Below are 57,671 nucleotides of genomic sequence, written 5' to 3'. Positions count from 1 at the left end.
GAGTTGATGAAACAAAACTGGAACACTTTGCTTCCAATTGAAAAATACACCGAAAGTACGGCCGATGACCAACCGTATGAAGCCAAACTTCCTGGGGCAAAAAAATCAGTTTTCCCGTATGATTTAGCGGGAATTGCAGGGGATGCATTTGGAGTATTGGCAAGTACCCCACACGGTAATACCGTTACCAAAGAAATGGCCTTGGAAGCATTGAAAAACGAACGGCTTGGCAAAGGAAAATCAACCGACTTCTTGGCCGTAAGTTTCTCTACGCCCGATTACGTAGGACACGGTTTTGGCCCCAACTCAGTAGAAGAAGAAGACATTTACCTCCGCCTCGACCGCGACTTGGCCGAATTGCTCAATGCCTTCGACGCACAAGTGGGCAAAGGGAATTACTTACTTTTCCTATCAGCTGACCACGGAGTAATGGACGTAACAGACCTTTGGAAAAGAAATCGTTTGCCCGCGGGACGTTTGAATATTGGGCAAGTAAATACGGCCGTAAAAGCGGTATTGAAAGAGAAATTTGGCGACGGTGATTTTATTCGTGCTTCCGAAAACTATCAGTTTTACCTCAACCACGATTTGTTGAAACAAAAAAACTTATCGGTTGATAAAATCGTGGAAGCCATCCGCCCAACAATGCTTGATTTTGATGGCATAGCCGAAGTACTCAATACCCACGATTTGAGCAATGCCAACATCAACGATTATTTGCTTACCCTCTACAAAAACGGTACGCACGCCAAGCGCAGCGGAGATATTCAGATTGTGACCGAACCAGGCTGGATGTCGAGCACCATTGCTGCCACCCACGGGGCGCCATATAATTATGACACCCACATTCCATTGCTTTTCTTCGGCTGGGGAATCAAACCAGGCGAAACTTTCAGCCGTACGGCCGTAGCCGATACCGCACCGACCGTGGCCGCGTTGCTCAAACTATTGGAGCCAAGCGGAAATATCGGGCACATCATCGAAGACGTGATGAAGAAATAAAAAATACCTGATTATCAATTATCTTAGAAATGTGTGGGGTAAATGACGGAATTTAGTCGAAGGATATTACGTTAAAAATTTGACAGGAAAAGAAATTTTCTTATCTTTCGACTAAGACATTGACCCCATACACTCAGGATATGCAACCAGAATTCGAGGAGAGACAACCCGATTGGCGGGATTCGGTTCAACGATTTGAGGTAATGCTCAAGAACCAAGAACACGATTTTTTTGATTTGGACACCTACGAACACATCGTAGAACATTACATTGGAGAGGGGAACTGGGAGCGTGCCTTGCAAGCCTGTGAGTATGGACTAGAGCATTTTCCACATTCGTTAGAGCTTTTACTGGACAAAGCACATTTACTTGCTCAAAAACAACGTTACGAAGAATCACTCGCATTACTTGAACGTGCCTCTCTTTTTCATCCCCACGACTTAGATGTCCTTTTTATGCAAGGCGGCATCTATAACATGATGGGTGATTATGAACAGTCGGTGGAAGTATATGAAGAAATGCTTCGCTACATCGAAGACGGCGACAAAGACGACGTACTGTTCCAAATTGGCCAAGCCTACCAAAATTCGGGCAAATATGACGAAGCGATAAAGTACTACAAATCATCGCTTGAAATTAACCTAGACAATGAAAGCGCGTTGTACGAACTGGCCTTTTGCCTCGAAATCATGGGGCAATTGGAAGACAGTATCGACTACTACAACGAACTCATCGACCGCGATCCGTATTCTTACAATGCGTGGTATAACCTGGGTATCGTCTATAGCAAACTTGGACGCTACGAAGAGTCGCTCCATGCGTACGATTATGCCACGGTCATCAAAGAAGATTTTTCGTCGGCCTATTTCAACATGGCCAATGCGTACATGAACTTAGACCGATTTGCAGAAGCAAATACCAATTATTTACGTACGCTTCAATACGAATCTCCCACGGCCGATTTGCATTGCCACATTGGTGCTAGTTTTGAAAAAATCAAAGACTTTGGCAAAGCCCTTGAACATTACCGCGATGCCCTCAAACTTGACAAAGAATGGGATGAAGCTTGGTACGGCGTTGCGGTTTGCTTGGCCGTTGAGGATAAATGGGTAGAGGCGCTCAATTGCATTCGGAAAGCCATTAAAATCAATGAATTCATTGCCGACTATTGGCTGTTGGTGGGCGACCTCGAATACAAAATTGGGAATGTATTCTCTAGCATGGAAGCGTTTGAAAAAGCCGCTGACCTTGAACCTGACTTTGAAGATGTTTGGCTCAAGTGGTCGTTGGCGTTATTTGATCAAAGCGATTTTAAGAAAGCCTTTGACGTAATTCAAGAAGGTCTAGATACCATCCCCGACAGCGCCGCCATGTATTATCGGGCGGTGGCCTATTTGCTTCATGGTGGCGAATACAAAGAGGCACTTTTGCACCTCGAAATTGCCCTCACCCTCGACTACAATGCGCATGAGCAATTGTACGTCTTTTTCCCTGATTTAGAAAAACAAAAAGCCCTGTTTAAATTAATTGAACAGCACCGTAAGTAGATTTTTGTCACTCCGAAGCGCGCTTCTTTTTGTCACTCCGACGTCAGGAGGAGCCTATATCCAAGCGATTGTAGGCTCCTCCTATCGTCGGAGTGACAAAAGAAGCCTACTTCAATTCCAACACCAACGTGGTCATCGCTGGTATTTTGAGGCTTCCCAGTGAATTTATCTTCTCTTCGGTCAAAACATTCGTTGCTCCCGTAAACCCTTTTGTACGTTCTGCAAAACGAGCTGTTTCTAACGTCGTTTCGGCCGAATTACTATTCATTACCACCATGATTGTTTTGGCAGCATCGTGCCTAAAATACACATAGACGCCATTTTGGGGAAGGTATTGGGTAAACTTGCCGTTGTACAATGAAGGGGTATTTTTACGATAATTGGCCAGTTTTTTCACCAAATCAAAAGCTTCATTTTCTTTGGCAGAGCGCCCAGCAGCCGTAAATTTGCTTTGCTTATCTCCTTTCCAGCCTCCCACAAAATCTTGGCGAACCTCAGCATCGGTTGGATTTTTGGTGTTTTTCATCAACACTTCGGTACCATAGTAAAGATGCGGAATGCCGCGCGTCGTCAACAACCACGTAATGCCCATTTTGTATTTGGCAAAATCCTCACCTATCACCGACAAGAAGCGGTCGGTGTCGTGGTTGTCCAAGAATGTTACCATCTTAGAAGGGTTTTTGTAGAAATAATCTTGCGCCAACGTACTGTAAAGGCGATTTACTCCCCCATCCCAACTCCATGGCTGCGTGAGGGCATCACCGATGGCCGAGTAACTTGGAAAATCGCAACTACTAGGAAGGTTACATTGAAAGGGATAGTTGACATTGTTCTGCACAAAATAATTCATAAAAGCAGGATTCGTCACAAACGTTTCTCCAAAAATGAGCATGTCAGGGTATTCATCCAACAAGGCTTTATTACAACGATTCATAAACTCCATGTCGTTGTACTTGTAGGTATCAATCCGCCAGCCGTCCACCCCAAACTCTTCCGTTGACCACAAAGCGTGCTGAATCATGTAGGTAGCAAAATGCGGATTTCGGGCGTTGACATCGGGTAAAAATGGCATAAACCAACCATCAATCAACAAACGGCGGTCGGCCTCTGTCCCATTGGGATCAAGCATTACTTGTTCTTTGTGGCTAGTTGCGGTATAAGTGGGCCACATATTGAACCAATCCTTCGTTGGCGGGTCCAGAAACATCCAATGGTCTTCCGACACATGGTTATAAACAGCATCCTGAACCAGTTTCATTCCACGCTGATGCAACGCCGCCGACAGCTTTTTGTACCCATCATTGCCCCCAAAACGACGGTCAATTTTGTAATGGTCGCTGAAGTGATAGCCGTGATAGGCTGCTTGCATATTGCCATGAAGCTCCTTTTTTAAGCCTGTATTATTTTCAATGACGGGAGTATTCCACAACGTCGTTACCCCAAATTCTTGTAGATAATCCAAGTGACTGATAATTCCCTGAAAATCACCTCCGTGGCGTAAATAAGGCACATTTTTATCCGCTTGCGTATCTAGCATATCCGAAAACTTATCGTTCGACTCATCGCCGTTGGCAAAGCGATCGGGCATAAGTAAATAAATAAAATCGGCAGTGGTAATGTTGTTTGGCTTGTGTTTGCGGGCCGCCAGCGGGAATTGTTGCGTATTTTTAAACTTGCCATTACTAAACACCAACTTAACAACCCCAGGTTTGGTCGTTTTGGCAATCACCAAGTCTATCAAAAGGTAATTGGGGTTTTCGAGTTTTTGTGTCTTTTTAATGGTTACCCCTGGATAAGCCAAATTCACTTTGGCGGTGCTGATGTTTTTACCATGTACCAATAGCTGCACATTCGGATTTTTCATTCCTATCCACCAGTTAGTAGGATGCAAGTGCTGAATATCAGGATTTTGTGCTATGGCAGGCATCGCCACACTACTTACCCACAAGGCAAGCAAAAAGGTTTTTAATACGTTTATCATAGGTTTAATCATCAATGGTACTTGAGGCCGAAGATAAAGAAAACTTTTTAGATTTATAAACAACCCTTTCGGCTGTAAATCAGGTACTGGTTCAGAAAATGTTAACCTGCGACACCACAAAATCACTAACTTTGCAACAAAAAAACAGTAACAGTTATGCCAGGAACAGAATTATACGGCGCAGAAGAGCGCAAAGAAATTAATGACGTTTTAGAGACAGGAGTTTTCTTTCGTTTTAACCACGAAGCACAACGTAATAATATTTGGAAAGCCCGCGAAATGGAAGCGGAAGTGTGTAAAGTAGTAGGGGCCAAATACGCCCATGCCGTTTCAAGCGGTTCGACCGCCATTCAGACTGCCCTCGTAGCGGCAGGAATTGGCACAGGCGACGAAGTGATTGTGCCACCGTTCACATATATCGCTTCGGTTGAAGCCGTTTTGATGATTGGCGCCTTACCCGTTTTTGCCGAAATCGACGAAACACTTTGCCTTTCAGCCGAAGGAATCCGCAAGGCCATTACTCCTAAAACCAAAGGGATTTGCCTAGTACACATGTGTGGCCAAATGGCTGATATGGATGCCATTATGGAGGTTGTTAATGAACATAACCTTATTTTGGTAGAAGATGCAGGACAGGCAATGGGTGCAAATTACAAAGGAATTTTTACAGGGCTTTGGGGCAAAACAGGAGCATATTCGTACGACTTTTTCAAAATCGCTACCGCTGGTGAAGGCGGAGTATTCGTAACAAACGACGAACAAGCCTATAAATTTGCTGATAGCTATTCTGATCACGGTCACGACCACATTGGCAACAACCGTGGTATGGAACAACACCCTATCATTGGTTTCAACTACCGTATTTCGGAGCTTCATGCGGCCGTTGGCTTGGCCCAAACACGTCGTGTTCCATACTTAGTAGAAAAGAACAACGAACACAAAAAGTGGTTGATGAACCGCCTTGCCAACGTACCTGGGGTTTCATTTGCGCGCATCCCCGATACCGAAGGCGATTCGGCTACGTTCTTGAATTTATTGTTGCCAGATACCGAAAGCGCACAGGCAGTTGTAGCCGAATTGAACGCAGCAGGTGTGGGTGGTTTCAACTACTGGTTTACCAACATGTACCATTTCATTAATCAGTGGGATCACCTCAAAGAAATGCGTACGGCGAGTAAATTAGCGGTTCAAGTATTGGGCGCTCCGCAAGATTATGCTAACCTTGATTTACCAAAGTCGCAAGAAGTAATTGGACGTTTGATTTCGTTTGGTGTTCGCGTCACATGGACACAAACCGAGCTTGAAACCCTTGCCAATAACCTCGAAAAGGCGATTCGGAAGGCAATGGCAGCTTATACTTGCTAACGGGCTTTGTTTTTGTATAGGTTTTAACTGCTTTAAAATTTTTGTTCAACATTTAAACCAAGTAAAAGCAAATGAAAACAACCGAACAAAAACTTACAGAACAACCCAAAAGTTTGGGTCGTTGGCTCATGGAAAGCAAGCGCCAAACCCAAAAGGAAATGCAAGAGGCAGCTCGAACAAATCTGAAATATCGGGCTATCATTGAACGATTAAAAAAAGCGAATGACTAATCATCAGACTCCTTATAAAATAGAGTTTTTAGGGGGAGAAGACAATGTTTACTTCTTCTTTACAAAATTCAGAGTAGGCTATCTTGTCAAGTTCAAACCCAGCTTTTACGTTCTTGACGCCGCTCCTATTGTTTCGGATAATGTCTATGAATTAGTCATTTATTTTACGACCAAGGTTTTCACGAAGCTGACGGCTTTAGCTATTCGGCGTCGCTAATTTTCAAGTCTGAAAATCCAATGAAAATTCAAATCATTACCGCATTGGATGATTTGGCCGCAAAATACAATCAACCTAAGTAACACTTTAATTTTCTTTTAGAAATATAGATTCATGCATAAAAATTTCAAAGGAATCGAAAAAACCGTTTTTGGACGGGGAAGTTTTAGCCAATTGGGTGAAATCATCGCCCCACACCGTAGCGAAAACAACGGCTACATGGTGTTTATTGTTGACAACTATTTCAAAGGTAAAGAATTAGAAAGCCGCTTGCCCGTTCAACCCGAGGATACCGTTTATTTCATTGACGTTGACCCGCATGAGCCTACTACTGAGCAAATTGACACCTTGCGCGATGAGATTTTGGCCAACAAAGGTTTGCCTTCGGGCATCATTGGAATTGGCGGTGGAGCCATTATGGACATTGCCAAGTGCGTGTCGTTGATGGTAACCAACGAAGGTTCTTCTACCTTGTACCAAGGGTTAAACCTCATCAAAAAACCAGGCATTTACCACGTAGGCGTTCCTACTATTTCGGGAACTGGCGCGGAGGTCTCTATGACTGCCGTATTGACAGGGCCTGAGAAAAAATTGGGTTTAAAATGCGAGTGGACGGTTTTTAATCAAGTGGTACTTGACCCTGAATTGATTGCGACTGTTCCACGCGACTGGTGGTTTTATGTGGGAATGGATACCTACATTCACTGCATTGAATCAGAAAATGGGCAGTTTAACAATGCTTATTCTCACGCTTACGCCGAACAGTCGATGAAGCTTTGTCGTGATATTTATTTGGGAGAAACAGCAGGGCAAACTTCCGAAAATGACGATAAACTGATGGTTGCCTCATTGATGGGTGGTTTGAGCTTGACGTATTCAGAAGTGGGTATTTGTCATGCGATTAGCTACGGACTTTCAAAGATTTTGGGAATGCGCCATTGTTACTCCAACTGCATCGCCTTCAATCATTTGGGAGATTATTATCCAGAAGGTGTAGCCGAATTTAAACAAATGGTGGCTCAACATAACATCACACTGCCGCAAGGATTGTCGAAAGACTGGACCGATGAGCAAATTACGGCGATGGCCCATGTCTCGTACAAACTTGATCACATGTGGAATCATGCAGTAGGATATGACTGGCAAGAGAAAGTAACGATTGCCGACATCGAAGCAATTTTTAGACGATTGTAATTTTTATCCTTTCCAAGGTTTGGAACCTTGGAAAGGTTTTTTCTACCATCATAAAGTATCTTCGCAAACACATTTGAGTCTCAAATCAAAAGATAATCGTTTACAAAACCATTCCAAAGTTTAAAACTTTGGAATGGTTTTTTTACCCGTCTCAAAATATGTTTTCAGATACATTTGAGCCTGAAAAGTGCTATCATATTTTTAATCACGCAGTACATGACAATTTGCTTTTTATACAAGACACAAATTATCACTATTTCCTACAACAACTTACGAAACATACCCAATTCGTCTGCGACTTGTATGCTTATTGTTTAATGCCAAATCATTTTCATCTTTTAGCTAGAATTAAAAATCAAGAATCATTGATAGAATATTATCATACCAGAAACCAAGCAAAAGACCCACAATACAATGCTGCTAACTTCGATAAAACGACATTCGATACGCACAAGTTTGTGATGCAACAGTTTCAAAATTTTTGTAACGGATATGCACAGGCATTCAATCGCTTTGCCAATCGGAAAGGGGTTTTATTTATGGATAATTTGAAAAGAAAAGTGGTTAAGAATGAAGTATATTTTACAAAATTGATTCATTACATCCATTACAACCCTGTACATCATGGGTTTTGTAAAGACTTAAACGGTTGGCATTTTACCTCTTATCATTCTTTTTTAGACAATCGAACCACTCCCTTAGCGCGTGAATATGTTCTCAAATGGTTTGGCTCTCCACAAGAATATTCTCGTTTTCATCAGTCAAAACCTGATTCAAGGTTGACTAATTTAATGGAATTATAGACTCATGAAAAAATCAGGTAAAATAAAGGCACCTCCCGCTAAGTTTCAGACCAAAAGCGCAGCGGCCATCGCGAAACGAACCGAAGAAATCAACGCAAATTCGTTGAAAGGCTTGGTGATTCGTTCGACAGGCTCTTGGTACGACGTTCGTGATGAAGAAGCACAAATCTGGCGCTGCCGACTACGAGGGAAATTTAAGTTTCACGACTTAAAAGTAACCAACCCCGTGGCCGTAGGTGACCGTGTGTTTTGGGAAATTGAGGACGAATCGTTGCAAACGGGCATCATTAATGACATTGAACCTCGTGCCAACTATATTGCACGAAAATCGGTTCAAAAATCGGCTCACTCTCACTTACTTGCCGCCAACGTTGACCAAGCTATTATCGTAGCCACTTTGACCTTTCCACGTACATCGCTGGGGTTCATCGACCGCCTGTTGGTGGTTGCCGAATCGTTTCGGATTCCGAGTGCAATCATTTTCAACAAACAAGATTTGTTTGACGAAGAAACCAAAGAATACCAAGACTACTTGATTAAACTCTATCGAGGGTTGGGTTATACGTGTTTTACGACATCGAGCGTCACAGGTGAAGGTGTGGAATCTTTTCGGGAGCTTCTGTCGGGAAAAATTTCGGTTTTATCGGGACACTCAGGTGTGGGTAAATCAACATTGGTCAATGCCATCGCTCCGCATCTCAACCTGCGCACCAACGAAGTTTCGACCTTTGCCAACAAAGGCGTTCATACCACGACTTTTGCCGAAATGTTTGAGCTGGCGCCGTCCACTTTTATCATCGACTCCCCTGGCATCAAAGAGTTGGGTTTATCGGAGATTGAAGAAGAAGAAATCAGCCACTATTTTCCCGAAATGCGTGATTTATTGAACGAATGTCGTTTCAACAATTGCCTTCACATTGATGAGCCAAAATGCGCCGTCAAAGACGCCGTTGAGGCGGGCACCATTGCCATGAGCCGCTACGAAAGCTACTTGAGTATGGTCGGTGGGCAAGACAACCGCAAATGATTTTTTGATTGACCTAAAAGCAAAAGAGGCGCAAATTGCGCCTCTTTTTTCTTGGTGGGGGTTGATTGAATTATTAATACCCTGGGTTTTGTGCAAATACAGAAACACCTTCTGCATTTTTTGCACTACGGTCAATCTGTGTTTGAGGGATTGGACGTAAATTGTGAATAGGCTTCACGTTAGTTGCAGCTTGAGGGTTGTATTTCTGAACTCTCTCAACCAACAATCCCCAACGCTTCAAGTCCATCCAACGGGTTTGCTCACCTGCCAACTCGCGACCACGCTCTTCTATGATTTGTTCAAAATTCATGTCCGCTTCTTTGATAAGCATGGCATCTTTTTTACCTGGCCAACCCGCACGGAAACGTACTTGGTTGAATGCCGCTACGGCTTCTGCCTTGTTTCCTGACTGTAAATAAGCTTCTGCTTGCATCAGTAACACATCCGCCAAACGGAATGCAAAATAATCGCGGCTACCTGCTTCATACGTTAGGTCAGGGCGCTTGGTATCAAAAAACTTAGTCAATGTAGGAAATAAAGCCTCATTGTACATACTTGGCACCAATACTTGGTATTTTTTGGCAGCACGTTGCGCCTTTGTCCACTCAACTCCTGGAATAAAAATGGCCGTGTCGCCAGCAGCAAACGTTATCTTCGTTTTTGAATCATCAAAAGAAGGGTTCAAGTTAGTACCAGGATTATTGGAGAGCCATGTATCTCTGAACGTCTTTTTGTAACGTGAGTCATTGGTTCTATCTGCAAAAAGCGTATTCAACAAATAAGAAGTAGGTCTCAAACGCTTGAATGGACGACCATAGAATACATCCCGTTTCAAACCTGGCTGCACATCATACTGCATCCCAAAAAACAAGTGAAGGTTATTTCCACCATTTACCGCCCCTGTATTATTGGTAAGGTTCGTTAACGGATCAGTAGTATACTGAACCGCAAAGACCACTTCGCTATTCACTTGGTTGTTTTCGTCAAAAACACTTGCAAAATCATCTAGCAATTTAAACCCATAAGCCGTAGTTACCGTTTTACACAAGGCCGCCGCTTTTGCAAAGTCGTCAGCGGCTTTAGAAGCAGAGTATGCTTTAGCTAAATAGACTTTCGCCAATAAAGTTTCGGCAGCTGGTTTGGTAGCACGACCATAGTCAGATGACTGAGCTTTTGCTTCCAAGTCAGGAATCGCTTCGGTCAAATCTTTGATAATAGCCGCATACATTTCAGCATCAGAAGCTCTTTTGGTTTCTTTAGTAGGTGCCAAAGTCTCTTTCAAGCGCAAATCCACTCCACCAAATTGTTGGTGTAAAATATAGTAATAATGCGCTCTCAAAAACTTAGCCTCAGCCACTCTCAACTTTTTAACCGCATCCGAAACTGTCGCCGCTGGTGCTCGGTCAATGATTGCATTACAGGTATTAATACCACGATAAAGCTCATCCCAAGTATTGATTAGGTAATCCACTGTTGGTTGAAGCTGCGTATCATAAAAATGGAAGCCCTTGTACCCCCCATCTGCACCTGTGGCGTAGATGTCAGTACCATACTCTGTGAGGGTAAGCCCCTGCTGAGTTCCATAGTAATATCTAAGAGACGAATAAGCCGATTTTACAGCATCTTCAAACCCTTTAGGCGTATTGATGTAGTCATTCCCAATACCAGATATGACTTTTTCATCCAAAAGATCCTTACATGACTGTGTTGTTAATAACAACGCTGCCACACCAAAGATTTTAATGGGTTTTATTATATTATTCAATTTCATTGTCGTAAATGTTTTAAAAGTCTTTGTTTAAAAGTCTAAATTAGAACCGAATGTTCAAACCCACCGTTGTAACCGATGTTGCTGGAACAACGTTTGAACTAACCGATGTTGTACCATTTCCCGACGAAGTAATGGTTGCTTCAGGGTCGATTCCATTGTACTTACTACGGTATTCAGACCAGATTTTTGGTTGTTGAATACTCATATAAAAGCGCAAAGATTCCATACCCAATTTGTTAGCAATGCCTTGTGGGAATGAATAACCAAAGTTAATGTTTCTTAGCTTAACAAATGTACCGTCAAAATAAATCAAAGTCGTGTTGAATTGTGGGTACTCTTGGGTACTGAATGGACGAGGGAATTCATTCGTTGGGTTATTCGGTGTCCAGTAGTCCACTTTGATTTGCTGATAACGTCCCGCTAATTGGTTTCTATCTTGGTGGAAACCGCTCACAATCATGTTACCGAAACGACCGAATAAGAAGGCTGACAAATCAAACCCTTTGTAAGAAAAACGTGTTGTAAATCCTGCACTAAAGTTAGGAATATCCGAACCGAGCATTACCCTATCTAAGGCATTGATGATACCGTCTCCGTTCGTATCCTGTACTTTTATTTGGCCGACACCAGCCCCAAGCGGGTTAGCTTTATCAGCTGGATAAAATTTAGCAGCGGTTTCTTTTTCTTCCAACTGCCAAATACCTAACTTTTTATAATCAAAGTACGAGTTCAAAGGCTGTCCGATGAACCAACGGTTTCCTAAATCATCCACTTTTCCGTTGTAAAGTGAGACAATCTCTTCTTTGTTTTTAGTGAAGGTAAAGTCCGTAGTCCATTTGAAACCACTTGGTGTGTTTACGTTAACAGTCGTGAACCCTAATTCAATCCCTTTGTTACGCGTTTGACCAACGTTACGAGTCACGGCTCCAAAACCAATTGAACCTGGCAATTGATCAGACAATAATAAGTCGGTTGTATTGGTTTCGTACAACTCCAACGAACCTTGGATACGGCCTCTCAAGAAACTAAAGTCAACCCCAATGTTAGCAGTGGCCGATGTTTCCCATTTCAAGTCAGGGTTTCCGATGGTATTTGGACGGTATCCAAAGGCTGCGGTAGTTCCCCAAGCATAAGCCGTTCTTGTCAACAACCCTTGTGTTTGGTAGGGTGCCACCCCTTGGTTACCCACTTTACCCCAACCAGCGCGGAGTTTCAACAAGTCAATCCAAGTCACCCCTTTCAAGAAAGGTTCGTTACTGATATTCCATCCTAATGCAATTCCTGGGAAGTTACCATACTTAGTATTCTCACCGAAACGGCTAGAACCATCACGACGAATTGTAGCAGTCAACAAGTATTTATCATTAAAATCGTAATTGATACGAGCCATGTACGAGTTAATCTTCCATTGTGTCAAGCCACTACCTACACCCAAAACTGACCCTGCGTTCCCAAGGTTATAAAACTGTTGTGTTTCGGCAGGAACACCTTGTACATCAGCAGTGTATCTCTCAAAATTATCGCTTTGAATAGATTGAAGTAATGTAACACCAAAGTTATGTTTTTGAGCGAAAGTTTTATTGTACGTTACAATATTCTCCAATGTCCAGTTGAAACCAAAGTCATTCCGTGCAGAAGCCTGTGCATCTCCTAATTTACGTGCGTTGGTAGCTCCGCCAATAAAACGTCCCCAACGTGAAATCGTAAAATCTGGGCCAAAGTTTACGCGATACTTTAAGCCTTCGATGATTTTCACTTCCGCATAAATACTATTGAAGATTCGGTATTTTTTGGTATTGTCCACTTGTGCCCCTGGAACAACCTCCGCCAATGGGTTGGTCAACAAGGCATCATTTGTTGGAGAAAAGATGATGTTTCCATTATCATCATAAGGACGCGCCAATGGGTTTTGCTGAATCGTAAAACCATAAGGGTTCAAGTTTTCACCATTTCTGATACTATACATAGTATAAGAAGAAAGACCGACCTTCAACCACTTATTAACACTGTGGTCGATATTGGCTCTCAAAGAAATACGCGTATAATCTAATCCAGCGGTAATCCCTTTATCTTGAAAATAGCCTCCTGAGATGTAAAACTGCGTTCTATCATTTCCCCCTTGCACACCTAGCGAGTGGTTTTGCATAGCTCCGTTTCTTAAAAGCAAATCCTGCCAATCTGTATTTGTACCAGCGGCAAGTCCTTTCGCTACGGCAGGGTCACCACCTAAAACTGCTACTTTGGCATCTGCTGCGGCATCTGCAACACCCGTTGGAACAGGATTTCCAGCAGCATCTTTATAACCGTTGGTAGCACGATAGGCTTCACGAACGTACTCGGCAAATTCTGGCCCGCTGAACAATTGAATTTTATCAAGTGGCTTAGAAACCCCACCGTACGTATCAAATGTGACGGTCGTTTTTCCTTTTACCGCTCCTCTTTTTGTCGTTACAAGCACAACCCCGTTTGCTCCTCTGGCTCCGTAGATGGCCGTGGCTGTTGCATCTTTTAATACTTCCATTGAGGCCACGTCACTTGGGTTCAAGTCTTCATAGCCCGCCGAAAGAGGAATTCCATCAACTACATAAAGCGGGTCGTTTCCAGCATTAAATGAACGACGACCACGAATCAAAATCTTTGGTACAGAACCTGGTCTCGAACCCGACTGAGATACGTCAACCCCAGCTACGCGTCCTTGCATGGCCTGGCCGATGCTCGTGATAGGCATTTCTTGAAGTTGCTTGGCAGTTACTTGTGAAATCGCACCCGTCATTTGGCTCTTTCTCTGCGTACCGTACCCTACAACTACTACCTCAGTGAGTGATTTTTGGTCAACCACAAACGTCACATTGATTGTTGTACGGTTTCCAACGGTTACTTCTTGTTTTTCAAAACCAACGGCCGAAAAAACCAACACGGCGCTGTTGTCTTTTACAGTCAGCTTAAAGTTTCCATCAGCGTCGGTATTAGTCCCAGTTGTAGTACCTTTTACGATGATGCTTACGCCAGGGATTGCAGTATTATCTTCGGAAGACACAACCTTACCTGTCACCGTCTTATCTGCATTCACAGTTGCAGTTACTCTCACGCCACTGCCATTCGTTGGTGGGGTTTTGGCCTCTGCTCCTGATGCACTCAGCACCAGAGCCGCCGCCCACACACTACACAAGATAGAGATTTTCCTCATGATTTGTCAAGGTGATTTTAATTGAGATAGAATTATTTTGGGTTTTTGTATTTACTAATAGGTTTGAAACACATTCGAGTTTAAGATTCCTCTTCAAAATGGACAATATTTTATCCAGATTATTCTACGCAAACGTTATCGGGAACGTTGCCAAAATGGTAGTTTTCAAATTCAAAGTTGGTTTTATTCCGTTTTTTCAGGCATATTACCCTTGTTTTCACTTTGAACAATCGACTAAATTTTTGTACTATTTTAATATCAACAAGTTATTTGAGTACACCAATTGGCTTTTTTTGCCGATGTAATTTGTTTCTAAGAAATTTTCCAGATAATCAAACCAAGAAGAGCAACCCCTACCACTAGGGCAATAAACCAGCGAATAAAATAAAGAGCAGAAGCCAAAGGTTTGACTTCTTGATCGAGGGGGTCAATTTCGGGAATGGTGTTTACAGTCTCAATCACACGCTTCCAAAGCCCACGCACCTCTTGGGCAGACATACCCATGTAAGCATCCGACAATTGGCCTACCAATGCCCGTGCTTCTTCGACTTCATCTGATTTGTAGGGGTGATTATTGAGCCAAACTTGCCAGAAGTTACTCAATTCCATATCGTCAGGTTGCTGCACCCACTTTATAAAAAGTGGTTCTGCTGCAAAATCCTCAACGGTGTACTGAGCAAAATTTTTCATCGGGTACTTTGGCAATTCAACTAAGAATAAATACTGCCAAATAAGCGACCAACTCCAAGATTCTACTGACAAAAACCTAAATTTTAGAAACAGACTTTTAAGTGTCTCTTAATCGTAGTTAATACGGCTTACGATACTGCGCCCGAGCGTGATTTCGTCGGCATACTCCAAATCCCCCCCGATGGGGATGCCACGCGCTATGGTTGAGGTTTTTACGCCAAAAGGCTTTAATTTTTTCTGTAAATAAAAGGAAGTTGTATCGCCCTCCATGGTAGGGCTAAGGGCCAAAATAATTTCTTTGACCTCGGTATTGCTTTGTAGGCGCGAAAGCAGACTTTCTATGTTCAAATCGCTCGGGCTTATCCCTTCTAGGGGTGAAATTATCCCACCTAGTACATGATATAGCCCATTAAATTGCCCCGTATTTTCAATGGCTAGTACGTCACGACTATCTTGTACAACGCACAAAATACTACGGTCGCGTTTGGTACTGAGGCACACCCCACAGAGCTCATCATCCGAAATATTGTGGCACTGTTTGCAGTACTGTGTTTTTGTCCGCACTGCCACCAAAGCAGTGGCCAAGCTTTGGACATCTTTTTCTGGCCGTTTGAGCATGTGTAACACAATACGAAGCGCGCTTTTTTTTCCGATACCAGGCAATTTGGCTACTTCACTAACGGCTTCTTCGATCAGTTTGGAGGGGAAATTCATGTAGAGCTATAAACGAATATTTTACAAAAATACGAATTGTAGCAGCATTCTGCAAAGGCTTTTTGGGTACTCAGCTCTTGTCAATGGCAATTGCAAAAGCTGACGACAATCAGTTTTTGTGTGTGAGAGATGTTACAAAAGGCCGTAGGGTAACCCCCTACTTTTGTCCCAACAATTAACAACACAAAAACACATTTACCAACATGAAAATCGAACAAATTTATACGGGATGTATTGCCCACGCGGCCTATTATTTGGAGAGCAACGGCGAAGCCGCCATTTTTGACCCCCTCCGCGAAGTACAGCCGTACATAGACCGCGCGGCCAAAGACAAGGCCAAAATCAAATACGTTTTTGAAACCCACTTCCACGCCGATTTTGTCAGTGGTCATTTGGATTTGATGAAAAAAACGGGCGCAATTATAGTATTTGGGCCTACGGCCAAACCTGCCTACGAAGCTACTGTTGCCGAAGACAATCAACTTTTTCAGGTTGGCGACTGCACCGTTAAGGTCATTCATACGCCTGGGCACACCATGGAGAGTACGACCTATTTGCTTATTGACGAAAATGGCAAGGAGCACGGCCTCATTACGGGAGACACCTTATTTATAGGAGACGTTGGTCGGCCTGATTTGGCACAACACGTCATTGCGGATTTGACAGAAGAAAAACTGGCTGGGTATCTTTTTGACTCATTACGAAATAAAATCATGCCCCTCAGCGACGACCTCATCGTATATCCCAACCACGGAGCGGGTAGTGCCTGTGGCAAAATGATGAGTAAAGAAACAACCGACACGCTCGGTAACCAGAAGAAATTTAATTATGCCCTTCGTCTTGACATGACAAAAGAAGAATTTATCACTTCATTGTTGACAGGATTGACAACGCCTCCAGGCTATTTTCCGCAAAACGTTTTGATGAATATCAAAGGTTACGAAAGTTTGGACAATATCATGGATCGCGGAAACCGTCCACTTTCGGCCGAAGAATTTGAAACGGCTGCCAATGAAACCCAAGCACTGGTGCTCGACACCCGCAGCGCAACCGATTTTGCCAAAGGGTTTATTCCTAACAGTATCAACATTGGCATCGACGGTAGTTTTGCCCAATGGGTCGGTGAAATGATTCCAGGCGTAAAACAAGAGATTTTGCTAGTGACCGACGAAGGCCGTGAAGAGGAGTCCATCATCCGTCTTTCTCGGGTAGGTTATGACAATACATTGGGGTATCTCAAAGGTGGCTTTAACGCTTGGAAAGCTGCCAACAAAGACATCGAAACCGTCGATAGAATCACCGCTGAGGAGTTTGCAGAACAGTTCACGACGCAGCAGCCGATTGTGATTGATGTGCGCAAAAAAAGTGAATTTGATTCAGAACACGTGGAGGGTGTCACCAACATTCCATTAAATACCATTAACCAACATTTAGCCGAATTTCCGAAAGACAAACCGTTTATTTTGCATTGTGCAGGCGGATACCGCAGTATGCTGGCAGCGTCGATTTTAAAATCCAGGGGTTGGGATAATTTTGTGGACGTAGTAGGTGGATTTTCAGCCATAAAGGCTACAGCTAAAGTTCCCATTTCAGATTATGTATGTCCGAGTACATTGTTATAATAAACGGCTTACTGTATAACAGAAAAGCCCCTGCCGAAGCGGGGGCTTTTCTGTTTATAGATTCTATTTATTCAACTAGAATTTCACCACTTTGAGCGTTGCTTGCTTATCTGGGGTGGTTACGCGTAAGAAATAGATACCTTCTACCAGCTTTTCTACCTCAAACTCTTCTTGATGAGATTGCGTTTCTGGCACAAATCTACGCTCTAACATTGAGCGACCTGCCACATCAACCAGTTCAGCCTTAACAGTTTGTCCTTTGGCACCTTGAATACCCAAACGCATCACTTTGGTAACTGGGTTTGGCATTACTTGCGCGAAAGAAGTAGAATTTGATGATAAATCACCGTCTGTTAACTGCTGACCGCTCACTGCTGACCGCGCCGCACCTTGTCCTGGGCCATCTTTTGAAACAATGCGGAACCAAAATTCTTGGTAGGCTAACACATTACCTTGAGGTTGACGAGTAGCTGGGTAAATACTTCCCCAACCCTTCATATCCCAATAACGAACGCTAAGTTTGTACAATCCTTTTGGCAAACCTTCATCATATATGTTTCCTCCCGCTTCATTCACTTGATAGAAGCCATAAGCAGGGTGGTTAGGTGCATATAACTCAGTCCAGCCTTCACGGTTAGCATACATAAAGTAAGGAGCATTGTTTTCGTGCGTATTGAACGAACGTACTACACCTGTTTCAGGCGTTGCTCTCATATCAAACGTCAACGAACCATTTGTTCCTAAAGCACAAGCATCGGCATGAATCGTCCAATAACGCGGAGCTGTTTTATTTAAGTTTTCCGTAAAATAAATCGTTGGATTACCTTGGTTACTGAAATCCAAGTCTGGGCCACCATCCTTGGTGATAAATTGACTACTCCACAGCGCCTTATCATTGGAAGCTTTAACTGCCGATTGACTTTGGCCAATGTTGATTAGCGTTATATCAAATGACTTCCAAAGGATACTTTTAGGTTCACTAAATGGCGTCTGGCAACCACTTCCCAAAATACACTGTGCCGAGTATGACTGCGTAATTGCGTTGTTAAATGCCACCGTCAACACAGCATCTGTTGCTGATGTATTCCACAAAACACTCGCACCAGCTGGACAGTTTGTAGTAAGCGTAACCGAAGTCCCTGTACAAACTGATTCTGCACTTGCAGTCACGATTGGCGCCACGTTCACAGGTAGCACTGTGTAAGTAACGGTGTTGCTAGGCGTACTCAAACAACCCTCTGCATTTTGGCAACGAGCATAGTATGATGTAGTGGTTGTCGGTGGCGTCGTTGGCAAATTTGGTAATACTTGGTTGGTGGTAGCATCATACCATAAAGTGGCGAAACTACCGCAGGTTGTGCTTCCTGTAAACGTACTCGAAGCAGTACAGCTATTTAGCGGTGTAATAGAAACCGTAGGCGTAATACTTATTGTTGTTAGCTTTAATGTCATAACCGCTGACTCAGTTTCAATACACGAAGGTGTCCCGTCAGATTTACGGCAACGAACGCGGTAATTATGGAAGTTTCCATCCACAATCTGAGAAGGAATTGTTGTTGAATAATCTCCTCCATCAACCGAATAAAGTAACACCTCACCTGCTCCACAAGTCGCATTAAATACCAACGCATTGCCATCTTGGTCACACAATGTCGCCGATTGACCTGCTTGGATGGTCGTTCCGTCAGCTACCATTGACACATTTTGTGGTGTAGATGCACGATAATTGATTTTAATCGAAATCGCGTTAGTAATCGTCGATGGGCACGCATTACACGAAGCTTGGTATTGGTATTCTGTATTATCGCTCGGCTGCGATGTTGGCGCAGTTGCAGTCCAATCAGACCAAGCAGCAGCACCTATTTTTGTCCGCCAAAGCACAGGTCCAGACAAACAATTAGTCGTGATAGTTGACGCCAAAGTGTTGTTAGAAGGATTAGCATCTATGTCACATAGCGTTGTATTGTTGCCTTCTACAAACTTTGTTCCATTCGCAACAATTTTAATCTGTGGTTTAATATTCACCGTTATTGTTCCCGTAGTACTTGTCGTAACACAAGGCCCTGTTGTAACGATGTTATAAGAAAATACACCACTTGCCGTTGGCACTCCGCTGATCGAAACAACCCCTCCATTTACTGCATAAGTTACCCCCGCTGGTAATCCAGTTATGGATACTCCAGAAGCAGCTCCGCCCAATGTGTACGTGATTGGGACAATAGCCGTTCCAATACATGATGCCTGTGCGTCGGTACCTACAGCTGATGACAGAGCTATAGAGTGGTTCAAGTTTACCGTGATGGTCACCGAGCCTGTTAGAGTTGATGTGCAACTACCATTTATTCCGCTCACTAGATTATAGGTAGTAGTACTTGAGAGTGCTCCAGTATTGAATGTACCAGTACCTGCACCGTTCAAAGCCAATGTATAGCTTCCACTGCCATTGATGTTATAGGTAACGCTTGTGTTTGGCGTTCCTGTCACAGTAATCGTTGCATTGCCTCCTTCACAAATAGTGGTGGCCGTACCAATCGTAGCAACACCCACACATGGTACACAACTTCCAGGAACTGGCTGAAAACCTACCGTACCACCGTCGCTGTCTGTTCCCGATGACAAAAATGGTGCATACTGGATATTAGCGGAGGCAATTCCTGCTATATCGGGTGCTCCGCCTGGATTTGAAGCAGTTCCGCCAAATGCAACAGGAATCAAATCTGCATACATTGGTTCTGAGCTATTAGCCGTCGAAATTACTGGCGAAGTTGTCCCGTACCAGTTACAGTTAAAGCCCTTTAGATTGCTTCCTGCAGCTGGTAAGCTCCCCCCTGTTTGGCGGTCAACTACTCCTCCGTACCAGTTTCCTGTGATTTTATTTTGGCTAAAAGTACTATTTACAGCCGTTTGAACTGGGCTATTTGAACCGCCACTTGCATCCAAAAATAGTATTCCAACCGTCCAGTTATCTGTCACCTCATTTTCGGTAAACAGTGTATTATCTGTTTGGTTGCGGAATATTACCCCCGTGCGGTTGTTCGTAATGATGTTATTGTGAATGTTATTGCCATTACTATTGTTTACATCAATGGCATTACGGTTGCCTACAAGCTTTGAGTTCTTCAATTCGACCTTGCTTGTCTGTCCTTGTACAGCTACTCCCGCTGTATTCAAGCCCACATTGTTCCAATCCGTAGTATTATTACCTGCGCGAGTAATGGTAAAACCATTGATGATAACTCCATTCGCGGCAATCTGAAAGGTTGCCCCTCCTCCACCTATCGGGCCTTCAACGATAGACGCATCAATACCTGCTCCATTAATCGTTAACTGTTTTGTAACACTAACGTCCTCTTTATAAGTCCCTGCTGCAACTGTAATAATGTGACCGTTTTGAGTATCGGCATCATTTATCGCTGGCTGTATCGAACAAAAATACTCGTTCGTGCTTGTGTTTGTCACCAATCCTGAACCAATCCCGCCCACATTACGAGTGTCTGTCGTGTTGCCACTAAAAGTATTCCCAGAAATCGTATTCCCACACGTTATAGGTGAATTACCCCGTCCAAAATACTGATCCACTAAATTTGACTGGTCTGCATCTCCTGGATAATCCGACGTATTCTGCTGCTGTAATATCCCAACCTCATTATTCGTCAATGTATTCCCTGTTACACTATGGTTAGTCCCCTCTATCACTATCCCAAAGCCTTCACTCGAACTACTCTGCTGATAACCAGTTACAGTATTCCCCGTAATCGTTACACCATTAGGAACATCTACATTCGACGCCTGCTTACCTCTACGAAAGACTGCTATCCCAGCTCGGTCTCGTAAATCACTGTTTTGACTCGTCAAACTAACATTATTCCCTGATACCGTCACTCCGCCTGCTGGGTTCTTAATCTCTATACCATAACGACCTCCGCCAGTAATGGTATTATTGTTAATCGTGTTAGCGCCCGAAACCGTATTTAGTCCACTAACACCAATCGCATTGTCTCCTCCTGATATATCTATTGTATTCCCATTTATTTGTACATTCGACGCTGTACCATCTTGCAATTCAATCCCGCAGCAATTGTTGTTGGTTAAGCTATTATTACTAATCGTAATATTTTGCTTCAAACCATTCCATATCACTATACCACGGGCTCCAGTTCCATGATTATTTACCACTGAATTCGTAATAGATACATTCGTTATCGGACCATTGGCATAAAATCCTGAAGAATTAACGTTATCCAACAACGCAACATTCGTCACCGTTAGGTTATTGTTGCCGCCAATTCCATAAATACCACCATGCGAATTACCACTGCCACCAACAAACTTCTGAATCGTAAAATTCTTGATTGTTACATTCGTAACCCCATTGTTAAGTACTATTCCACTCTTCGTACCTAAACCCGTTCCATCCAAAACTTGCAAACTCTTATCTGTGCTTACACCCTGTAGCGTCAAGGACTTGTCAAATATCAACGATTCATTGTAAGTCCCTGCTGCAACATTGATTACATCTCCAGCACTCGCCGCAGCAATTGCAGCCTGAATCGTTAATTTTGGTGAACCCATACTTCCCGCATTACCGTCATTCCCTGACTTAGAGACATACAAATCTGCCGCAAGAAGAGGTATAGTAGTAAAAACAAATAAAACAAGAAACAAATAAAGCACGCTTTGTTGCCTTACCTTTAGGTAATATTTTTCCATAGAGGGTAAAATAGTAAATGGTGAAAAGATGATGATTAACTACATAATAAAACATATATTATAGACTGATTATGTTTTATTCGTCAAAATTCAACTTAAAAAAAAGGAGTAACAATACTCAATATCTAGTAATTGATTGAATGGTTTTTTATCTAAAAAACCTTACTTAATGTCAAATAGCGTATAACTATTTAAAGAAATAGATGTACCTACATTTATATTTTTCAACAAACAGTACTCAATATCAAGTATTTCTCAATTTCAAATTCAAAAAACTATATTACCAAATCCATTTTTTTTGTAATTTAGCCAACGTTATCACACGCAATAAATTCATTTTACTATCAATGGCCACCCCTACTACTTCAGCACACTCGGACGTTTTATCTCTTTGGAACTCAAAAAATATTCTAAACAAAAGCAACTCAAACCGACTTCACGTCGAATCCAACCCGCTATTAACATCTATATTTCAGATGGTTAGAACAGTACCTGTCGTGGTAGATGTAAAAAAAATGACCCAGCAGTATGTGGGTGTCGATGTTGAAGAATGGTGGGGATGGAAAATAGAAGAGATTTTTGGAGAAGGAGTTCTTTCTTACACAAAGCTTATACACCCCTCAGACCTTGGCGTTCACAATCTGTGTAATAAACTTTTATTCTACATTTTAGAAAGATGTAGTACGGAAGACAAATATAACCTTAACATACTCCTGAACTTTAAACTACGCAAATCAGATGGTAGTTACATCCACATTACCCAATCGGCCAAAATTCTTGAACTAGATTCTGATGGTAGCATTAGAAGCTTACTCGTATTGCTTCAAGAAAACAATACATTGAGCGATTCTTATCAAAGAAGGTACATTCGTTTTTGGGGAAAAGACTTTGACGGACGGCTGTACGAATACCTGCCCGATGTGGAAGACCTTCAACAGATAGAATTGCCCTCTAAACGTGAAATCGAGATTATAAGCTATCTCGTTTCAGGAGAAGAAAGCAAAACTATCGCCGAACATTTAAGTATTAGTAAGCATACAGTGGACACGCACCGTAGGCATATTTTGCAGAAATTTTATTTAAAAAATACTGGTGAACTTATCAACTTGATTCACATCACTCGTCTTTTAGACTCCTCTAACTGAGTCTCTTAACTTCTCTAGTGACAAGTTTTTCTGAAATTGTTGGTATTTTTTTGGTGAAACGCCAAAATGTTTTTGAAACATTTTGGTAAATTTTATGGGGTGCGCATACCCAATAATTTTAGAAACCGACGTAATGGTATATCCACTTCTAATAAGGTTTGCAGCATGATCCATTTTTTTCATCATATAATACTGGTGAAGGGTGACACCATAGTACTGTTTAAAAACTCGTTTAAACGTGCTTTCTCTCATACTAAGTTCTTCACAAATATTATCTAAAGATGGAAGTTCTGATTCGAAGTTTGGCCCTATATACTTATTAACTACTTGTTCTAATTTGTCAACAACTATGTTAGGGTATTCGGGTTGTTCTTTTTTTGAGACTTCTACCCTTTCGATTTTAGTAACAGTTATTTCTTCTTGTTTTTCACAAGGCTTAGAGGAATAACCAATTGAAAAAGGAATTCTTTTTTCAATTAAATCTCCTTCTATTCGTTTAAAATCTTCGATGTTTAAAACAATGGTTAACTGTTCTTGCGAGGTGGAGTTTTTCTTAGCGTTCATTGAAGCGTTTTTTATAAATCTTCGTAAAGCCTGAAATATGGCTGTAACCTATTTTTAATGCAATTTGCGATAGTGTATATTCGCCCGTTTGATACATTCTACGGGCATACACCAGTTTATGTTCAAGCAGGTATTGATAAGGGCTTTGTCCATATATTTTCTTAAATAACATCTTAAATTTGCTGACACTCATCCCCACTTCTTGGGCAAATTGCTCCAGTTTTGGAATAGGCAAATGAACATTTTGGATAACTCTTTCTACTACTTGCTCTATTTTACGCTTCTCTTTTCTGTAATACGCATTTTCCTGACATAGGTTGATACTATTTTCTATCTCATCGATAACTCGATATATCAAATCATAAATAAAAGCCCTAAAAAATAAAATATTACTTGTAGATAATGAAAGCTGTTCCCAAAGTAGATTAAATTTATTAGAAATAATATGTTTATCTCTACTCCATTCTTTACATAAATAAGGAGCAACCAACGCTACTTCGTCAATTGGAAGTTTTAATTCATTTTTCAACCACTTTTGATCTAAAAATAAGTAAATACATCTGGTATGGTTTTTATCACAAAATTTGAAGCAAATTGGATTAATTATTGAATAATCCTGCAAATACATTGGAAAATCATGATTTGAACTTATATAAAAGAAAAATTCGCCAAAAACACCATAATGAATATCTCTATCAATAACCCATTTTCTATGGTTTATTAATTTATAGTCACCTTCTTCTTTCAGTACTGTAAACTCTATATTCATACTTATTCCTTTTTTATTATAGACTTATGCCGATTGCGCACGCATACCCACTTATGTATGCCTTATTGTTGAGACCAGTACGCGAATGTAGTAAGTTAAAGTATATACTAAAAACAAACTTAGCAAAAAAAACTTTTAGGAATGAAAAAAAGACTTTTAAACCTTTTAAGTGTACTTTTTTTTACATAAACATGTTTAGGGCGGAATTTTAATCTTCAACACTCTCTTTAAACGGCACGATTTTTGACAGTCTGCGCCAATTTTATCCCCTCCAATAGCAACTCTCATATACTACTGATTATCAATTGATTGACTTTTTGTCACATTAGATACCCGATTGGCAACAAGAAAATTCCGTTGTTAACAAAACTCAAATCTATCCGTCTAGATATGGGAATTTAGTCAAAACCCTCATTTTTTGCCCCGTATTTTTGCGCTAAATCCCCCTCAATTTGCCTCTCCCTGCCTGGCCACAGAGGATATGTCTTCATGGAACATTCTTTGCCAGTTTGTCAACAAAACAGGCACTACTATTGGTATATATTTCACCAAACTCTTCTCTAACATTACAACGTATGAATATTTTACTACTCCCACGTCATAAAAGTGTTTTACTGATTTTCGTATTACTATTGTATTCGCAGATGGTAGCTGCCCAAATTGCAAATGCACCCCTTAATACCGCTTCAGCATGGACAAACGCCACCTACAACAGTCTTACGCCCGATGTCACTAATTCAATAGCATCAGCCATCCCGCTGTGTTTAGGGTCTATCTCCAATGAAGCCAATCTCACCAACGCAAGCACCACCGATTTTGCCACAATAAGTGTTACAGGTTTAGGATGCGATGGAGAGTTAAGTGTCAAAGACGGAAACGATACTTATCCAGCAGGCACGTATGCAGGTTATAAAGTAAGCGGCAGTGGGCTATTACAAGCGTCGGTGGGGGCAAAAGTAACCATTAAAACCTTTTTAGGCGGCTCGCTAAGACAATCATTTGTTGCAACCAATACGGGTATAGGAATAAACACCTCACTGCTAGATCCAGATGGAAATATCACCTTGGGTTTTGTCACGTCATTATCTTTTGACGAAATTCGGATTGAATATGAGGCCTTGGTAGCCGTCCTTTTTTCAGCCCAAGTATATCACGCCGTCATCAAACGCTTTTCTGCTGCTCCTGCCTTAGACTGTAACACGCAAACAGAATTAAACAACCCTACACACCCTGTTTATATCAATACCACCCACACGGGCATTAGTGGCGTAGCTTGCGTGAGTTGTAGCGTAACCAATGCCGATAATGCCATCAGTGCTTCTACCTCCGACTTTGCTACCCTTTCGCTCACGGCAGCCCTTGGCAGCAACGCCTCTATTTCGGTTAAAAACGCGCTCAACAGCTATGCCATAGGCACGTTTGCTGGATTTAACATCTCCAATTCCAATCTCATTAATGCCAATTTGCTCTCAGGGATAACAATTCGCACCTATTTGAATAACACTCCCCAAGAATCTTCAACCAGTGCTACATTAGTCTCCATCAATTCCTTTTTATTAACTGGTAGTGGCAAACAACTTGTCGGTTTTATTACGACCAAAGAATTTGATGAAGTTCAGCTTGAAGTTACCAATTTACTTGGAGTCGTAAATACAACACAGGTCTATAATGCGGTTGTTCAACGGTTTTGTGCAGGGGCCGCCCTCAATTGTAGTACCGTCACCAACCTAGTCACGCCAAGTTACCCAGCCGTGGTCGATGTTTCCAACTCTGGTTTGGTATGTGCGGGCTGTGCCGTTAATAACGCCAGCAATGCAGTAGATGCCAATACCTCCAATTTTGCAAGTATCGTCTTGGCCGTAGGTGTTGGTAGTAGCAGCTCTCTTTCGGTAAAAGATGTGCTCACCGACTACCCCATAGGGACATTTGCAGGAGCTGACATTGAAAACTCCTCACTCATTGGGGTTAACCTATTAAATGGTGCCACCATCAGTACGTATAAAGATGGGGTTTTTCAGGAGTCGAGCGGAGGCAATCTCATTTCGCTTACATTATTAAGTTCAAGCCGACAAATTATTGGTTTTGTTACCACAAAATCATTTGATGAAATAAAAATTACGGTTTCCAACTTCCTTGGTGTGGACCTCGGCACAACCAACATTTATAATATGGTATTAAAAGCAGCAACTGCCGCAGGGGTAGTTGCGCCAAGTATAAGTGCTACCTCCGCCACCAATAGTTGCCCAATCACCACTGTCAACCTGAATCTGCTCGTAACCACCCCAACCCCCAGTGGTGCAGCACGCGTTTGGTTTACCAACAATACCCACGCAGGTCTCGCTTATTCCACCCCTACTACAGCGGGGGCTGGAATCTACTACGCTTATTTTTATGACAGTGTTACAGGCTGTTACAGTCCTCCCAGTAATGCCGTTACGGTAACAATCACAAGCTGTGCCCCCGACACTGATGGCGATGGCTACAAAGATGACGTTGACCTTGACGATGACAATGATGGTATTTTAGATACCGTTGAAGACGCGGCGACTTGCTCTACTGTTCTTTATAATGGCGTGGCAAATGCTGACTGCGACGGCGATGGTATTCCCAATAGTCTTGATTTAGACTCCGATAATGACGGAATCAATGACGTCATCGAAGCAGGAGGAGTCGATGTTGATGGAAATGGTCAAGCAGATGGCGCTGTCAATTCTTCAGGGATTCCTGCCAGTGCCGCGCCTAGTGGAACCACCCCTCAAAATACCGATGGACAAGGAGGCAGTGATCCTTATGACTTGGATTCTGACAACGACGGATTGACCGATTTTACGGAGGGTGGCTTACGCCCAGAACTCGATGCTGATAATAACGGAGTAGTTGATGGTAATTTAGACCCTGACAGCGATGGTATTCTAACGCCCGTAGATGCCATTCCTAACACCTGGGGTGATGCGCTATTGCCCGACCTAAACCCAACCATCGAGATTGACGGATTAGAATTTAATTCCCTCACTACGAATCGAGATTTTATTGTCAACGTCAACGAAATCAACAACAAACCGCAGGTTGTCAATACCCCAATTACTTTCCGCATCACCAAATTATCTGCCTTTACGATAAGTTTTAGTGCAACATCAGGCACCTCAACCGTCGGTGGTGGAAAGGCAAATAGTAATAGCGACTGGACATTCAACGAAACGGCAGACTTCATAGTCGTGACGGCCAAAGCAGGCATCACAGTTCCCCAAAACAGTTTCAAAGCAGTCGGCTTTACCATCACGCGCAAAGCAGGCATCCCAACAAATACCACGCAGCATCTTACAGTCACTATCTATCATGGATCGGCAGGTGAAGAAAAAATCAACAACAACCTCACCCAAACGACATTAACCATTAATTAATTCTTACCCCTTTTTATTCATAATCACAATTTCTCAATCAAATGAAAACGCTTACTCAAACAATCTTCGCAAGGGCAGTGGCAGGGCTACTGGTCTGCTTTGCCACACTCACAACGTTCGCTCAAGATATCAGTGTCAATATCTTGAACCAACCTGCTTATGTGCCACAACTCGCCACCACGGGCCGAGTCACCGTCGATGTCTGTAACAATGACGGTGGTGTGCGACTTGTTACCCGTGAACTCATTAAACGGGTGTCGATTAACTCCGGTTAAACGATAACTAATGGTCTGGTGTCGAGTGCGATTCTCGACTGCCTTGATGAGCGGGCAAAAACACTTCCCCCATCCACTTGGAAGGGCAAACCAAATGGGTGAAGCGGGGAAGAAAGCGGGTTCGTCGGAGTCTGGCCGATCATCCCCGCGAGTGTGAAAGTAAGCGTAAGAATCTGAATCCTAACATCATCGTTACGTTGAACAAGCCTACCCGGGATAACAGGCTTGCCCAAAAGGGACAGGTTGTCGGACGAGGGCATTGCATGACCGGCCCCGTCGCTCATTCGCAGCACAACCCGGTGAAACAGAGGAACGCTACCCTTTCGTAAAACTGACCATTGGAACAAGGTAACCCGATGCGGTGTCTGCTTCGGCAGTAGGTAGCCAGCCACATCGCCCCATCGGGCAGGATGGAGCAAAAAGCAAAAGCCACCGGGAAAGCCGGTCGGATAGGCCCACTTGCTCCCGTTATGTGTGGATAGATTAGTTAGTAACAGTCAAGACGATGGACACGGCCCCAAAACCGATGGATGAATGGAAGACCCTCCCCTGGAAACGTATTCAGCGGGTAGTCTTCAGACTGCAAAAGCGAATCTATCTGGCCAGCCTGCGCGGAGACAGTCGACAGGTACGCCAACTGCAAAAACTATTGAGTAAGTCACGCTCCGCCCGTTTATTGGCGGTGCGCAAAGTTACCCAGGACAATCAAGGCAAACAGACCGCAGGCGTGGATGGAATTAAATCACTGACGGGTAAACAACGTCTGCGATTAAGTCAAACTATCCACTTCCGACAACGGGCCAAACCCCTGCGTCGGGTGTGGATACCTAAACCCGGCTCAACCGAGAAAAGACCCTTAGGGATTCCTGTCATGCAAGACAGGGCCTTGCAAGCCCTGTTGAAACTGGTATTGGAACCTGAATGGGAGGCCCGTTTTGAACCCAATAGTTACGGGTTTCGACCCGGACGCTCGGCTCATGATGCAATCAGTGCCATTTACAATTGTATCAACCAACGCGCTAAATGGGTGCTGGATGCAGACATCGAAAAGTGCTTCGACCGAATTGACCACCAACGATTACTGGCCAAAGTAGATACACTCCCTGTATTCCGACGACTTCTGAAAGGCTGGCTGAAAGCGGGCGTACTGGAGGCAGAGGTATTCACACCCACTGAAGCGGGAACGCCACAAGGGGGTGTTATCTCGCCCTTGTTAGCCAATATTGCCCTGCATGGCATGGAACAGTATGTGCAACAGCAGTTTCGTCAACGACGCATCAGCCCTACCCGGCTCAGTGCCAAGATTACACTGATTCGATATGCCGACGACTTCGTGGTGATTCACGAAGATAAGGCCATACTGGAACAGTGTCAGATACGGCTGGCTGAGTGGTTAGCCGGGTGGGGGTTGGCCATGAAGCCCAGCAAAACGCGGCTGGTTCATACGCTGCATCCGACCCAGGAGCAGGAAGCCGGGTTTGACTTTTTGAGCATGACAGTACGGCAGTTCAAGGTAGGCCGCTCTCATTCGGGTAAAGACCGGCAAGGGCACCTGTTAGGCTTTAAGACGCTGATTAAACCGTCTAAGAAGGCACAGGCACGGCATTGGCAACAACTTCGGCAGGTGATTCGCCGACAAAGCTCTTCTCCACAGGAAGCCTTGATTCGGGAAGTGAATCCTATCATCCGAGGCTGGTGCGCATATTACGCTGGTGTAGTGGCCAAAGATGTCTTTTCCCGGATGGACTTTCTGATGTACAATGGGTTACGTCGCTGGGCGGTACGTCGGCACGGGGGCAAACACCGCCAACGCATCATGCGTAAATACTGGCGGATAGAACAGGGTAGCTGGAAATTCAACACTCCACAAGGTGTTAAACTCCGCTACCATAGTTACACTCCGGTTGTGCGACATGTTAAGGTGCATGGTACTCGCAGCCCCTATGATGGTGACTGGGTATATTGGGGGAAACGACTAAGCCACCATAGTGGACTATCACGGCGCCATTGCGAGATGCTTAAACAACAACAATGCCGTTGCAACTACTGTGGCTTACCGTTCACCGTGACAGATTTAGTAGAGGAGGACCACCGACTACCCAAAGTACAGGGTGGTGGTAATGAGTTGGCAAACTGTCAGTTGCTGCATCGGCACTGCCATCATCAGAAAACGGCTGAAGACGGTAGTATATCGGCTCGCGGTAGCGGCACACAACGAGGAGCCGTGTGAGGTGAAAGTCTCATGCACGGTTCTGAACTGGCAGCCGGAGGAGTGATCCTCCGGCTGACCATAACACCACAGCTGCCACCGCTGGAAGAGTGAGCGTCACAGTAGCTTTTCCATCTGCTATTGTAGGAACCATTGTGGGCGTAACGACCACAGGCTGGACCATTAACTCAAATACGGGCGGAACTATCGTATTGACAAACAGCACGTCTATTTTGGCAGGAGCTTGTAGCCAAATCACACTTGGCTATACGGCAACAACCTTAGGCGGACCTTCGGCTGTTACAGGTACGCTTTCGTTCCCTGCGGGTGCATTGGTAGGTGATCTTTCCACCAACAACACCAGTACCACGTCCATTTCGGTCTTGTTAGACACAGACGGCGACCTTGTTCCTGATGTGGATGATTTGGACGACGACAATGATGGTATTTTGGATACGGTTGAAGCAGCCGCAAGTTGTACAAGTGCTTCTGGCACCGTAACCGCAAACATTGATTGCGACGGCGACGGAATTCCTAACCGCCTCGACCTCGACTCAGATAACGATGGTATCAATGATGTAAACGAAGCCAATGGCACAGACGCCAACTTCGACGGATTTGCCGATGGTACACCAGACCCAGTGACGGGGATTCCAGCTTCTGCTGGCGCAGGGCTTACCCCTCCAAACACCGATGGCACAGGAGGTACCAACCCGTATGACCTTGATAGCGACAACGACGGCCTCACTGACTTTACTGAATCTGGCACAAACCCAGCTTTAGATGCCAACGGCGACGGAGTAGTGGATGGAACTGCTCCCGCAGCAGACCCAGATGCAGACGGAATCTTCACCCCTGTCGATGCTGTACCAGCCACCAGAGGCGACAACCTCTTCCCAGATTTGAACCCAACCATCGTCATTGGTTCGCTTGAATTTACTACGGCAGGAAGTCAGAAAGACTTTGTTGTCAATCTCTTTGAAATCAACAATCGTATCCAAATTACGGGCACTCCAATTTCTTTCCGAGTAGCCAAAATCTCTGGATTTAATATTACGTATTCAACTACTTCAGGCACCTCTAATGCAGGTTCGTCGATTGCCAATAGCAACAGTGATTGGGATTTTGTAGAGAATGCAAACTTTATTACAGTGACTGCTAAAACAGGTATTACGATTGCCGCAAATGGCTCAAAAGTAATCGGTTTTACAGCTACGCGTAAAACAGGAATTCCGATAAACACCACCCAAAACATTACTGCGACTATCATCAACGGCTCTGCGGGCGAAATCAAAGTTGACAACAACATTGCAATCACATCAATAACCGCTAACTAATTCTAATTTTTATGAAAGCTCTCCAAACGTTTATCTTCGTCTTGAGCCTATTTTGCATTGTGAAAGGGAATGCACAAGATATGGGTATCAATATCTTAAACCAACCTGCTAGTGTGTCTCAGGGCGCTACTAACGGCCGAATTATCATCGACATTTGTAACTTCGATGGCGGGACAACAAACAGTCCCCTCAATAAAATTCAGCCGCTTATTTCTTTACCCAGCGCACTTGTTGACACGTTTGTGACAGCTATCTCTTTTGATGGTTGGTCAATCGTGAGCAAATCAGGCAGTACAATTCGTTTCCAAAACACAGTATCCATTGCCCCAGGAGAGTGCAAGCAAATTGTTTTAGGCTACAAAGGAGTAAACGTTGGAGGGCCTCTCACTGTCACAGGTACTATTCAGTTTTCGGGGCCACAAACCAGTGGTAATAACCCTGCCAATGACAACAGTACGACTTCTATCACGGTGACGAATGCTCCGATTGATACCGATGGAGATGGGATTCCTGACACCACTGACCTCGACGATGACAACGATGGAATCTTAGATACGGTCGAAAATGCGGCGGTTTGTTCTACCGTACTATTCAATGGAGTCGCAAATGCCGATTGCGACGGCGACGGTATTCCCAATCAGCTTGACTTAGACTCTGACAACGACGGCCTCAATGATGTCAACGAAGCAGGCGGTACGGATGCCAATGGTGACGGGTTTGCCGATGGTACCCCTGACGCCATCACTGGCATTCCAGCAAGTGCAGGAAACGGCATTACACCGTCAAATACAGACGGAACGGGCGGCTCAGACCCCTATGATTTGGATTCGGACAACGATGGCCAAACCGATTTGGCAGAAGGTGGACTCAATGCCTCAATTTTAGACCCCGACGGAGACGGTATTGTCAACTGTGCTGCCAACTGCGACCCTGACAAAGACGGGATTCTTGAGCCTGTGGATGGTTTACCTGCCGCTTACGGTGATGCCATTACCAATCGCCCACCAGTAGCCAACAATGATACGTATTCAATACTGCAAGGCGCTGTTTTGACCAACAATGTCCTGACCAACGATACTGACCCCGACAATAATACATTGACAGTCTCTACCACGCCAACAGTAGCCCCGACTCATGGTACGGTTGTGCTCCAAGCCAACGGCGCATTTACCTACACCCCCACCTCGGCTACGTTTACAGGCCAAGATTCTTTCTGTTACCTTGTTTGTGACAATGGAACGCCTAGTTTGTGTAAAACGGCTTGCGCCACCATCAACATCGGCGCAGGAACTGTCGATTTATCCATTTCAAAGGTCTTAGTAGGAAGCAAAATTCGGAGCCTCAATGACACGATTACGTATCGAATTGTGGTCAAAAACAGTGGTAATATTGCCGCGACCAACATCGTAGTCAAAGATAGCACAACCACTGGTTTACAAATCATCAGCGGCACGCCAACGAGTGGTAGCTTCTCTGGCACTAACTGGACAATTCCAAGTCTTGCTTCGGGCGACAGCACAACGTTAGTTGTTAAAGCCAAAGTAATTGCCGAAGGCGTCAATTTCAACTTTGCACTGATCAAAAGTGCCGACCAGCCAGATACTGTCATCACCAACGACACTGCCAATGATTGTATTACGGTACCAATTGGACTTTGTTCGGGGCAAAGCGTAGAAGCCTCTGTTCCTTCAACTTACACCAATGTCATTTGGTTTAAAAATGGAGCACAAGTAGCCAGCGGAAATGTCGTTTTATTCTCGGAAGAAGGTACATACACCTTCACCGCAAGTAATACAACTTGTCCAGCCAACGGATGCTGCCCGCTCATTATCCAGTCTGGCACCAACTGTTGTCCTGTCCAACTGTGTATTCCAGTAACGGTAGTGAAACGAAAAAAATAGCACTATTACTTTAGCGTTTGAAGAGCACTTTGTGAACAAAACGGGCGTCAGAGTTTTCTGACGCCCGTTTTATTTGTGGATAAGGGTGCACCCACGTGAAAAGGGCTGTTCACAACGACCCGTATGTGGCGAGGGTTGCTCATAACCCAACTCACTATGTGAAAAGGGTTACTCACAACCCGACTTATTCGTGCCAAAGGTTGCCAAAGGTTGCTCACAACCCGCACAAACCCAGACTTTAGAACAAACTAGAAGCAATCTTATAAATGTTATCCGACTTGCCCATGGTATAAAAATGGAGCACAGGCACGCCAAAATCCATCAATTCGCGGCATTGCTGCGTACACCATTCTATGCCTACTTGTTTGGCTTGGGCATCATTCTCACATCCTTCAACGGCTTTTACCAAATCTTGGGGCATGTGTAAGTAAAAAATCTTTGGCAAAATACCCAGCTGTTTTTTGGTAGAAAGAGGTTTGAGGCCAGGAATGATAGGCACGTTTATCCCTACAGCACGGCATTTTTGTACAAAGTCAAAATACTTACTGTTGTCAAAAAACATCTGGGTAACGATGTAATCTGCTCCTAAAGCAACTTTGTGTTTCAAATAGTCAAAATCAGTGTCAAAATCCACCGCTTCAAAGTGCTTTTCGGGATAGGCCGCCACTCCAATGCAAAAATCAGTAGGCGCCAAAGGCTCAATCTCTTCGTGCAAATATTGGCCTTTATTCATATTGACCACCTGTTCCACCAATTCGCTTGCATAAGCGTGACCGTTTGTTTTGGGCTTAAAAGTTTTATAAGGTTTGGCAGGATCACCACGAAGTACCAGTACATTATCAATACCCAAGTAGTGTAAATCCATCAAAAAATCCTCAGTTTCATCTTTTGTAAAACCGCCACACAATACGTGCGGAACGGCATCCACGCCAAAACGGTGCATGATAGATGCACAAATACCGATTGTACCTGGGCGTTTACGCGTCACGATTTGCTGAATACGTCCATCGGCCAATGGTTTTTCGATGTATTCTTCACGGTGGTAAGTCACGTCAATAAACGGTGGCTTAAAATCCATCAAAGGCTCAATATTCCCCAATAACTCATTGATATTATTGCCCTTAACGGGCGGAATCACCTCAATAGAGAACAATGTTTTGCCGTTGGCTTGCTGAATGTAATCCGTAATTTTAGTCATGTCTGCCTTTGTTAGAGCAACAAAGATAAGCAACCCCTTTATTTTTAACTTTCAAGATTTGCGTTTTCATTTCAAAACCCGTACTTTTGCGGGCAATTTCTGATAAACTCGCTTTTGTGAATGACGGCCGAATTAACCGTCCGCTGACAACAGCCTCAATTCAATTACAACAATGACTAATGAGTTAATCAAGCTAGTAGATTCTGAATTCTCTGGCCGTCGCGATGCTTTCCCTGCTTTCCAAGCAGGAGACACTGTAAACGTTCACCTTAAAATCGTCGAAGGTGCAAAAGAACGTATTCAGGTATTTGCAGGAACAGTTATCCAACGCCGCAACATCGGTGGAAGCGGAGAAACTTTTACTGTACGTAAAATATCAAATGGTGTAGGTGTTGAGCGTATCATCCCTATCTTGTCACCAAGCATCGAAAAAATCGAACTTATCCGTCGCGGTAAAGTACGTCGTGCGCGTTTGTTCTATCTTCGTGGTAAACAAGGTAAAGCGGCTCGCGTTAAAGAGAAGAAGAAATAAGCCTCTCCTCTTACCGAGTCTCCATAAAAAGCTGTCTTTTAAGGCGGCTTTTTTTATTCATTTTCCTCAAACGTTTCTCTCACTATGATTACTTCGCCACTTTCGATTCGTTTTGTCAAATATCAAGGAACAGGCAACGACTTCATCATGATTGACGACCGTTCCGAAACCTTTCCTGTCAGTCAGCCACTGATTGAGTTTTTGTGCCACCGTCGCTTTGGCATTGGAGCCGACGGCCTCATTCTGCTTCGCAACGCCGAAGGCTACGATTTTCGAATGGTGTATTTCAATGCCGATGGTCGCGAAGGAAGTATGTGTGGAAACGGCGGGCGCTGCACGGTTCGTTTTGCGCAAGATTTAGGTCTTTTTGAAGAAAACACCACGTTTATCGCCGTCGATGGTGAACACAAGGCCGTGGCCTGCGAGGAAGAAATTTTCCTCAATATGAGTAACGTGGCAGGCAGCGAAAAAGATGGTTCTGATTTCTTCCTCAACACAGGTTCTCCACATTTTGTACGTTTTGTCAAAGACGTAGAAACCACGGAAGTAGTCGCCGACGGCAAAGCTATTCGTTACGGTGAGGTATATGGCCCGAAAGGTGGTACCAACGTTAACTTTACCGAAGTAATGGGCGAACAGTCTATTTACGTGCGAACCTACGAGCGCGGCGTTGAAGACGAAACCTACTCCTGCGGAACTGGCGTAACAGCCTGTGCTTTAATGGCCTACCAACACCTAGGCATGACCGAGCCCATCAGCGTTAAAACCAAAGGTGGCCCACTTCGCGTGTCATTTGTGGCGCACGAGGACGGTTCTTTTGACAACATTTACTTGATTGGCCCTGCGGTGCGGGTGTTTGAGGGGGTATTTGAGGTCAAATAGTTTTGGAACCATATAAGACATTTAAGAGATTATAAGGCTGTTTTGCTCCCTCTTATATGGCCTTATATGGTTCAAAAAAACTTTAATCCTCGACTTCAAGAATCCCACCGTGTAGATGATAAATGTTTTTTGTTTGGAAAACATCGGTTCGACAATAGTCTTTGGCAGCTACTTTTGAACGCGTACCGTTGGTACATACTACCACAATCGTGTCAAAAGGAAGGAGTTCAGCGTGATGATTACGAATTTCGGCCAAAGGGATATTTACTCCCCCAATATTAAACTCTTCAAACTCCCAAGGCTCTCGCACATCCACTAAAATAGTGCTTGCTTCTTTTGCCAGCGCCTCAACCGCTTCTAATGAAATATCTGTATAAGTAGTCATGCTTACTCAGAACACCGTTTTTACTTAAGTGATGATGCAAAAATAGACTTTCCAAGTTTCAGCCTTATACTATTGATAATCAGAGGAGTTATAAACTTGGAAAGTCTCGACTAGTTCTGCTTAATTACTTAAATAAATACAATATCTGTAATGATTTCGTAGCCAAACGCTCGATTCAGCGACTCGATCAATTTTTTCTTTGCCAACACCAACTCTTGCGTCAATGGCGCTGACGTAAGTTGTAGAAACAGCACCTTCTCTTTGACGTAAATCGCGCTTGTACGGGACGCAATCTCAGGCCCTACGAGTTTCTCCCAATGAACTTTGACCGATGTTTCGTCAAACTTGGCATTCAAACGATACATCTCAAGCATCTTTCCAATGGCCTCTCCCACCGAAACAGTCCCTGGTTTTCTGGCTGCGTTTTCTTTTTTGAAGCGATAAATCATAATAGGGTAGCGTATTAAAACACAAATTTAGGGGGATTGGGAGCTTTGGTGCAGTTTTTTGACTATTTTATTTTGGATTTCGGCACTTCCGCCGTAATATTGTCCCATCAAGTCAGTTGCTTCTCATTCGCACAGCGATTGATTTATAAAGAAGAGGGGAGAGAATAGGCTCTACGAACCTCTGGCAACCTGTTTCAACATACGCGGAATAAGGTGCTAATTCCTACCTGAGCAATCGGGGCATATAAATCGAAACAATCATGTTAAGATTCTTAGAAAAATGCGTGCGCTTCCAGCATGCCCTTCTGTGTTCCAATCTCTGTATGTGTTCTTTTTTAGGATGCACGACGAATGCTATGTTGTTTTTTCAGTTCCCAACCAATAACCATTAATTCTTTACATCCATGTCAGATCTCCGTTTTGAAACCTTACAGCAACACGCTGGCCAAGTTATCGACCCAGTTACCAACGCCCGTGCTGTCCCCATTTATCAGACTACGGCTTATGCCTTCAACAGCTCAGAGCACGGCGCTAATTTGTTTGCACTCAAAGAGTTTGGCAACATCTATACCCGTATTATGAACCCCACCAACGATGTGTTTGAAAAACGCATCGCAGCCCTTGAAGGAGGTGTAGCTGCATTGGCGGTGGCATCGGGACACGCGGCTCAATTTTTAGCAATCAACAACATTACGTCAGTTGGCGATAATTTTGTTACGACCTCTTTTTTATACGGTGGTTCGTACAATCAGTTTAAAAACTCATTCAAAAACATCGGAGTAGAAGCTCGCTTTGCCAATGGCGACAACGTAGCAAGTTTTGAAGCACTCATTGATGACAAAACCAAAGCAATTTATCTCGAAACAATTGGTAACCCAGGATTTAACGTTCCTGATTTTGAGGCTTTTTCTCAATTAGCGGCCAAATACGACCTTCCCATCATCGTCGATAATACCTTCGGCGCGGGAGGAGCGATTTGCCAACCTATCAAATGGGGAGCCCACGTGGTGGTAGAATCAGCCACAAAATGGATTGGCGGCCACGGAACAAGCATGGGTGGCGTGATTGTGGACGCAGGGACGTTCAACTGGGGAAATGGTAAATATCCGCAATTTACATCGCCATCACCAAGTTACCACGGACTTGTCCTCAACGATGTGTTTGGCATTGGCGGGCCTTTCGGAAATATCCAATTCATCATCCGTACCCGCGTGGAAGGTCTGCGCGATTGGGGCCCAGCACAGAGTCCATTCAACTCATTTTTGTTATTGCAAGGTTTAGAAACCCTCTCACTTCGCGTAGAACGTACGTGCGAAAATGCCTTAGCGCTTGCAAAATGGCTAGAAGCACACCCTTCTGTTGCGTACGTCAACTACCCAGGCTTGGAAAGTAGCAAATACCACGAGTTGGCTAAAAAATACCTCACGCGTGGCTTCGGCGGTGTACTTTCATTCAAACTCAAAGCAGGAAAAGAGGCGGCTGATAATTTTGTTAACTCCCTCAAAATGATTAGCCATTTGGCCAACGTGGGCGACTCAAAAACCCTTATCATTCACCCCGCAAGCACGACCCACTCGCAGCTTTCTGCATCCGAACAGGCTACAGCAGGAGTAGAAGCGGGATTGTTGCGCATATCAGTAGGGATTGAGCACATTGAAGACATTAAGGCTGATATTCAGCAAGCCTTTGACACAATCGGTCAATAATCAATAATTAAGTAAAGCACTTATTTACCTTGGCAGTACATACGTTTAAATACCCCTACACTTTTCCATTGGAACTCGGCGGCGAACTCGCTGGGTTCCAATTGGCCTATACCACCCACGGCACCCTCAACGCCGACGGCAGCAATGTACTTTGGGTCTGTCATGCACTCACAGGAAACGCCGATCCGACCGATTGGTGGGATGGACTGGTAGGCAATGGCCTTCATTACGACCCTAAAGATTGGTTTATCGTCTGTGCCAACGTGCTGGGCTCGCATTATGGCTCTACCAACGCCCTGAGTATCAATCATCAAACGGGAGTACCCTATTACCGTACCTTCCCTGATATTTCGATTCGGGACAACATTCACGCGTTTGAGTTGCTGCGCGAGGAATTAGGAATATCGCATATTCATACCCTCGTGGGTGGTTCGCTTGGTGGACAACAAGCTGTAGAATGGGCTATCATTCAACCAGAGCTTATCGGTGACTTGGTGCTTATTGCCACCAATGCCGTCCATTCTCCTTGGGGCATTGCCTTCAATGAATCACAACGAATGGCCATCAAAGCTGACCCTACTTGGAAGGAAGCTCGCCCCGACGCGGGCGCTGAAGGTATGAAAGTAGCCCGCTCGATTGCACTCCTCTCCTACCGCAACTACGACACCTACGATTTTACCCAAGCCCGCGACAGCAACGAGCAAACGGAAAATTTCCGCGCTGCAACTTACCAGCAGTACCAAGGAGATAAACTAGCGAATCGTTTCAACGCATTTTCGTATTGGGCACTTTCACGAACCATGGATTTACACAACGTAGGCCGAAACCGCCCAAGTCTTATCCACGCACTTGCACAAGTGAAAGCCCGTACATTGGTAGTGGGAATTAGTTCGGACATTTTATTCCCGCCGTCGGAGCAGAAGTTTTTAACAAAACACATCCCCGAAGCTGAGTATCAGGAAATTGACTCTTTGTACGGCCACGATGGTTTTTTGATTGAATACAAACAGCTCCGCCAAATTCTTACGTCTTGGGAGAAGAAAAGGGTTATTGCTTAGACAAAAGAGCAGGCATAACCCTATATTTGCTTTAAAATGAAAAGTAATGATAAGGAATATTGATATTGAGAATTTTAGATGTTTTCATAAAACTCGCATCGAAGGATTTTCACAAATTAATCTGATTGGGGGACAAAACAACGCTGGTAAAACAGCACTCCTAGAGGCTATTCTATTAGTAAACAATCCAAACCCCGACTCTATTCTTTTTTTACAGCAAAAACTCCGTGGTGAATATGGTAATCCCGAAGTACCAGAACGAACATGGAGTAGTCTTTTTTTCTCATTTGATAAACAACAAAAAGCAAATATTTCGGCTCTTGCTCATAATCAAACGAGTTACGGAATAAAATTAGCATGTCAAGATAGCATTCGTACGCCAACTGTCACTCCTGCAATTTCAAATCAAGACATTGTAAAAATCGAAGACAATAGTACCATGAAGGATATTATTGAATCGTCTTTGATTATCCACCAATCTACCCAAAAACAGATTGGTTCTTCCATTCAAATTCGGGCAATAAAAGGCGAAGAAACACTTTTTCATTCAGCTACCTTTTTACCAGTTATTCATTCTACTTTTTTCATCCCTGCTGGCTTTAAACAAACCGCAGACAGGCTAGCTTCTAGCTATCAAAACTTACTTTTTAAAGGCAACGAAGATACGGTACTTGAAGCTTTGCAGCTCATTGACGAAAAAATTGAAAAAATTGACATTATTGAAAAAAAGTTACATTTAAAAAGGACTGGAGAAATTCCAATGCCTGTAGGTATGTTTGGAGATGCTTTAAATAAAGTGATTGATATAATCATCCGAATTGCCAACCACCCTCATTCCATTTTACTAATTGATGAAGTTGAAAATGGGATCCATTATACCCATCAATTTGAACTTTGGCAAAGGCTTTTTCAATTAGCAAAAACATTTGATGTACAAATTTTTGCAGTCTCGCACAGTCTTGAGATGATTAAAGCATTCAATGCTGCTTCATTAGAAGATGAATTTGGGCAAAATGTCTCTTATTTTGAAATGTTTCGTAGTTTGCGAAGTAACGAAATTGTTGCCAATTCGCTGTCAAAAGACACGCTTTCTTATGCTATTGCTAATAACCAATCGTTTCGAGGAGAATAAGTAAGCTATGACTCAAAAGTTAATTATTGTAGAAAGTCCCAACGATGAAGCATTTATACGTCTTCTTCTCACGCATCTTTCTATTACAAATACCGAAACTGCGACCATTCACCCTACCGAAATAGAGCACCTTCATAATTTTACTAGCAGTGATGGTAAACTCAAAAGAGGTAAAGACGCCCTTCCCGAAAAAATAGAAATTCTAAAGCGGGAGCTTCTAATTCGCTATCCACAATTAAGACACATTGCCATCATCCTTGACATAGATACACCTAAAAGCTCGAATGGAGGAAAAGAAAAAAGTTTGCAACTTATCAATACATCTTTTTTAAAAGCCTTTAATATTTCACTGAATTTAACAGACACTTCTACCAAAGTTTCAACAAATGTTACAATTTCAAGCGAAACTATTCACTTAGAAGTCTCGTGTTTTTTTGTGGGTGATGAGACAGGCGAGGGAAACCTTGACGTTGTTCTCAAAAAAATTGCAAAACACCCGTGCCCCGAATGTGAGTGTTTGGAGATAATGAATGAATGTGTAGGTCAAAAAACTGGCAGTCCAATGCGTGATTTTACTAAACAATGGGTTAATTATTATCTCAGAAGTCAGGCATCTAAAAGCCAATTAAAAGATGCTGAAAAGCGCTTACATGAGGTAATTACAGACAACGGTGAAATACTTTTCGACCTGCATCATCCGTTTTTGCATGAAATAAAAGAGTATTTGCAACTTGAATAAACAGCACATGTTCAAAAAAATCTTCCTTGGTTTGCTTGGCATTTTGTTAATTCTCGGCCTTTATTACCGAGAGTTGGTCAGTTATGGGTACATGCAAGCCAAAGGTCAGCTTCAGATTTTGTTCAATACGCAGCCCGTGGCGGAGGTGCTAAAAAACCCATCATTTCCTGACTCGCTCAAGCAACGCCTCAGGCTCATTGGCGAAATCAAACAATTTGCCGTTGACTCCCTAGGGCTAGACTCGTCGGGAAGCTATACCGAGTTTTATGACCAACACGGCAAACCTATTTTGTGGGTACTAACGGCTTCTGAAAAATACCGTCTCGTACCCCGCGAATGGGATTTTCCAGTGATAGGAACATTCGCTTACAAAGGCTTTTTTGACACTACTCGCGCAGACAAAGAGCGCCAATTGCTTATATCAGAAGGGTTTGACACGCAACTCAACGAAGTGTCAGCTTGGAGTACATTGGGATTTTTCAAAGACCCTATTTTGTCTTCCATGTTGTACCGAGGCGAAGGAAGTTTAGCCAATCTTATCATTCACGAAATGACGCACGGGACGCTGTTTGTCAAAAACAACCTCGAACTCAACGAAAACCTCGCCAGTTTTGTGGGCGACTACGGCGCAATTCGCTTTTTGACCGCCAAATACGGTGCAAAATCCCCCGAATTAGAGAAATACGAGTTCAGAAAACGCTACAACGATGCGATTTCGCAGCACATCGTACGGGGCGCAAAACAGCTTGATAGTTTGTACAAAACCTTCCGCCCTTCGCTGACTTCTGCCCAAAAAGATACTTTAAAAACGAGACAAATCCGCCACATTGTTCAACAATCAGATACGCTTTTGGGTGGGCTTGTTGGGAAAAAATACCCTTGGCGAGGCACGAAATTGCCCAACAATGCGTTTTTTATCGGATACCTGACGTATCACTCCCAACAAAATCAGTTTCAAGACGAGTTTAATCATAAATTCAAGGGTAATTTTCCAAAGTACCTTGCTTACTTGAAAGCAACCTACCCAACCTCGTTTTAGGGAGTTTTTGTTTTACTTACCATCCACTCAATATGCTCGGACGCTTCGCCTTGGTATTTGCTGTGTTTTTTTTCTCTTCTTTTCATACCAAAGATTCCTATCGCCGTATCCCACAAACAAACTTTGGTGTAGGTGAGCACCTCGAATACCGCGTACATTATGGCATTTTCAACGCGGCCAACGCTGTGGTGGACGTAAGCCCGAATGTTTATCAGGTGAATGGTCGGCCGTGTTACAAAATCAATATTGTAGGAACTACCCTTGGTGCTTTCAGTTGGTTTGCCAAAGTGCGCGACGAATGGCAATCGTGGGTGGATACGTCAGCCATAGTTTCCCAGAAATTTTACCGTAATATTCAAGAAAATAACTACCGAAAAGTGGAAACAACGGTGTTTAACCACGACACCGACGACGCCGTCGTGACCGACGAAAACGGCACCAAAAAATTTGAAGTACCTAATCACATTCAGGACGCGATTAGCAGTTATTTTTTCCTCCGCACGCTCGACTTCTCCAAACTTAGCCCCAACGAAATGGTGGAAGTGCCTACGTTTTTTGAAAATTCGGTCTATAAACTCAAAGTAAAATACCGTGGCAAGGATGTAGTAAAGACCAAATATGGCAAAATAAAAGCCTTTAGGCTCACCCCTATCATGCCTAATAATGAGCTTTTTAAAGGTGAAAACTCCATTCGGATTTGGGTTTCGGACGATGCCAACAAAGTCCCCATCAAAGTCGAGGTGGACTTGTGGGTGGGGGCTTTAGTGATGGAAGTAAGCTCCTACCGAGGGGCTCGAAATTCATACAATTGGTACTAATCTTGAGTGTCGAAGGCAGAGGGTAGAGTGTCGAATAAACGTGAGTAACGTGTGTTGGGTTGCTCACAACCCAACATTCACCTACGCGCTTCTTTTACGGTAATTAAATACCGCAAGCGCATTAAAACCTACCGCAAAGGCTATCATGACCAAAAATTCGGGAATCAAATCAGAAAAAGCACTGCCTTTGATGTAAACTGCCCGAATGATTTTGATGAAATAAGCAGGAGGATTGATGCGCGTCAACCACTGCGCCCATTCGGGCATACTTTCGATGGGCGTATATAGCCCTCCCAACAAAATAAACACCATCATGCAGAAAAAAGCGAAGAGCGTAGCTTGCTGCTGCGTATCGGCAAAAGTGCTGATTAACAAACCAATACCCAGCACGCCAAACATATACACCGCCGAAAAAGCATAAATTGTAAAGAAAGAACCAACGGGTAAAAACCGAAATATCACAAAGGTTACAATCATCCCCAAAGTGATAGAAACCATGCCCAACACCCAGAAAGGAATCAGTTTTCCCAGAATAAATTCATGTTTTTTGAGCGGCGTCACGTTGATTTGTTCAATGGTACCCACTTCTTTTTCGGCCACGATGTTCAGCGCCGTTAAGAACGCCCCTACCATCGTCACCAAGATGGCCAAAATACCTGGCACCATAAACAAATGGTAGTCAAAATGGGGATTGTACCAATTGGCCGACGTAATTTCAATTTGGGGCATTTCGTTAAACTTCGGTAACAACATCCATTCTTCCCTTATTTCACGGTTGAAATCACCAATCATCTGGGCCGCGTAAGCCGTTCCTAGCCCTGCCCGTACCCCGTTGACAGCATCGGCAGCTAAGTGCAATTGCGCCTTGTTGAACTTAATCAAATCGCGCTCAAAATGGACTGGAATGGTCAATATCAAATCGGTTTTTCCATCCCCTACGGTCTTCGTCGCTTGGGCGTAGGATTGCGTATATTCAACCAGTTGAAAATAACCCGACGCCGTCATTTTATTCACCAACTTCGATGAGTAAGTAGAATGGTCTTGGTCCACGACGCTGATAGAAATGTGTTTGATTTCGTAATCAGCTGCCAGTGGAATTACAATCAGCTGCATAATGGGCATGATCAGAATCATCCGTAAGATGGTAGGATTCCGAAATATTTGCCGAAATTCTTTTTGCAACAAAAAAACTAGATTTCGCATTTCTTCTCTTTTTTTAAGCCAACCGAATTTTGAACTTACGTATCGCCACGGTCAAATAAACAACCGTCATAACCGCCAAAATCAGGGTCTGTTTGGCCACGTACGAAAACCCTAATCCTTTTACCATAATGGCCCGAACGATGCTGTAATACCACTTCGTCGGGACGATATTGCTCACAATTTGCAACGGCAACGGCATGTTTTCAATCGGAAACATAAACCCGCTAAAGACCAACGCAGGCATCAAAAAACCTACCAACGACAAAAACATGGCCGTTTGCTGAGAATCAACCACCGCCGACACCAACAAGCCTAAGGATAAAGTAGTTAGAATGAATAACAAGCTTTCGGCCAGCAGCAAAGGAAGGCTGCCACGAATGGGCATATCCAACAGAAAAATCGCCAACAGTAAGATGATAACTACATCAATAAAACACAGAAATAAGTAAGGGACGGCTTTGCTCAACACCACCAACAAGGGACGCATAGGCGAAACAAGCAAGATTTCCATCGTCCCTGTTTCTTTCTCTTTAACAATCGACACCGAGGTCATCATCGCACCTAACAGCATCAAAATCAGCGTCATTACGCCTGGTACGAAGTTGTACGAGCTTTTAAGCTGCGGGTTATACAACATCCGCGTTTCGGTTTCGATGGTGTATGGTAGCTTTTTCTGTTCATTAAGTTCGTTTTGGTAATCGCGAAAAATGCTAGAGGCATAATTAATGACAATGTTGGAAGTATTGGGGTCGGACGCATCCCCAATAAAGCGTACTTGGACTTGATTCGTATGTGACAAATCCTCCTGAAAGTTTTGAGGAAAAATAACCACCAACCGCGCTTCACCCCGCCGAAATACGCGCTCAATCTCCGCCTCCGTTTTTAGGCGTTCTTTGACACTGAAATACTGACTTTGGTCAATGCGGTCGATGAGTAAACGAGAGGCATCGTCGTTGGAATAATCCAAAATGGCCACGTTTGAGTTTTTAACTTCGCTTGAAAGCGCAAAGCCAAACAAAATCATCATCACGACAGGCAACCCCAACAAAATCACCAAGCTGCGGGTATCGCGGAGTACGTGCCAAAATTCTTTACGGATAAATGCTACAAATGTTTTCATATTGTTATTCTCCTCTTTTTGCTCCGCGCGCTAATTGTAAAAATACCTCATCCATGCTTTCTGCTTGAAACTGCTTTTTAAGCCCCGAAGGCGTGTCTAAGGCCGCAATACTACCATCAACCATGATTGAAACGCGGTCGCAATACTCGGCTTCGTCCATGTAATGGGTTGTCACAAAAACGGTGATTCCCTCGTGCGCTGCCTCGTAAATCATGTCCCAGAATTGACGACGCGTAATGGGATCCACACCGCCCGTGGGCTCATCCAGAAACACCACCTTGGGGCGGTGCAAAATGGCTACCGAGAAGGCTATTTTTTGTTTCCAACCCAGCGGCAACGAACCCACCAATTTGTCGGCCTCTTGGTTTAGTCCAAGTCGCTCAATCAGCACTGCTGTTTTTTCTCGAAGCTCTTTACGGGTCAGTCCGTAAATCCCGCCAAAAAACTGGATATTTTCCCGCACCGTCAGGTTTTCGTACAACGAAAACTTTTGGCTCATGTACCCAATGTGCTTTTTGATTTCTTCATTTTGGCGGTACACGTCATAGCCTGCTACCGATGCTTTGCCCGAGGTTGGCTCCAGCAATCCGCACAATATGCGCATGGCGGTGGTTTTTCCAGCGCCATTGGCTCCCAAAAAACCAAAAATCTCCCCTTCTTTTACGTCAAACGTAATGGCATTTACGGCCACGAAGTCACCAAATTTTCGGGTAAGACCTTCGGTATGAATGACTGATTTTGTCATAGGTTTACTGATTTTCGAGCATCAATTTGATAAATGTATCCTCAATCGTCGGTGCTATTTTCCGTACTTTAATGCCCGTATGTCCTTTTTCTTTCAAAAACTCCGAAAGGTATTTGTCCTGAAAATGAGGCGGTAATGTCACGTGTTGTTCTTCACCAAACGCAAATGCACTGACAATTTCGGTGTTCTTGCGCAGGTCGTTCATTAAGTTATACCGATTGTCAGCATCTACCGCGTAAAGGTTTTGGGCGTGCCGTGTAATGATTTGGTCGAGGGTATCGAGTTCCAAAATTTTGCCCTTTTGAATCAACGCAATGCGATCGCACCGACTGGCTTCGTCCATGTAAGGCGTCGAAACCACAATGGTAATTCCGCGAGCTTTCAGTCGGTCGAGCATGTCCCAAAACTCCTTTCTCGACACGGGGTCAACGCCCGTGGTGGGTTCGTCCAAGAAGAGCACTTTAGGCTCGTGAATAAGCGCACAGCACAAGGCTAATTTTTGCTTCATCCCACCCGAAAGTTTTCCCGCCAAACGATGCTTAAATGGTTCAATTTGAACGTAAATCTCCTCTATCAAGTGGTAGTTTTGCGCGACAGTAGTATTAAAAACAGTCGCAAAAAAATTGAGATTTTCTTCAATACTCAGGTCTTGGTACAGCGAAAATTTCCCTGGCATATACCCCACGATTTGGCGTATTTTCCACAAGTCCTTGACAACATCCAACCCAGCCACCTCTGCCCGACCAGCATCGGGTACCAATAAGGTCGTCAGGATACGAAAAAGCGACGTTTTTCCTGCACCATCGGGGCCGATTAGCCCAAACAATTCCCCCGATTTTACCTCAAAACTAACATCGTCGAGTGCGAGTACTTGCCCTTTTTCGTACGTTTTTTTGATATTTTCTACTCGAACGGTTGACATGGAAATTGGAATTAGAGTTTCACTTCGCCGTACATTCCTATTTTGAGGAAACCGTCGTTTTTCACCTTGATTTTGGTGGCATAAACCAAATTTGCCCGCTCGTCTTTGGTCTGAATGGTTTTAGGAGTAAACTCCGCTTTGTTCGAAACCCAAGTCACCACGCCACTCACCTCTTTGTAGCTGTCTTTACCATTATCGACAAACACTTTTACGGGCTGGTTCAGCTTTATTTTACCGAGTTGGTCACCCGTTATGTACGCCCGCAACGTCAGCGAAGTCAAATCGGCAATTTTGTACAACGCTTTACCCGTGGCAGTCATTTCGTTTGTAGTGGCGTACCTGACCAACACCGTTCCATCAATCGGATTGGTGATGGTACAGCGCTGAAGTTGGTCGTCAAACTGCGCGATGCGTTCTTCCAACGGCTTTCGCTCGCTGAATACCCCACGATTCTGAATCGACACTTGTTGTTGTTGCGATTTGATTTGCTGCTGAACCACAGCCACTTGCCCCTCGGCGGTTTCAATTTGTTTTTTCAACACCGAAATTTGCCCATCCACATCGTCTAATTGTTTACTTGGTACGGCTTCGGCTTTTACCAAATTATCCAAACGGTTGTGTTCGCGTTCCAACAGTCTAAGTTGCTCGCGTTGAGCCGCTATTTGGCGTTGTTGCATCATCAATTGTTCCTTCAAAATCTGAATTTGCGGTGAAGCATCGTTGGTTTTTTGGCTCAACGCCTCCATGCTCGCTTGCACTTGTGCTTTTTGCAAATTGAGGTTTTTGCAATCAACACTCCCAACAGCTTGGCCTGCCTTGAGGGTGTTGCCTTCTTCTATTTCCAAACTCAAAATTTTCCCCATTGACTCCGACGAAATCACGACTTCATCGGCTTCAAAAACACCGCTCGCATCAAACGCTTGGTCGCTGCTGTTGCAAGCCCCCAAACTCAAAAGTGACAGAAAAAGCAAAGCCCCTAGGCCACGTTGCGGGGCTTTCTTTAGGGATGTTTTTTGTGCAATTGTATTCATAATAAATGATTGTCTTATTCTTGGTTATTCATTGTAAAATTGATCATTAACTCCCTGACGATAATCTCAAATTGTTTTGTGCTTGCAGCAATTGAACTTCGTGCAAAATCAAGTTTTGACGCGCACTGTCTTCGTTGTCCAGCTCTGTCAGGTAATCACTGGCTGTGATAATGCCATTTTCAAGCTGAGATTCCGCCGCTTTACGCATCGTCGCGCGAATGTCAATCAATTTACGGTCGCTTTCGACCAATGCTTGCAAACGACTTATTTCTTGACGCTGAGAAGCCATTCTGACTTGAGTAGCCAACAAAAAATTCTCTTTTTGCTTCTCAACGCGTTGCTGATTCACTCGCAATTGTTGTACTTCAATCGCTTGGCTATTGGTATATAAATGTGACAAGGGAATTTGAAGTTGTACCCCTCCAATAAAGTACGTTTTAAATTCGGTCGAAAGGAAATTTAGCCCTGGCCGTCCGTACCCTCCCGTCGCAAAGGCCGATAATTTGGGCAAATTTTTCGCTTTAACCAGCTTCTCGCTTACCGACAGCGTTTGTTTTTGGGCATCAAACCATTTCAATTCTGGCCGATTAATATCCACTGAATTAGTAGCGACCGTTGGCAGTTGAAGTGAGGTATTGGCATCAACTTTTGCACCCGTTAGCAGCGAAAGTGCCTCCAAGGACGCCGTACGCCGTGTCTGCGTTTCTAACACCAACTGCTCAACTTCCAAAATACGCGCTTCTAAAGCAAGAATGTTGGAACGAATCGCTATTCCATTCTGAACCGAGGCTTTCGTTTTGGCCAGTTTGGCACGAAGTTCTTTGTCCAAAATATCAAAGTTTTTCAGTTGACGTTCGGCAAACAACGCCCCAAAATACAGGCCACTCACTTGCTCCCTAAGTTGATACAAATCCACCGTTACCTTCTGTTGATCAGCTAGTTGATTCGCCACGGCAACGGCCTTTTGTTTCTGGATTGTCCCCCCATCCCAAATCGACTGTGTCACGTCCAACGTCAGTTTGTACTGGTCTTTGGGAGGTGGCGAGATTTCAAAATTGGGCAATTTGATGGGTACACTCGTCACATCCGACTGCCAAGTAGCTTGGCCATTGAGGCGAGATTGCGGCATAAAATTGCGATTAAGCAACTTCAATTGCAGTTCTGTCGCCTCCTGAATCAAGCGCGTTTGCCCCGCTTGCGGGCTGTGGGTTTCGGCCTGTCGGTAGCATTCGTCGAGGGTCAACGTACTTTGCGTATGCCCCACCGAAACAAATCCCAACCACATCCCGATAAATAGCACTTTTTGTTTCATAACCTTACAGTTTAACTATTTGGTTAAATTATGGATAAAAAAATAGGAGTTTTAGTTTATAGAGACCTTCCAAGTTTTAGAAACTTGGAAGGTCTAAAAATGTGCGGGTTGTAAGCAACCTCCTGCACGTTTGAATATCTTCGATGGTCGGGTTGTGAGCAACCCTCTACACGTTTTGTGAGCAACCCTCGACACATTTTGTGAGCAACCCTCGATACGTTTACGGAGTTAAAATTAGCTTTACATACAACTTCAACTCTTCAATCCTCTGTTTCATCAGTACATCAAATGCCTCTTTATCTGCCCCAAACGCACTCAATAAAATTGGGCGTGCCAAAAATGGAAATGCACACATTCCCATGATAGATATCACAAATTGCATAGGGTTAATGCTACGAACTTTGCCTTTTTGGAGTTCCACAAAGTAGTTTAATGCTATTTTCTGCATCAATCCGACTGGTAGTTTTTTGATAAAATCTGACTTTTCTGGATTATTAACCGTATTCAAAACAAACAAAGGCAAGTAGGGATTCTCCCTCAAAAGGTTGATATATCCTTCTATGATGAGCCCAATTTTGTCTGCAAAGTCAATATCCAAATCAAAAACACCATCGGCTTTCGGAAAAAATATGCCAATTTTTTTATCAAAAACGTGTTCAAATAACTTATCCTTTGATCGGAAATAGTAATGCAACAATGCTTTATTGATTCCTGCTTCGTTAGCTATGTCCTGCATCCTTGAGCCGTCGTAGCCATCTCGCAAAAAAATGGTCTCGGCCGCTTTCAAAATTTTCTCTTCTGTTGTTAAATCTAGTTCTGACATGATTTATTCAATGGTTTAACCATTTGGTTAAACTTGGCACAAAACAAATAATTTCATTTTGAATAAACAAATTTTACGCCGACAAATTCTACAAATGTTGGGCCTCTCCGAGGCTGGTAATATCTATTAACCCATACAAATGTTTCTACAAATGTTGAGCCTCTCCGAGGCTGGTCATATCTATTAACCTCTACAAATGTTGAGCCTCTCCGAGGCTGATAATATTTATCCAACCTCTACAAATGTTGAGCCTCTCCGAGGCTGGTAATATCTATCCAACCTCTACAAATGTTGGGCCTCTCCGAGGCTGGGAATATGTTTAAATCAATTACTGATCTAATTTCCGTACCGATTCAATAATCTTCTGATAATCGGGTTTTCTTCGGAAAAACACAAAACCGTTTTCTTCCTTCAAGAACTCTAAATTTGGGTTTGCGCGATAGGCGTCAGCACGGTCGATACGGGCAATCAGAAACGTTGGCTTGTCCACTGGGCCATTCAACAGCCATTCTTCATCACTCGCTTCGGGGCGCACTCCCATCGGCTTTTTGAAGTAAAAGAACTGTGCATAACTTCGGTTTCCAATCGGCCAAACATATACATCTTGTCCTTTTTTAGCTTCATAAAAATCAATCACAGTGCGTTGGGTATAACCCTCAATCTTGGGAACAACATTCGCCGTATAAAAAAACATCAACAGTGCCGTGCTAAAAAACAGAATACGAATAGCCAACTGCTTTTGTTTTTTCCAACGTACCAAAGCAACACAAATCGCCCCAAAATAAAGCACGCCCCAAAGCCACTCATTTCCAGCCCATTCGACAGGTGCTTGTAAATTGGCAACCGCAAATTTGTCATCAATGTAAGGGATAAAAGCCGTTGGATTCATACCAATCAACGGAACCAAGGTCAGCACCAACGACAAAATAAACCCAATCAACAATACCATAACTGTCATCCATCTTGGCCACACAACTTCTCCTTTGAGCCACTGGTGCAGCCACAACGCCGCAAGGTAAGAAAGCGGAAAATAGGCCATCGAACTGTAATGTACAATTTTGGTTTTGACAATAGAAAATACAATCATCACCACCCAAAACAAGCACAACATCGGCAACGAAAACGCGGGCATGGGTAGCGTCATTTTGTCAACCATCTGCGATTTCCACCTCGCAATCAACGGTTTAAAAGCTACTGCTACGTATTTTAGACCAATCACCGAAATGGGAAAACAGCCAATCAGTACGACCACAAAGTGATAATAAAACGGCTGTCCGTGGTCGGCTTCCGAAGTAGCACCGAGGCGATAGAGGTACTGCAAGAATGCGACAAAAGTAGCCCAGCCGCTTTCCATAATAATGGCCAACATCCACCCAATCGTAAAAACACCCGCCGTGATGGCATAAATCAGCAGGTTTTTAATGGAATAATCACCAATTGTTGTTTGGTTATTTTTCTTTTGAACTTGTTGAATCACCCAAAGCGCCGCCAAAACGAGTGTGGGTACGCCCACCCCCACAGGGCCTTTGGTCCAAACGGCGAGTCCCGCAAAAATGCCCGCCAACAAGAAACTTTTTGCAGTATTTTTAGCGTCTGGAAACGAAAAATTAACCACGCTCAAAAACATAAAGTAATTGAACCAAGGGTCGATAATCCCCGATTTAAAATACAAATGCGGTGTAACAGACCCCAAATAAACCAACGCCCACAAAAACCCAAAGCGGCTATCAACCAAGCGTTTTCCTAAAAAATAGAAGGTTAATAAGGTAAAAACGCCCACAACGACGTTGGGAAAACGGGCGGCAAACTCGTTGATGCCAAACACCTTCATCGATAAAGCCTGTAACCAAAAAAACAGCGGTGGCTTTTCCCAAAAAGGCTGAAAATCAACTTGCACGCGTAAATAATTCCCCGAAACGAGCATCTCGCGGGCAGATTCGGCAAAGTTGATTTCATCCCAATCAAACAAATGGGTTTGGCCCAAATAGGGCACAAAAAAAGCAACCGCAAGAAATGCGATGACCCACGGATTTTCGAGTTTTATATTTTTCATTCGTAGTCTCTTTTAAAATCGAAGTTAAAACACTAAGCTATTTCGTTAAATTTCAAGGCTAATCCCCAAGCAGTGAGTGTCCCCAATAATGACCCCACGTAAACATCTACCATAAAATGTTGGAGTAAATACATTCTTGAGAAACCTATGGCACAGGCCATTACTAAGCAACCGACCTTCAACCAAGGCTTGGGTGTCCACAAAGCCAACAAGGCAAACAAGGCAAAGGCTGAGGTTGTGTGTCCCGACGGAAAACTATTCCAGTGGCTCAGTTCTACGCCTGGCACCGTGTGTAACGACTGCATCATCCCCGCAAAATATTCCACTGGACGCGGTTCTTTTGGAAAAACAAAATTTTTGATAAGCTGTGCCAATATCCCAGAAATAGCGTAAGCCCCAATCACCAAATAGCCTTTCTTACGGGCGCGAAACAATAACCCGACTCCTACCCCAACGCAAAAAACTCCGTCGCCAAGGTGGGTAACGTATTTAAAGAAGGTATCAGCGAAAGCACTGTTGTAGCGATTGATTTCCAGCGAAATAATTCCTTGTCGGTAAAGAACCTGACAAATACCCAATCCTATTAATAATACCCCGTAAGTCAGAGCAAAAGGCCAGTTTGTGCGAAGCAGTCGAATAAAGTTCATGGCGCAAAGATAGAGGTACAGAAAATATTTTCCCCATCTTTGCGTTGTCTAAGGGTTCAGAAACTTGCCGTTTTTATGAAAAAAATATTCTTTACAAGCCTGCTGTGTTCTGTTTTGGTTCACCTTCAGGCTTCGGCGCAGAAAATGCTCCAAGAGGTGATTATTGACTACGTCAACTTGGTTCCTCCCAACGTTGTCAATAAAGTATTGGCCAAAAATACCCCCGTAAAAGTATCCCTTTTGAAAGGTACTACTACTTCTTTTTATCGTATCAGCGTTTTTCAACCCGAAAAAGTCAATACTTCCTCTCGTTTGTACGAAACCCTTCGATTGGTAAATCCTGATACCTTGACCAAGACGGACTATTCATTTGACAAACATTCGTTGGCTTCAAATGCCAATTTTAAAGTAGCGGTTGGCGTTTTTACCGATGCCAAATCGGCCCAACAATTTATCGATGGCAAAGAAGCCTCTCCTTGTTTTAAGATTGACAGCACCCAGAGTAGCGTTGGGAAGTTGGAAGGATGCCGTGGCGACGAAGTTTATATTGCCGTCAAACCGCTTGGAAAACGAAAACTTGGTTCTATCAAAGTAGAAGTTGTTTCATTGGCCGATGTCATCGAAGACCCTGTCAATGACCGTTTTCCGTTTTCACTCCAAAACGAACTCAACGGCGAAGTAGCCTACGAAGTTAGCGGTGACCGCCTCAACTGGCAAGCGTTCTTTTTGCCTTCCAAAAAACGAGCGGAGTTTAAACTAGCTGATACACAAGTGTATATGCGGGTTAGTACCCTAGATAAAGTCACGGAAGAATACAAAATTGATTCGGGGAAAAAATACCGACTTTTTTGGAACAAAGACAAAAATCGGGTGGATGTGAGTGAGATACCTGCGTCCAAATAGATATAAAAAAACCTCCCGAAAGCCAAACTTTCGGGAGGTTAGAATTTCTGCTATTAGTTAAACTCTCTGTGGTGCGTTTCTTCGTACAAACGGTCTTCAGGAAGATTTTTGAAGTAGTCGTACGTAATTTTTAATCCTTCTGCACGCGACACTTTTGGCTCCCATCCTAACACTTCTTTCGCCAATGTAATGTCTGGCTGACGCTGCTTTGGATCGTCTTGTGGAAGTGGTTTGTAGATTACTTTTTGAGTTGTTCCTGTCAATTTGATGATTTCTTCGGCAAATTCACCAATCGTGATTTCGGCTGGGTTACCTACGTTTACTGGCATGGCGTGATCGCTCAACAACAAACGGTAAATCCCTTCCACAAGGTCATCAACGTAGCAGAAAGAGCGCGTTTGCGACCCATCTCCAAACACCGTCAGGTCTTCCCCGCGAAGTGCTTGCCCGATGAATGCAGGCAATACCCGTCCGTCGTTCAATCGCATCCGTGGGCCGTAGGTGTTAAAAATACGAACGATGCGTGTTTCTACACCGTGGTGACGGTGATACGCCATCGTGATTGCTTCCTGAAAACGTTTTGCTTCGTCGTAGCAGCCACGGTAACCCACAGGATTTACGTGTCCCCAATAATCTTCGTTTTGTGGGTGAACCAATGGATCACCATACACTTCCGAAGTAGAAGCTACCAAGATACGAGCACCTTTTGCACGTGCCAAGCCAAGGCAGTTGTGCGTACCCAACGAACCTACTTTGAGGGTTTGGATGGGGATTTTCAAATAATCAATGGGGCTTGCTGGCGAGGCAAAATTGAGGATGTAGTGCAATTCTCCATCAATAACGATGTGCTTTGAAATATCGTGGTGAATAAATTCAAAGTTGGGGTTAGAACGCAAGTGCTCGATATTGCGAAGGTCGCCCGTCACAAGATTGTCCATCGCAATAACGTAATAACCTTCTTTGATAAATCTATCGCACAAATGCGAACCCAAGAAGCCCGCCGCACCAGTGATTAAAACTCTTTTCATTTGGGGAAAATATAAGAATGTTTGATTCGGTTAATCAGTGAATTATTTTCGAGTTGCAAAAGTACAAAAACCCATTCGGTTTCTAAAACTTAGCTTTTTAACTTATAAAACTCAAACAGAAGGCATAAAAAACGAGTGCCTTGGTTGACTCAATCACGGCACTCGTTTTTGTATTTATATCCAAAAAAATTAGGCTCTCACCACCTCACGACCAATGCTGTAATAGGTAAATCCTAGTTCTTTCATTTGGTCTAATTCGTAAACGTTACGACCGTCGAAAATCAATTTGTTTTTCATCAACAACGCCATTTTTTCAAACTCTGGCGTGCGGAATTGCGGCCACTCGGTGAAAATCATCAACGCATCGGCATCGTCCAAGGCTGCGTACGGCGTGTGTGCATACGTAATTTTGTTACCCAATACGTAGTTTTTCACGTTTTCCATCCCTTCTGGGTCGTAGGCAATCACTTTTGCGCCTTCTTCCAACAAAATATTGATATTTTCCAACGCTGGCGCCTCACGAATATCGTCGGTATATGGCTTGAACGAAAGTCCCCAAACGGCAATTGTTTTTCCTTTCAAATCTCCGTCAAAATGTTTTTTAACGACGGGGATAAGTTTCGTTTTTTGGTCTTGGTTTACTTCCATTACTGATTTCAACACTTTGAAATCGTACTTATATTCTTCCGATGTTTTGGCAAGTGCCTGAACATCTTTCGGGAAGCAGCTTCCACCGTAACCAATTCCTGCAAACAAGAAACGTTTTCCAATGCGGCTGTCGGTTCCAATTCCTTTACGCACATTGTCAACATCAGCTCCTGCCAATTCGCACAAGTTGGCGATTTCGTTCATAAACGTAATTTTCATCGCCAAAAACGAGTTGGCGGCGTATTTGCTCATTTCGGCCGAGCGCTCGTCCATAAAAATCACGGGATTTCCTTGGCGCACCAACGGAGCGTACAATTTCTCCATTACTTTCTTAGCCCGTTCCGACTTTGTCCCAATCACCACGCGGTCTGGCTTCATAAAGTCTTCAACAGCCACACCTTCACGCAAAAACTCAGGGTTTGATACTACGTCGTATTCCACTTTTGCGTTTTTGGCCACGGCGGCGCTTACTTTTTCGGCTGTGCCCACTGGGACAGTACTTTTATCGACGATGACGGCATATTCAGTCATAATTTGCCCCAAATCATCGGCCACTTTCAAGATATATTTCAAATCTGCCGAACCATCTTCTCCTGGAGGCGTTGGCAAGGCCAAGAAAATTACCGAAGCGCCTTTGATACCTTCGACCAAATCGGTGGTAAATTTCAAACGACCCTCGGCTACGTTTCGATGAAAAAGGACATCCAAGCCAGGTTCGTAAATGGGGATAATTCCGTTGTTCAGCTTTTCAACTTTTTTTACATCAATGTCGATACAACATACTTGTACACCCGTCTCTGCAAAACAAGTTCCTGTTACGAGTCCTACATAGCCAGTTCCTACTACAGCGATTTTCATAGATAAATGCTTTGGTTGTTAGTTTTCATGTGCGGCTCTTCAAAATTGTATTTTTTCGAGTCCAACAAAACAGCTCCAAAATTAGAATAAATTCTTCAATCCCTTCCAATCTTCCACAAATTTGTAGAGTAACAATTGATTTTGCGGTTCTTTTAATGATTTTTCAAAAAAATTATTACTCTAAAAATTGTTATAACAACAAATAAAAATTTGCGACACTCGCGTTTTGAAGTATTCATTTACGCTTCCGAAAACGTTTGCGTAATCTTTTATTTTTCTACCTCTTACCGTTCGCTCATTATTGCTTGGCATAATCATTGAATAATCTTAGATTGAGATTCTTTCATTCAACACTATTCCTTTAATCGCTTTTGAATATGAAGTCCGAAGTTGTAGAAAACCAAGAATTAATTGCCCAATCGGTTCGGGATTTTGCAGAACGCAACATGCGACCTTACGTCAGGGAATGGGACGAAACCCAGCATTTTCCCGTTGACCTTTTTCATTCACTTGGCGAACTAGGGCTCATGGGCATCCTGGTACCCGAAATTTATGGTGGTGCAGGATTGGGCTATCAAGAATATGTTACTGCGATTGTCGAATTAAGCAAAGTTGACCCTGCCATTGGGCTCTCAATGGCTGCCCACAACTCGCTCTGTACCAACCACATTTTGATGTTTGGAAATGAATCTCAAAAACAAACCTACCTTCCCAAACTCGCTAGTGGCCAGTGGATTGGCGCATGGGGATTGACCGAACCCAACACAGGTTCGGACGCA

Annotated in this window: 47 protein-coding genes and 1 riboswitch (2 of these 48 cut by a window edge); of the genes, 25 read left to right on the top strand and 22 right to left on the bottom strand. The window is 43.6% G+C overall.

The annotated features are described in order from the left end of the window. Positions 1 to 1,002 carry the 3' portion of an alkaline phosphatase PafA gene (gene pafA / locus K339_RS0103200; RefSeq protein WP_028522320.1) on the top strand. Its footprint begins 639 nt before the window's first position, so 1,002 of the gene's 1,641 nt are visible here — the last part of the coding sequence; its start codon lies beyond the left edge, outside the window; it ends in the stop codon at positions 1,000 to 1,002. A 140-nt stretch (positions 1,003 to 1,142) separates the two neighbouring features. Continuing rightward, entirely contained in the window at positions 1,143 to 2,549 is a 1,407-nt protein-coding gene (locus tag K339_RS0103195) for a tetratricopeptide repeat protein (protein WP_028522319.1), read from the top strand. Positions 2,550 to 2,655: 106 nt separating this feature from the next. Here K339_RS0103195 and K339_RS0103190 read toward each other — a convergent pair whose 3' ends face one another. Beyond that, positions 2,656 to 4,530, bottom strand: coding sequence for a glycoside hydrolase family 13 protein (locus tag K339_RS0103190; protein WP_028522318.1), 1,875 nt, complete (start codon positions 4,528 to 4,530; stop codon positions 2,656 to 2,658). Between the two features lie 156 nt (positions 4,531 to 4,686). Here K339_RS0103190 and K339_RS0103185 point away from each other — a divergent pair, with 156 nt between their 5' ends. The 6 genes from K339_RS0103185 (at position 4,687) to rsgA (ending at position 9,366) form a co-directional block, all read left to right on the top strand. Next, the gene (locus tag K339_RS0103185; protein ID WP_028522317.1) at positions 4,687 to 5,895 is read left to right on the top strand and encodes a DegT/DnrJ/EryC1/StrS family aminotransferase; all 1,209 of its coding nucleotides are present in this window, start codon (positions 4,687 to 4,689) and stop codon (positions 5,893 to 5,895) included. A 71-nt stretch (positions 5,896 to 5,966) separates the two neighbouring features. Continuing rightward, positions 5,967 to 6,125, top strand: coding sequence for a hypothetical protein (locus K339_RS36940; RefSeq protein WP_157607459.1), 159 nt, complete (start codon positions 5,967 to 5,969; stop codon positions 6,123 to 6,125). Beyond that, the gene (locus K339_RS0103175) at positions 6,118 to 6,342 is read left to right on the top strand and encodes a hypothetical protein (protein WP_028522316.1); all 225 of its coding nucleotides are present in this window, start codon (positions 6,118 to 6,120) and stop codon (positions 6,340 to 6,342) included. The genes K339_RS36940 and K339_RS0103175 overlap by 8 nt, the downstream gene beginning before the upstream one ends. 114 nt (positions 6,343 to 6,456) lie before the next feature. Further along, positions 6,457 to 7,536, top strand: a complete 1,080-nt coding sequence (locus K339_RS0103170; protein ID WP_028522315.1) for an iron-containing alcohol dehydrogenase family protein — start codon at positions 6,457 to 6,459, stop codon at positions 7,534 to 7,536. Between the two features lie 158 nt (positions 7,537 to 7,694). After that, positions 7,695 to 8,339: a transposase gene (locus K339_RS32445; RefSeq protein WP_051397774.1), complete on the top strand. Its 645-nt coding sequence runs from the start codon at positions 7,695 to 7,697 to the stop codon at positions 8,337 to 8,339. A 4-nt stretch (positions 8,340 to 8,343) separates the two neighbouring features. Beyond that, complete coding sequence (gene rsgA, locus K339_RS0103160) at positions 8,344 to 9,366, top strand: ribosome small subunit-dependent GTPase A (protein WP_084332093.1); 1,023 nt, start codon at positions 8,344 to 8,346, stop codon at positions 9,364 to 9,366. Positions 9,367 to 9,439: 73 nt separating this feature from the next. Here the strand turns inward: rsgA and K339_RS0103155 are convergent, their stop codons facing one another. The 4 genes from K339_RS0103155 to recR form a co-directional block, all read right to left on the bottom strand. Further along, positions 9,440 to 11,137: a RagB/SusD family nutrient uptake outer membrane protein gene (locus K339_RS0103155; RefSeq protein ID WP_028522313.1), complete on the bottom strand. Its 1,698-nt coding sequence runs from the start codon at positions 11,135 to 11,137 to the stop codon at positions 9,440 to 9,442. A gap of 40 nt (positions 11,138 to 11,177) precedes the next feature. Beyond that, a complete protein-coding gene (locus K339_RS0103150; protein ID WP_028522312.1) occupies positions 11,178 to 14,324 on the bottom strand; it encodes a SusC/RagA family TonB-linked outer membrane protein in 3,147 nt (1,048 codons plus the stop codon). 312 nt (positions 14,325 to 14,636) lie between these two features. Further along, positions 14,637 to 15,014 carry a hypothetical protein gene (locus K339_RS0103140; protein ID WP_028522310.1) on the bottom strand — a complete coding sequence of 126 codons (378 nt, stop codon included), beginning with the start codon at positions 15,012 to 15,014 and terminating at the stop codon, positions 14,637 to 14,639. Between the two features lie 108 nt (positions 15,015 to 15,122). Further along, positions 15,123 to 15,728 carry a recombination mediator RecR gene (gene recR, locus K339_RS0103135; protein WP_028522309.1) on the bottom strand — a complete coding sequence of 202 codons (606 nt, stop codon included), beginning with the start codon at positions 15,726 to 15,728 and terminating at the stop codon, positions 15,123 to 15,125. Positions 15,729 to 15,931: 203 nt separating this feature from the next. Between recR and K339_RS0103130 the strand changes: the two genes are divergently transcribed. Further along, entirely contained in the window at positions 15,932 to 17,350 is a 1,419-nt protein-coding gene (locus tag K339_RS0103130) for an MBL fold metallo-hydrolase (protein WP_028522308.1), read from the top strand. Positions 17,351 to 17,425: 75 nt separating this feature from the next. Here the strand turns inward: K339_RS0103130 and K339_RS0103125 are convergent, their stop codons facing one another. Further along, entirely contained in the window at positions 17,426 to 22,060 is a 4,635-nt protein-coding gene (locus K339_RS0103125; protein WP_028522307.1) for a right-handed parallel beta-helix repeat-containing protein, read from the bottom strand. Positions 22,061 to 22,536: 476 nt separating this feature from the next. Between K339_RS0103125 and K339_RS0103120 the strand changes: the two genes are divergently transcribed. Further along, positions 22,537 to 23,205 carry a response regulator transcription factor gene (locus K339_RS0103120; RefSeq protein WP_169731808.1) on the top strand — a complete coding sequence of 223 codons (669 nt, stop codon included), beginning with the start codon at positions 22,537 to 22,539 and terminating at the stop codon, positions 23,203 to 23,205. Here the strand turns inward: K339_RS0103120 and K339_RS0103115 are convergent. Together K339_RS0103115 and K339_RS0103110 are read right to left on the bottom strand one after the other, a co-directional pair. Beyond that, positions 23,188 to 23,769, bottom strand: a complete 582-nt coding sequence (locus tag K339_RS0103115) for a helix-turn-helix transcriptional regulator (protein ID WP_028522305.1) — start codon at positions 23,767 to 23,769, stop codon at positions 23,188 to 23,190. The two genes, K339_RS0103120 and K339_RS0103115, sit on opposite strands and share 18 nt — an antisense overlap. Then, complete coding sequence (locus tag K339_RS0103110) at positions 23,759 to 24,538, bottom strand: helix-turn-helix transcriptional regulator (protein ID WP_028522304.1); 780 nt, start codon at positions 24,536 to 24,538, stop codon at positions 23,759 to 23,761. Before K339_RS0103110 ends, K339_RS0103115 begins: the two co-directional genes overlap by 11 nt. Before the next feature lie 575 nt (positions 24,539 to 25,113). Between K339_RS0103110 and K339_RS35705 the strand changes: the two genes are divergently transcribed. The 5 genes from K339_RS35705 to K339_RS0103070 all read left to right on the top strand — a co-directional run bounded on the left by K339_RS35705 (position 25,114) and on the right by K339_RS0103070 (position 33,661). Beyond that, positions 25,114 to 27,939 carry a hypothetical protein gene (locus tag K339_RS35705; protein ID WP_157607458.1) on the top strand — a complete coding sequence of 942 codons (2,826 nt, stop codon included), beginning with the start codon at positions 25,114 to 25,116 and terminating at the stop codon, positions 27,937 to 27,939. Positions 27,940 to 27,980: 41 nt separating this feature from the next. Beyond that, positions 27,981 to 28,214 carry a hypothetical protein gene (locus K339_RS0103090; protein WP_028522302.1) on the top strand — a complete coding sequence of 78 codons (234 nt, stop codon included), beginning with the start codon at positions 27,981 to 27,983 and terminating at the stop codon, positions 28,212 to 28,214. A 526-nt stretch (positions 28,215 to 28,740) separates the two neighbouring features. Beyond that, positions 28,741 to 30,444 (top strand): group II intron reverse transcriptase/maturase, encoded by a 1,704-nt coding sequence (gene ltrA, locus K339_RS0103080; RefSeq protein ID WP_211243775.1) that lies wholly within the window; start codon positions 28,741 to 28,743, stop codon positions 30,442 to 30,444. An 89-nt stretch (positions 30,445 to 30,533) separates the two neighbouring features. Beyond that, on the top strand, positions 30,534 to 31,760 hold the full coding sequence (locus tag K339_RS0103075) for a hypothetical protein (protein WP_157607457.1): 1,227 nt from the start codon (positions 30,534 to 30,536) through the stop codon (positions 31,758 to 31,760). An 11-nt stretch (positions 31,761 to 31,771) separates the two neighbouring features. Continuing rightward, entirely contained in the window at positions 31,772 to 33,661 is a 1,890-nt protein-coding gene (locus K339_RS0103070; RefSeq protein WP_028522298.1) for a cadherin-like domain-containing protein, read from the top strand. Positions 33,662 to 33,899: 238 nt separating this feature from the next. Here the strand turns inward: K339_RS0103070 and metF are convergent, their stop codons facing one another. Next, positions 33,900 to 34,859 (bottom strand): methylenetetrahydrofolate reductase [NAD(P)H], encoded by a 960-nt coding sequence (gene metF, locus K339_RS0103065; protein WP_028522297.1) that lies wholly within the window; start codon positions 34,857 to 34,859, stop codon positions 33,900 to 33,902. A gap of 172 nt (positions 34,860 to 35,031) precedes the next feature. Here metF and rplS point away from each other — a divergent pair, with 172 nt between their 5' ends. Both rplS and dapF read left to right on the top strand, forming a co-directional pair. Then, the gene (rplS, locus tag K339_RS0103055; protein WP_037299082.1) at positions 35,032 to 35,391 is read left to right on the top strand and encodes a 50S ribosomal protein L19; all 360 of its coding nucleotides are present in this window, start codon (positions 35,032 to 35,034) and stop codon (positions 35,389 to 35,391) included. A gap of 84 nt (positions 35,392 to 35,475) precedes the next feature. Then, a complete protein-coding gene (dapF, locus tag K339_RS0103050; RefSeq protein ID WP_084332091.1) occupies positions 35,476 to 36,273 on the top strand; it encodes a diaminopimelate epimerase in 798 nt (265 codons plus the stop codon). Between the two features lie 82 nt (positions 36,274 to 36,355). Here the strand turns inward: dapF and K339_RS0103045 are convergent, their stop codons facing one another. Together K339_RS0103045 and K339_RS0103040 are read right to left on the bottom strand one after the other, a co-directional pair. After that, the gene (locus K339_RS0103045) at positions 36,356 to 36,658 is read right to left on the bottom strand and encodes a rhodanese-like domain-containing protein (RefSeq protein ID WP_028522294.1); all 303 of its coding nucleotides are present in this window, start codon (positions 36,656 to 36,658) and stop codon (positions 36,356 to 36,358) included. A 128-nt stretch (positions 36,659 to 36,786) separates the two neighbouring features. Further along, positions 36,787 to 37,107 (bottom strand): DciA family protein, encoded by a 321-nt coding sequence (locus tag K339_RS0103040; protein WP_028522293.1) that lies wholly within the window; start codon positions 37,105 to 37,107, stop codon positions 36,787 to 36,789. A gap of 140 nt (positions 37,108 to 37,247) precedes the next feature. Then, positions 37,248 to 37,358: riboswitch (SAM riboswitch) on the top strand. A gap of 153 nt (positions 37,359 to 37,511) precedes the next feature. Here K339_RS0103040 and K339_RS0103035 point away from each other — a divergent pair. Genes K339_RS0103035 through K339_RS0103010 form a run of 6 tightly spaced genes read left to right on the top strand, consistent with a single transcriptional unit; the run spans position 37,512 to position 43,599 of the window. Next, the gene (locus K339_RS0103035; protein WP_028522292.1) at positions 37,512 to 38,813 is read left to right on the top strand and encodes an O-acetylhomoserine aminocarboxypropyltransferase/cysteine synthase family protein; all 1,302 of its coding nucleotides are present in this window, start codon (positions 37,512 to 37,514) and stop codon (positions 38,811 to 38,813) included. Positions 38,814 to 38,842: 29 nt separating this feature from the next. Continuing rightward, the gene (locus tag K339_RS0103030; RefSeq protein WP_028522291.1) at positions 38,843 to 39,871 is read left to right on the top strand and encodes a homoserine O-acetyltransferase family protein; all 1,029 of its coding nucleotides are present in this window, start codon (positions 38,843 to 38,845) and stop codon (positions 39,869 to 39,871) included. A gap of 46 nt (positions 39,872 to 39,917) precedes the next feature. After that, positions 39,918 to 41,003: an AAA family ATPase gene (locus K339_RS0103025; RefSeq protein WP_028522290.1), complete on the top strand. Its 1,086-nt coding sequence runs from the start codon at positions 39,918 to 39,920 to the stop codon at positions 41,001 to 41,003. Between the two features lie 7 nt (positions 41,004 to 41,010). Further along, positions 41,011 to 41,742: a DUF3226 domain-containing protein gene (locus K339_RS0103020; RefSeq protein ID WP_028522289.1), complete on the top strand. Its 732-nt coding sequence runs from the start codon at positions 41,011 to 41,013 to the stop codon at positions 41,740 to 41,742. A 7-nt stretch (positions 41,743 to 41,749) separates the two neighbouring features. Continuing rightward, positions 41,750 to 42,781, top strand: coding sequence for an aminopeptidase (locus K339_RS0103015; protein WP_028522288.1), 1,032 nt, complete (start codon positions 41,750 to 41,752; stop codon positions 42,779 to 42,781). Positions 42,782 to 42,813: 32 nt separating this feature from the next. Continuing rightward, on the top strand, positions 42,814 to 43,599 hold the full coding sequence (locus K339_RS0103010) for a DUF3108 domain-containing protein (RefSeq protein WP_037299079.1): 786 nt from the start codon (positions 42,814 to 42,816) through the stop codon (positions 43,597 to 43,599). 81 nt (positions 43,600 to 43,680) lie between these two features. Here K339_RS0103010 and K339_RS0103005 read toward each other — a convergent pair whose 3' ends face one another. From K339_RS0103005 to K339_RS0102965, 9 genes are all read right to left on the bottom strand, one after another. Then, entirely contained in the window at positions 43,681 to 44,802 is a 1,122-nt protein-coding gene (locus tag K339_RS0103005; RefSeq protein WP_028522286.1) for an ABC transporter permease, read from the bottom strand. Positions 44,803 to 44,815: 13 nt separating this feature from the next. Further along, entirely contained in the window at positions 44,816 to 45,922 is a 1,107-nt protein-coding gene (locus tag K339_RS0103000) for an ABC transporter permease (protein WP_028522285.1), read from the bottom strand. Positions 45,923 to 45,926: 4 nt separating this feature from the next. Then, positions 45,927 to 46,667 carry an ABC transporter ATP-binding protein gene (locus tag K339_RS0102995; RefSeq protein WP_028522284.1) on the bottom strand — a complete coding sequence of 247 codons (741 nt, stop codon included), beginning with the start codon at positions 46,665 to 46,667 and terminating at the stop codon, positions 45,927 to 45,929. 4 nt (positions 46,668 to 46,671) lie between these two features. Then, positions 46,672 to 47,589: an ABC transporter ATP-binding protein gene (locus tag K339_RS0102990; RefSeq protein WP_028522283.1), complete on the bottom strand. Its 918-nt coding sequence runs from the start codon at positions 47,587 to 47,589 to the stop codon at positions 46,672 to 46,674. Between the two features lie 11 nt (positions 47,590 to 47,600). Next, a complete protein-coding gene (locus K339_RS0102985; RefSeq protein WP_084332090.1) occupies positions 47,601 to 48,620 on the bottom strand; it encodes an HlyD family secretion protein in 1,020 nt (339 codons plus the stop codon). Between the two features lie 46 nt (positions 48,621 to 48,666). After that, entirely contained in the window at positions 48,667 to 49,932 is a 1,266-nt protein-coding gene (locus tag K339_RS0102980) for a TolC family protein (protein ID WP_051397772.1), read from the bottom strand. A gap of 220 nt (positions 49,933 to 50,152) precedes the next feature. Further along, on the bottom strand, positions 50,153 to 50,755 hold the full coding sequence (locus K339_RS0102975) for a TetR/AcrR family transcriptional regulator (protein ID WP_037299076.1): 603 nt from the start codon (positions 50,753 to 50,755) through the stop codon (positions 50,153 to 50,155). Positions 50,756 to 51,083: 328 nt separating this feature from the next. Next, on the bottom strand, positions 51,084 to 52,808 hold the full coding sequence (locus K339_RS0102970) for an ArnT family glycosyltransferase (RefSeq protein ID WP_028522279.1): 1,725 nt from the start codon (positions 52,806 to 52,808) through the stop codon (positions 51,084 to 51,086). Between the two features lie 32 nt (positions 52,809 to 52,840). Next, entirely contained in the window at positions 52,841 to 53,455 is a 615-nt protein-coding gene (locus K339_RS0102965; protein ID WP_037299074.1) for a phosphatase PAP2 family protein, read from the bottom strand. Between the two features lie 75 nt (positions 53,456 to 53,530). Here K339_RS0102965 and K339_RS0102960 point away from each other — a divergent pair, with 75 nt between their 5' ends. Continuing rightward, complete coding sequence (locus K339_RS0102960) at positions 53,531 to 54,358, top strand: hypothetical protein (protein WP_028522277.1); 828 nt, start codon at positions 53,531 to 53,533, stop codon at positions 54,356 to 54,358. Between the two features lie 53 nt (positions 54,359 to 54,411). On the opposite strand, the gene K339_RS0102955 is transcribed toward K339_RS0102960, so the two are convergent. Together K339_RS0102955 and K339_RS0102950 are read right to left on the bottom strand one after the other, a co-directional pair. Continuing rightward, on the bottom strand, positions 54,412 to 55,386 hold the full coding sequence (locus K339_RS0102955; protein ID WP_028522276.1) for a UDP-glucuronic acid decarboxylase family protein: 975 nt from the start codon (positions 55,384 to 55,386) through the stop codon (positions 54,412 to 54,414). Positions 55,387 to 55,575: 189 nt separating this feature from the next. Further along, the gene (locus K339_RS0102950; RefSeq protein WP_028522275.1) at positions 55,576 to 56,892 is read right to left on the bottom strand and encodes a UDP-glucose dehydrogenase family protein; all 1,317 of its coding nucleotides are present in this window, start codon (positions 56,890 to 56,892) and stop codon (positions 55,576 to 55,578) included. A gap of 377 nt (positions 56,893 to 57,269) precedes the next feature. On the opposite strand from K339_RS0102950, the gene K339_RS0102945 reads away from it, so the two are divergent. Further along, on the top strand, positions 57,270 to 57,671 hold the beginning of the coding sequence (locus K339_RS0102945; protein ID WP_028522274.1) for an acyl-CoA dehydrogenase family protein. The gene runs 738 nt beyond the window's last position; only the first 402 of its 1,140 coding nucleotides appear in the window; its start codon is at positions 57,270 to 57,272; its stop codon lies off the right edge, out of view.

The sequence above is a fragment of the Runella limosa DSM 17973 genome (genome assembly GCF_000482465.1).
GTDB lineage: Bacteria > Bacteroidota > Bacteroidia > Cytophagales > Spirosomataceae > Runella > Runella limosa.
Note: the sequence above shows the minus strand (reverse complement) of the source record. Positions and strands in the feature narration are given on the sequence as shown.

Bases quoted from the DNA above. Each gene is read 5' to 3' on its own strand.
- K339_RS0103195 (WP_028522319.1), top strand. From the start codon at position 1,143: ATGCAACCAGAATTCGAGGAGAGACAACCCGATTGGCGGGATTCGGTT.
- K339_RS0103190 (WP_028522318.1), bottom strand. From the start codon at position 4,530: ATGATAAACGTATTAAAAACCTTTTTGCTTGCCTTGTGGGTAAGTAGT.
- K339_RS0103185 (WP_028522317.1), top strand. From the start codon at position 4,687: ATGCCAGGAACAGAATTATACGGCGCAGAAGAGCGCAAAGAAATTAAT.
- K339_RS36940 (WP_157607459.1), top strand. From the start codon at position 5,967: ATGAAAACAACCGAACAAAAACTTACAGAACAACCCAAAAGTTTGGGT.
- K339_RS0103175 (WP_028522316.1), top strand. From the start codon at position 6,118: ATGACTAATCATCAGACTCCTTATAAAATAGAGTTTTTAGGGGGAGAA.
- K339_RS0103170 (WP_028522315.1), top strand. From the start codon at position 6,457: ATGCATAAAAATTTCAAAGGAATCGAAAAAACCGTTTTTGGACGGGGA.
- K339_RS32445 (WP_051397774.1), top strand. From the start codon at position 7,695: ATGTTTTCAGATACATTTGAGCCTGAAAAGTGCTATCATATTTTTAAT.
- rsgA (WP_084332093.1), top strand. From the start codon at position 8,344: ATGAAAAAATCAGGTAAAATAAAGGCACCTCCCGCTAAGTTTCAGACC.
- K339_RS0103155 (WP_028522313.1), bottom strand. From the start codon at position 11,137: ATGAAATTGAATAATATAATAAAACCCATTAAAATCTTTGGTGTGGCA.
- K339_RS0103150 (WP_028522312.1), bottom strand. From the start codon at position 14,324: ATGAGGAAAATCTCTATCTTGTGTAGTGTGTGGGCGGCGGCTCTGGTG.
- K339_RS0103140 (WP_028522310.1), bottom strand. From the start codon at position 15,014: ATGAAAAATTTTGCTCAGTACACCGTTGAGGATTTTGCAGCAGAACCA.
- recR (WP_028522309.1), bottom strand. From the start codon at position 15,728: ATGAATTTCCCCTCCAAACTGATCGAAGAAGCCGTTAGTGAAGTAGCC.
- K339_RS0103130 (WP_028522308.1), top strand. From the start codon at position 15,932: ATGAAAATCGAACAAATTTATACGGGATGTATTGCCCACGCGGCCTAT.
- K339_RS0103125 (WP_028522307.1), bottom strand. From the start codon at position 22,060: ATGGAAAAATATTACCTAAAGGTAAGGCAACAAAGCGTGCTTTATTTG.
- K339_RS0103120 (WP_169731808.1), top strand. From the start codon at position 22,537: ATGGTTAGAACAGTACCTGTCGTGGTAGATGTAAAAAAAATGACCCAG.
- K339_RS0103115 (WP_028522305.1), bottom strand. From the start codon at position 23,769: ATGAACGCTAAGAAAAACTCCACCTCGCAAGAACAGTTAACCATTGTT.
- K339_RS0103110 (WP_028522304.1), bottom strand. From the start codon at position 24,538: ATGAATATAGAGTTTACAGTACTGAAAGAAGAAGGTGACTATAAATTA.
- K339_RS35705 (WP_157607458.1), top strand. From the start codon at position 25,114: ATGAATATTTTACTACTCCCACGTCATAAAAGTGTTTTACTGATTTTC.
- K339_RS0103090 (WP_028522302.1), top strand. From the start codon at position 27,981: ATGAAAACGCTTACTCAAACAATCTTCGCAAGGGCAGTGGCAGGGCTA.
- ltrA (WP_211243775.1), top strand. From the start codon at position 28,741: ATGGATGAATGGAAGACCCTCCCCTGGAAACGTATTCAGCGGGTAGTC.
- K339_RS0103070 (WP_028522298.1), top strand. From the start codon at position 31,772: ATGAAAGCTCTCCAAACGTTTATCTTCGTCTTGAGCCTATTTTGCATT.
- metF (WP_028522297.1), bottom strand. From the start codon at position 34,859: ATGACTAAAATTACGGATTACATTCAGCAAGCCAACGGCAAAACATTG.
- rplS (WP_037299082.1), top strand. From the start codon at position 35,032: ATGACTAATGAGTTAATCAAGCTAGTAGATTCTGAATTCTCTGGCCGT.
- dapF (WP_084332091.1), top strand. From the start codon at position 35,476: ATGATTACTTCGCCACTTTCGATTCGTTTTGTCAAATATCAAGGAACA.
- K339_RS0103045 (WP_028522294.1), bottom strand. From the start codon at position 36,658: ATGACTACTTATACAGATATTTCATTAGAAGCGGTTGAGGCGCTGGCA.
- K339_RS0103040 (WP_028522293.1), bottom strand. From the start codon at position 37,107: ATGATTTATCGCTTCAAAAAAGAAAACGCAGCCAGAAAACCAGGGACT.
- K339_RS0103035 (WP_028522292.1), top strand. From the start codon at position 37,512: ATGTCAGATCTCCGTTTTGAAACCTTACAGCAACACGCTGGCCAAGTT.
- K339_RS0103025 (WP_028522290.1), top strand. From the start codon at position 39,918: ATGATAAGGAATATTGATATTGAGAATTTTAGATGTTTTCATAAAACT.
- K339_RS0103020 (WP_028522289.1), top strand. From the start codon at position 41,011: ATGACTCAAAAGTTAATTATTGTAGAAAGTCCCAACGATGAAGCATTT.
- K339_RS0103015 (WP_028522288.1), top strand. From the start codon at position 41,750: ATGTTCAAAAAAATCTTCCTTGGTTTGCTTGGCATTTTGTTAATTCTC.
- K339_RS0103010 (WP_037299079.1), top strand. From the start codon at position 42,814: ATGCTCGGACGCTTCGCCTTGGTATTTGCTGTGTTTTTTTTCTCTTCT.
- K339_RS0103005 (WP_028522286.1), bottom strand. From the start codon at position 44,802: ATGCGAAATCTAGTTTTTTTGTTGCAAAAAGAATTTCGGCAAATATTT.
- K339_RS0103000 (WP_028522285.1), bottom strand. From the start codon at position 45,922: ATGAAAACATTTGTAGCATTTATCCGTAAAGAATTTTGGCACGTACTC.
- K339_RS0102995 (WP_028522284.1), bottom strand. From the start codon at position 46,667: ATGACAAAATCAGTCATTCATACCGAAGGTCTTACCCGAAAATTTGGT.
- K339_RS0102990 (WP_028522283.1), bottom strand. From the start codon at position 47,589: ATGTCAACCGTTCGAGTAGAAAATATCAAAAAAACGTACGAAAAAGGG.
- K339_RS0102985 (WP_084332090.1), bottom strand. From the start codon at position 48,620: ATGAATACAATTGCACAAAAAACATCCCTAAAGAAAGCCCCGCAACGT.
- K339_RS0102980 (WP_051397772.1), bottom strand. From the start codon at position 49,932: ATGAAACAAAAAGTGCTATTTATCGGGATGTGGTTGGGATTTGTTTCG.
- K339_RS0102975 (WP_037299076.1), bottom strand. From the start codon at position 50,755: ATGTCAGAACTAGATTTAACAACAGAAGAGAAAATTTTGAAAGCGGCC.
- K339_RS0102970 (WP_028522279.1), bottom strand. From the start codon at position 52,808: ATGAAAAATATAAAACTCGAAAATCCGTGGGTCATCGCATTTCTTGCG.
- K339_RS0102965 (WP_037299074.1), bottom strand. From the start codon at position 53,455: ATGAACTTTATTCGACTGCTTCGCACAAACTGGCCTTTTGCTCTGACT.
- K339_RS0102960 (WP_028522277.1), top strand. From the start codon at position 53,531: ATGAAAAAAATATTCTTTACAAGCCTGCTGTGTTCTGTTTTGGTTCAC.
- K339_RS0102955 (WP_028522276.1), bottom strand. From the start codon at position 55,386: ATGAAAAGAGTTTTAATCACTGGTGCGGCGGGCTTCTTGGGTTCGCAT.
- K339_RS0102950 (WP_028522275.1), bottom strand. From the start codon at position 56,892: ATGAAAATCGCTGTAGTAGGAACTGGCTATGTAGGACTCGTAACAGGA.